Here is a 57,671-nt window from a genome sequence, read left to right on the forward strand (position 1 = left end):
AGAATAAGTGCACCTGAATTCATTGGACACGGGCTAGTTGAGTAAATAAGGGGTATTAGTGCACCTCAATCCACCGGACGCTACCCAAATGAGCGAATGAAGAGCATAAGTGCACCTGAATTCATTGGACACGGGCTAGTTGAGTAAATAAGGGGTATTAGTGCACCTCAATCCACCGGACGCTACCCAAATGAGCGAATGAAGAGCATAAGTGCACCTGAATTCATCGGACACGGGCTAATTGAGTAAATAAGGAGTATTAGTGCACCTGAATTCATTGAACACAGGCTAGTTGAGTAAATAAGGGGTATTAGTGCACCTGATACCACCGGACGCCACCCAAATGATCGACTAAGGAGCATAAGTGCACCTGATACCACCAGAGGAAAAGGCGGATGAAAGATTGCCTTTAAAAGTTGCAAGCGCCGCATAAACTTTTACATCATTCACCATTCATCTACTCAATTGAGTTTGTCCTTCCCAGCATTAGTCCGGTGTATGTGATATGATCCTGCGATTGGATCTGGAACATCGTACTGCCTAATCTACGGCTGTCCCGGTAGGCGGTGATTTCCAGAATGCTCTCAGCGGCTGCTGATGGTGAAGAGTTGTCTGCCAATGGAGACCAATAGATGGTGTCACCTGACTTAACGGTTGCTTGCTGTCCCTGCGGGATCACCTTGGAATCCGCCGGATTCCACATTAGCAGTTCTCCCTCCGAGGCTTGTAAGTCAATGGTGTCAGCACCATCAGCAACAATGTTTATGGGGAAGCCCGGTACACTGCTCATGAATACAGAGTATCGGCCGAGCGGGAATTCAACATCCGGTTGCACCACTAAGGGAACTCCATCTCCAGCATAGGCGGTAACTGTGAACCCTTTATACAGGATCGAAGGATTGGCCTGATCCCCGTTGCGGTCAAGAAGAGGTCCTCCAATGGCTAGTAAGAGTATTATCATGCAAGAACTTGCGATGACCGTGAACCTCCTGCGAAGACTCCAGAATGGGGTTGGAGAAGCACCGGAATTCAGGCTGACTCTGCGGATGAAGGATTGTTTAAAAGCATCGTCTGCGTGCATTTCGTTCATCCCGTTTACATACTTATTTTTCATCATCGTCAAAATCCCCCATCAGCTTATGCTTCATACTTTATGAAAATCTGCTGATTCCTCAATGCTCCTAGTCCATCCTAGTCCAGATCCAGCAATAAAGGCCACCCGGCATGGAGTGGCCTTTATCTATATCATACGCGGGGGAGCGGTATGAATCGTATCTGACTTACTTAACTTCTGAACCGCCATCGCTGACGGAGTTCAGGTATTCCAGGGCGTTGTACAGCATGATTGCTGCTTCAGCGCGGGTAATCTTGCTTTTGGGATTGAACTTGCCGCTGGCATCAAGCGTATTGATCTTGTATTTCAGTGAACGCTGGATCGTACCCTGGTAAGAAGGCTCCAGCGCATCTGCATCCGCAATATCCACCGGAACAATATTGATCATCGGCAGGTTGCCGGCCTTCTCCACACCCTGAATCAGCAGGGTAGTGAACAGCTCTTTGGTCATCGGCTTGGCGGGATCAATATCGGCAGGAATGTTTACGCCGTTATAGTGCGCATTGATGAAGGCTTCGGCGTACCAGGCATTATCTTTTACCTTGGAGAAAAGCGCACTTGCCTGTGGTGCCTTATTGAAATCAATCGCTGCCAGGCTAAGCTGGAGACCGCCGGAGATAAACTGTATCCCTTGCGCTGTAGTTACTGTGGATGCCGGCAGAAATTGGGTGTCGGAGATTCCTTTGATCAGGCCCTGTTCCTTCAGAGAGTTGATCTTATCCTTACCGGTCACCTGGTCGATATCCTTAAAGCTGCTGCCTGCTGCAAAAATTTGTCCGCCAAGAGAGAAGGAAAGGAGGGTTACTGCTGTAAAAGCTGCGATCGTGTTTTTTTTCATACTCATCTGAATTCCACCTCTATTATAGGGTTGGGCCGTTCGGCCTGTATCAACTCCTCTAACGTAATGGGATCAGAAAAGGTTGCAAGCGTATAAATCCCGATCTGCGGGACTCGTCAGCTACATCATTTCCTGAAACAGGAGGTTGCGGTAAGGGTACTTGCTGAACCTGGTTTTGAACAGCAGCGCTATTCCGCTTTCTTCAATGGTAACGGATTTCAGTGACGGGGTCTTCACCAGCCTGCGCACCATGCTCCTTACCGCGCGGGTGTCCTTACGCCGGATGGCCGCAGCCATAGATTCCGCGAACCTACGGTTAACCGCCAGCTCCCGGTACAGCGGAATAAGGGAACGTGCGATGTAGCGGTGGGCGTCAGTATTGAAGGTGAACCGCACGGTGCCCGGCGGAATCGTGGTTCCGTTGGTGTAGAAGGCAACCGGCAGCGGAAACGGAAAGGAGATGAAATAACCGATACCGTTCGTTCCGTAATTCTCCGCCCCCGCAAGAGCCGGAATGCTGGAGAGTAGTCTGCCCATCAGGTCCAGGTCTGCAGTGACAACAGCGGTTGACCATTGCCTGGCAAAACTGCGGTTTCCGGCAATTTTGCGGTAGAAGGGCAGCATAGCCGTAGCTACTGTGCGCAGTACGCGGGCTGTCACAAGTCTCTGCGTCTGCTTAGGTTGTACTTTTGCCATCCCGATCATCCTCACTTTTAAGAGATTAGTTTATATAGAGTATGGGGAAAGGGCACACTTCGGAATGGGCGGAATCTGATTCAGCGGAAATATTATGTAGGGATGCAGCCAGAGAAAGGGGCTATTGCGGGGAAGTGATGTTATACTGGTGTCAGGACTTTTCATTGGCCTGCAAGTTTGTTATGCTTATATCGTAAGGATTACTAATTATTCTGTGGAAAATGTTCGACTTCCGGAAAGGTGGGAACCCGGGTGAACCGAGTGACAAATATCAGCCAGCAGTTTGCGGCTCATAATTATAAGCTTACGCCTCAGCGCGAAGCTATCGTGAGGATACTGCTGGATAATGAGAAGGATCATTTAAGCGTGGAAGAGGTATATATGCTGGTTAAGCGTAAGTTTCCGCATCTGGGGCTTGCGACCGTGTACCGGACCTTGGAGCTGCTGTGTGAACTTCATATTGTTCAAAAGATGAATTTCGGCGACGGTGTGGCGCGTTATGATCTGCGCGACGACGATCATATGCATATGCATCATCACCTGATCTGCAATGTATGCGGGAAGCTGGAGGAGATCAAGGATGACTGGCTGCTGGAGCTTGAGGCACGGGTGGCCCGTGAATATGGCTTCAGTGTGACGGATCACCGCCTTGATTTCAAAGGCACCTACAATAGCTGCCAAAAAAACGGCTGCAAGGGCGACAAGGAATGCCGTGCTGTCTCTTAAGCTGCAACCTTAATACACAAAAATGGCGCCGGGCTGAATAATCAGCCAAGCGCCTTTTTGCTGTGCAGCCAGAGCAAATGTCGAACCTATGCGGCCGTTTCTCCATCCGCCCGCTGCCGCTATGCCCGGCTCGGCACGAAGGATTTGATCCAGGTTCCGAAGCTTCCCGGGTTGCGGGTCTGTACCAGCACCACGCCTTCGCCGCGGAAACGGCAGACTAACGCTTCACCGCTGGTTAAGCTGTTCAGCCAGCCGGAGGCTGCCTTCTCGACCTTGTATTCCATGTAGTCCGGCCAGGCCACGAGGTGACCGTTATCAATGATCATCTCCTCGCCCGGGCCGAGATTAATGGCATGGATCGCTCCGAAGGAGGAGAGGAAGACGGTTCCTCGGCCGCTGATCTCCACAATGAAGAAGCCTTCGCCGGAGAATAATCCGCGTGTCAGATTCTGCATCTTGGTGTTGACCTGAATGCCTTGGGTTCCTGCCAGGAAACCGTCCTTCTGGACCATCAGCTTGTACGATCCGTCCAGCTCAATGGCCTGAACATCCCCGATCGCTCCGGGTGACAGCAGAACTTCGCTCTGCCCGCGGGTTGCGGTCAGCTCCTGGAAGAAGAATTTCTCCCCGCTCAGCATCCGGCCGAGACCGCGCATAATACCGCCGTCCACCGTTCCTCTCAGCTCCACATTCGGAGACATGGCGACCATCGCCCCCATCTCGGCCTTAACGCTCTCCCCCGGCTCCAGCAGGACCTTCAGCATGGCGAAGGCGCCGTCATACAGCACATCGTATTTCATACATTGTTCCCCCCCTCATTCTGCGGTTGGCTTCCATGGCCACAGGTATGTAGCTTGCTCTTCAAGAATACTGTACCAGACTGTTCTACTGCAAGCCGCGCAGCAGGCAGGCAATAGCTGCCGGGCGGCAACAGACGGATATAATCAACTATACCGGGTAGCCGGAAGGGAATTATGTTAATATGGTAATAACAGTGCAGCCGCACTGAATATATGAGAAGACAAGGAGTGTCGCCGCTTATGGCACGTACAAGAACACAGAAGGCTCTGCTGAAGGCACAGCGCTCCGGCACCTGGTGTGCGGAAAGAAACCGCAGGATGAATCAGGATTACGGCGCCATCTCCCAGCATGTCAGAATGACACCCGGCAAACGCCAGCAATTGAATAAGGTCAAACACAAGGAGCGGATCTTCCATGATGGCGCTCCTTTTGCATGTCCGGGGGCGGCTGCCTGAAGCTTAAGCCTGTGCCCTGCTATGAATACGGTATTGCTTGGGCGACATGCCGAACCGGCCCCTGAAGATACGGTGGAAGTAGGTATAGTTCGCAAATCCGCAGGTCTCGGAGACATGCTCGAGCGGCATGGGACTGAATGTGATTTTCTCCCGTGCCATATCCAGCCTTACATCATTTACATATTTGACAATCGTTGTGCCGAACGCTTCCTTGAACAGATGGACTGCACGGGAGACGGAGATATCTACGTGAGCAGCCACATCCTCAAGCCTGAAGGCGTAAGAGGCATGTTCTTCGACGTACTGCTTCATCCGGTAAGCCAGATAGGCCTTGGGTGAGATCACGGGCTGATCCGTCATCAGCCGGTCAATCTCCATGCACAGAATCTGCAGATAACACGATGAGATATCCGGTGAGGAATCCGACAAACGGCGCTGCTCCAGCACAAGCTGGCGGAACAATCCAAGGATATGATCGCTTAACGGAAGCCGGAGAACTGCCGGACGCTGCTTCCGCCCCCACCACTCCTCAATCCAGGGTCCGCTGCAAAATATATGATAGTCGCCGCTCTCAATCCGCGGTTTGCCGACAGGATAGACCTCTTTGTCAATACTCAGGTAATAAGGGTCAGTGGGTGCGAACAGCATGAGATCGCCGCTCTCAACGGTGGTGATGGCTCCATTCTCCCGGGTCCGGCTGCGTCCTTCGGTCTGCAGGCGCAGCAGATAATACTGCACACCTTCACTGCGGGACATATGAAACGGCTTGCGGTGGAAGGAGAATCCGGCAGATAGAATGTGACAAGCTGTGGTCTGTGTCATGAGTCCTCCAGAATAATTAAATGATAAGCAGATTGTTCATGTTTTAATCATATTATTCATTTTATTATATACGCTTTCATATTACCATGTAGCTAAGCAAAAAAACATACAATTGATGTGGAGGACGCCGTATTGCGGCGCTAATCGCTATATTTACAAACTCTGGGAGCATTGGATGAAACCAAGAGAAAGCTATACCCTCCAATGGTTACAGCCCGTTTGTTCAGGTGATGCACTCCGGGAAACCGGCTGAAGAGTGCGGCGGCGGCAAGAGCAGGATGACTCCGGATCAAACAAGGAGTGGAATAGGGATGTTGAAGGTTGGACTTCAGCTGTACACGCTAAGAGAAGAACTGGAACAGGATTTCGAGGGAACGATACGTAAGGTAGCCGAGCTGGGCTACAGCGGTGTGGAATTCTTCCACTATTTCGGCCGTACGGCCGGGCAAGTGAAGGCGCTGCTCGAGGAGACAGGACTGGTTGCTGTCGGAGCGCATCGCCCGTATGAAGCCATGCTGAATGATACAGAGCAGGAGATCAGCTTCAACCTGGAGATTGGCAACCGCAATCTGATCGTGCCTTATCTGACAGAAGAACAGCGCAATTGGCCTGAAGTAGCGGCTGGCCTGCGGGTGATTGGTGAGAAATGCCTGGCAGGCGGAGCGGTTCTGTCTTATCATAATCATGATTTTGAATTCACGGAGAAGGTTGACGGCCAGCCTGCATTCGATTATCTGTTCGAAGCGGTGCCTGCAGAGCAGCTTCAAGTGGAGATGGATACCTGCTGGGTGTATTACGGCGGATATGATCCGGCAGAATATATCCATAAGTACGCAGGACGGCTGCCGATCATCCACCTTAAGGATCTGAAGAAACGTGAAGACGGCTCACCGGAGACTGTAGTGCTGGGTGAAGGTGAAGTCGATCTGGCTGCGATTATTGAAGCGGCTGCAGCCGCCGGTGTGGAATGGGCAGTGGTAGAACAGGACTTTTGCAGCCGTTCCCCGCTGGACAGTGTGGCTGACAGCTTGAACTGGATCAAAACTTACGAGAACCAAGGAGGAAATATTCATGTCTAACAAACTCAAAATTGCTATTATCGGTTGCGGTGGTATCGCAAACGGCAAACATATGCCAAGTCTTGCCCGTCAGGCGGATGCTGAAATGGTGGCATTCTGTGATATCGTCGAAGAACGTGCTGTGGAGGCAGCAAAGACCTACGGTGCGGAAGGCGCTGCTGTATTTACCGATTTCCGTGAGCTGCTGGCTACGGGCGGATTCGATATCGTGCATGTATGCACTCCGAATGACAGCCATTCCGAGATTACAGTAGCTGCCCTGGAAGCCGGTAACCATGTGCTGTGTGAGAAGCCTATGGCCAAGACTACGGCACAGGCGAAGGAAATGCTTGACGCGGCCAAGCGCACAGGCAAGAAATTGTCGATCGCTTATCAGAACCGTTACCGCGCGGACAGCGAATACCTGAAGGGGCTGTGCGAGGAAGGGGAGCTCGGCGATATCTATTACGGCAAGGCCATCGCACTTCGCCGCCGCGCTGTTCCAACCTGGGGCGTATTCCTGGATGAAGAGAAGCAGGGCGGAGGACCGCTGATTGATATCGGTACACATGCACTGGATCTGACGCTCTGGCTGATGGATAACTACAAGCCGCGTATGGTTGTAGGCTCTACCTTCCACAAGCTGGGCCAGAAGAAGAATGCCGCGAATGCGTTCGGTCCGTGGGACCCAGAACAATTCAAGGTTGAAGATTCCGCTTTCGGCTTCATTACGATGGAGAACGGTGCTACAATTGTACTCGAAGCCAGCTGGGCGCTGAATGTGTCCGAATTTGGCGAAGCTAAGACCCTGCTCGCCGGTACGGAAGGCGGAGCGGACATGAAGGACGGCCTGCGTCTGAACGGCGAACGTGCCGGAAGACTGTATGAGACCAAAGTCGATCTTGCCTCCGGCGGTGTAGCCTTCTACAGCGGTGCAGCAGAGAACGAAGCCGACCGTGAAGCCCGTCTGTGGCTTGAAGCGGTCAGAGAAGACAAGGACCCGGTTGTTCTGCCGGAGCAGGCCTTCGTAGTCACCCAGATCCTTGAAGCAGTGTATGAATCGGCACGTACCGGACGCGCAGTTTATTTTGACGGAAGCGCAGACAACTAAGGGTATCTCCCGGTTCACGCGACTATCAGACCAAACAGGAGTGGAATCCATGAGTTCAATCAAACATACTGTAGCCATCGTTGGTTACGGCGGAATGGGAAGCTATCATGCGCAATTAATCAAAGAAAGTGACCGCATGATCGTAGGCGGTGCCTTCGATCTGCTCGAAGAGCGGCGCAGTCTGGCTGAAGATGCAGGTTATACCGCTTATTCCAGCTATGAGGAAGTGCTGGCAGATCCGGCGGTGGATGTTATTCTGATCGCTACACCGAATGATGTGCATAAGGAGATTGCCATTCGTGCCTTTCAGGCAGGCAAGCATGTCGTCTGTGAGAAGCCGGTAGCACTGTCTTCGGCTGAATTCACCGAGATGCAGGCAGCCGCGGATGCAGCCGGACGGGTGATGATGGTGCACCAGAACAGACGCTGGGATGAGGATTTCCGCGTAATCAAGGCGATGTATGAGCAGGGGACGATTGGATCACTCTTCCAGATCGAATCCAGAGTACATGGCGCCAACGGGATTCCCGGTGACTGGCGTCATGTGAAGGAGCAGGGCGGCGGGATGCTGCTGGACTGGGGCGTTCATCTGCTGGACCAGCTGTTGTTCATGATTGACAGTAAGGTCACGAGTGTCAGCAGCAGTCTAAGCTTTATTCTGGGCAATAATGTGGATGACGGATTCGATGCGATTCTGCAATTTGAGAACGGGATCAGAGCGATTGTTGAAGTCGGCACGACCAATTTCATCACGATGCCAAGATGGTATGTGAAGGGTACCCAGGGAACCGCGATCATTGAAGACTGGTCTCTGAGAGGCAGAATTGTAGCCCCCAACCACGAATCTGAGAAAATAGAACCGACCCCCATCCGCGCGGGTGTTGGCCTGACTAAGACGATGGCTCCGCCCTCCGAAGGGGCAACGCTCCTCGAAGACCTGCCGGCGGCAGCAGAGCTGCCTTCCAGCTTCTATGACAATCTCGCTGCGGTAATCGAAGGTACAGCAGAGCCGATTGTCAAGAATGCCGAGGTGCTTCGCGTGCTGAGATTGATTGAGGCGATCTTTGAAGCGGCAGAACGCAATGAGACGGTTAAGAATTTCGATATCTACGGAGCCTGACAAGCTTCAACACGATTATGGAGAGGTGGAATCTGCAAATGAAACTTGGAGTATTTATGGTATTGTTCGGGGGCCGCAAGCTTGAGGATGCGCTGGATTATGTAGTCTCCAAAGGATTAAAGGCGGTTGAGATCGGCACCGGAGGCTATCCCGGCAACAGCCATTGCAATCCCAAAGACCTGCTGGAGAACGAAGCGGCTCTTAAGGAATTCCAACAGCAAATAGAATCCCGCGGTCTGATCATCAGTGCGCTTAGCTGCCACGGCAACCCGCTGCATCCGCAGAAGGAGCTGGCAGACAAGGATCATGAGGATTTCGTGAACACGGTTAAGCTGGCGCAGAAGCTGGGGGTTAAGGTTGTGAATACCTTCTCCGGCTGCCCGGGAGACCATGAAGGTGCGAAATATCCGAACTGGCCGGTTGCGCCATGGCCGAATGATTACAAGGAGATTCTGGACTGGCAGTGGGAGAATAAGGTCATTCCTTATTGGACCGAGCAGGCAGCCTTCGCTACTGCACATGATGTGAAGATCGGTCTTGAGCTGCACGGAGGGTTCTCGGTACACACTCCTGCAACACTGCTGAGATTAAGAGCAGCCGCAGGGAAAGCCATCGGCGCGAACCTTGACCCGAGCCATATGTGGTGGCAGGGCATTGATCCGGTACAGGCCATTCATATTCTGGGCCGTGAAGGCGCGATCCATCACTTCCACGCGAAGGATACGGTCATTGATCCGGTGAATGTCAACAAGCATGGTCTGACAGACATGCAGTCTTATACGAATATGCTGGACCGTGCCTGGCAGTTCCGCTCCGTTGGCTACGGCCATGATATCAAGGTCTGGGCTGACATGATGAGCGCTCTGCGTCTTGTAGGATACGACTTCGTGGTCAGTATTGAACACGAAGACGGCCTGATGTCGATTGAGGAAGGCTTCTCCAAAGCTGTAGACAATCTCCAGCAGGTACTGATCGAAGAACCTGTATCCGAGATGTGGTGGGTCTAACCGGTGGAGAGCTTCACTAAGGTCAAGCTGAATGACCGGCAGCTGAGTCTTTTGGCAGCCGCCGCCTTTGGAGAACATCTGGAGGTTACCGGCAGCAGGGAATTAACCGGGGGATTTTTCAATACCGGATATGACCTGGAGCTAAGTGACGGCCGGTCGGTCATCCTCAAGGTGGCTCCCGGACCGGAGACGGAGACCTTGAGCTATGAGAAGGATATCATGCGTGCTGAGGTGGCGGCTCTTCGTCTGGTGCGGGCAGCGGGCGGTGTTCCTGTGCCTGAAGTGTACAGTTATGATGACAGCCTGCAGCTGATTCCGTGCCCGTATTTCTTCATGGAGAAGATTGAAGGGCAGCCTTATAACGAGGTCAAGGAGAGCCTCTCTGAGGAACAGCGGTATTCCATTGAATACGAGCTTGGACAGTATCAGCGGATCATCAATGAGATTCAGGGGCCGGCCTTCGGACTGTTCGGCGGGCAGGCTGACGGGAGCGGACGTTCCTGGAGGGACACCTTCAGGTCCATGCTTCTGAATGTGCTTCAGGATGCTGTACGACTGGGAGCGCGTCTGCCGGCTTCACAGACAGAAATAGAGCAGGTGCTGGAGCGTTATCTGCCTGCGCTGGATGAAGTGACGCAGCCGCGTCTGGTGCACTGGGATCTGTGGAACGGCAACGTTTTTGTACAGGACGGGGTAATTGTATCCATCATTGACTGGGAGCGGGCAATGTGGGGCGACGTATTGCTGGAGTATTATTTCCGGCATTTCGAGAACTCAGCCGCATTCTATGAAGGGTACGGTAAGGTCTTCAACAGCCGGAATGAAGTGCTGAGGAAGCAGCTGTACGACCTGTATCTGGATCTTATCATGCTTATAGAATGTTATTCGCGCCAGTACAAGGATGAGAATCATGTGAACTGGGCGCATGACAATCTTGCGGAGTCCTGGAAGCAGTTCACGGCTCTGGTACTATAGGATACACAAGAGGCCGGATCTCTTCTGAGATTCCGGCCTCTTGATATTGTGTACACAGAGCAGCGGGATGTCAGTCAGCCCTTAGTAACTGTTCCGGATGGCTACAACCGGATTAATATCAGCTTCATAGTCAACACCGCTGGTCTCGAAGCCGAACAACTGGAAGAACTCGCGTCTGTAGCCGGTCAGATCGGAATATTGATAGACATTCTCCGTGGTCAGCATGGGCCAGATGCGGTCCACTTCCTTCTGTACAGCGTGGCTCATCTCCCGGTCATCAATCCGGATACGCCCTTGTTCGTCTACCGGAGTCCCTTCCGGGTTGTACAGGAAATCGGTATACAGCCGGTAGGCCTGCTCGATGCAGCCTTCGTGCAGTCCCTGTTCTTTCATGACCTTATAGAGGACTGAGATGTAGAGTGGAACAACGGGAATCGCCGAGCTGGATTGGGTCACTAGGCCCTTGCTGACGGCTACATAAGCGCGGCCTCCAGCGGTTGCTAACTGTTCGTTCAGCTGTAAGGCCGTGGCTTCCAGATGATCTTTAGCCCGGCCGATGGTGCCGTCGCGGTAGACGGCCTGTGTTAGCTCCGGACCTATATAGGAGAAGGCGAGAGTGACCGCATCTGCGGCCAGAACGCCGGAATCCCGCAGCGCTTCAATCCATAGCCGCCAGTCTTCTCCGCCCATCACATGAACAGTGTCATTCATTTCAGCTTCGGTGGCCGGTTCAATTTGTACCGTGCTTAGTTCTCCGGTATGGAAATTGACCGTGGTATTGGTATAGGTGCCGCCGAGCGGCTTCAATACAGACTGATGAACTGCACCGGTCTGCGGGTCTGTTCTGCGCGCAGAGGCTACGCTATAGATGACAAGATCAACCTGTCCGAGCTCACGGCGGATCAACTCTATGGTCCGTTCCTTCGTTTCGGCGGTAAAAGCATCCCCGCATACGCTATAGGAGCGCAGGCCGGACGTATAAGCCATCTCCTCGAACGCTGCGGAATTATACCAGCCTGCGGAGGCCGTCCGCGTCTCACTGGCTGTGCTGGGTCTGTAGACACCAACGGTGGCAGCTCCTGCACCGAAGGCTGCTGCAACCCTGGCTGCAAGCCCATACCCGGTGGAAGCCCCGATCACAAGCACCTTGCGGGGACCGGTGAATTGTCCTTGGCTCTGTACATAGTTCACTTGCTGCTGTACCTGATGCGCACAGCCTGCGGGGTGGGCAGTCGTACAGATGAACCCGCGTGTTCTGGGTTTTATAATCATATTAGTGTTACCTCGCTTTCCTGGGTGGCCATAGGATATAATTTACTTTATCGAGGGTTATCCCGCAACTTTCCCGGTAAAGAGGCGAATGTTATGATGTTGAACTGGCTTCAAATACATATGGACGTAATAAGCCTGCTGTGGCTGCTGCCTGTAGTTTTTATGTTTCATGATTTTGAAGAGATTCTTACAGTGGAGGCATGGGGGAACAAACACGGCCCAGCTATAACAGCGTCGCTTTCCCCCGCACTGCGGAAGCGTATGGCACCTATGATGGGCATGACCACCAGGAATTTTGCCATGGATGTGCTGTTCGTGTATATTCTGATAGTAGGGGTAACCTTCGTTGCGGTATTTTTAGAGTTCTACTGGCCCTACTTAGCTGTCCTCGCTGTGTTTCTGCTGCATGTCTTCACACATTTGGCACAAAGTATAGTTCTGAAGCTGTATACCCCGGGTGTTGTGACAGCCGTGCTTCTGGCATTTCCGTATTCCTTGTATGCTTTTTACCGCCTGCTGCATGAGGGTATTGTCAGTGAAGCTGACATAAGCTGGTCGTTGCTGCTTACGTTGATTCTAACACCGCCGCTCGTATGGGGATTAATGAAGAAGCGGACAAGGCATAAGCATAGCGAAGAATGATGATTTTTGACGGTGACGTTTTCAGAAAAATCTTGACGTAAGCCCCTAAAGATAGATAAAATAATAGTATTGCGTGTTTTTTGGAATCACTATCATAACTTGAAAAGAAACAGAGAGGGTGACAGGATGGAGCGCCTTTTAGAGGTAAAAGACCTGGCTATATCATTCAGAACACGCGGAGGAGAAGTTCAAGCAATCCGTGGTGTCAGCTTTCATGTAAATAAAGGGGAGACACTGGCGATTGTTGGCGAATCCGGTTCCGGTAAGAGCGTAACCTCGCAAGCAGTCATGAAGCTAGTTCCTCAGCCTGCGGGCGAATATAAGCGCGGACAGATCCTGTTCGATGGACAAGACCTGATCCGCAAGAGTGAGAAGCAAATGCAAAAAATCCGCGGTAAAGAAATCGGAATGATTTTCCAAGATCCGATGACCTCGCTGAATCCGATGATGAAGGTCGGCCGGCAGATTACCGAAGTTCTGTTCAAACATGAGAATATCACCAAGGAAGCCGCCTACAAACGTGGGGTTGAACTGCTTACTCTGGTTGGGATTCCGTCACCGGAACGCCGTTTCCAGCAGTACCCGCATGAATTCAGCGGCGGGATGCGTCAGCGTGTCGTAATTGCTATGGCACTTGCTGCTAACCCTAAGCTCCTGATTGCCGATGAGCCGACCACGGCGCTCGACGTAACGATTCAGGCACAGATCCTGGATCTGATGAAGGATTTGCAGAAGAAGATTGATACTGCGATCATTTTCATTACCCATGACCTTGGGGTTGTGGCTAGAATGGCTGACCGTGTAGCTGTTATGTATGCCGGACAGATCGTTGAAATGGGTACAGCAGAAGAAATCTTCTACGATCCAAGACATCCGTATACTTGGGGTTTGCTGGCTTCCATGCCAAGTCTGGAGAGCAAGGGCTCGATGCTTACAGCTATCCCGGGTACACCTCCCGACCTGATCAAGCCGCCTAAGGGAGATGCCTTCGCCCTGCGCAGCACGTATGCAATGGCGATTGACATGGAGAAGGAACCGCCAATGTACAAGGTATCGGATTCCCATCTCGTGAAGTCCTGGCTGATGCACCCGATGGCACCAGCGGTAGAACCGCCGGATGTCGTGAAGAAGCAGCGCCGTGTGCTGAGCAATGCTTATCCAGAACCGGTTCTGGTGAATAACACAAACGAATTTTAAGTTCAAACTATTAGATCAAGATCAGCGTCAGGCCGTAACCGGCTTGGCGTTTTTTTGTCGTTTGTATAGGGATTTACAATATCCGTCTGATGTGGGTAAGGGGGGCATAGCGTGGGGAGCAGTGCTCTTTGACTGATCCGAAGGCCACAGGAGTAAATGAGGAGTCTAGAATATATACGGAAAACCGAATACAATGTGCGGGTTGGGTTCGAGGGGGCGAGTGGCCGGATGTATGCGAAAACAAACATGTCTTTCAAGGCACAACTCCAGCATGAAAATGAGCAGCGTGGCTAAATAACAGAAAATCGAACACAATTGGACTGGGAGCGCTGCGTAGGCCAAATGTAATCGGAAAACCGAACACAATTGGACTGGACGTGCCGCGTAGACCGAATGTAAACGAAAAACCAAACACAATTGGACTGTGAGCGCCGCGTAGGCCGAATGTAATCGAAAAACCGAACACAATTGGATTGGGAGCGCCGCGTAGGCCAAATGTAATCGAAAAACCGAACACAATTAGACTGGGAGCGCCGCGTAGGGCGGATGCCCCGGAAATGGGCAGATGTGTAAGGGGGAGGTAGCCATACGAGTTGTCTAAACCGCAGGGATTCTTACATAATCCATCCATAGGGTGAGTTTATTCCGTTTCAGGGAATTTCATATCCGTTTTGATGTTTTGCGGCGGGGGAGTGTTCATTATTATATTTCATATAAACCTAAAACAATATTGACTAATATAAATAAAAGTATTGACTAAATTGTATTTGCACAGCAAAATGTAAGGGTATACATAGGGAGGTTAGATGAGATGAGAAAAAGATCATTAACAGCTTTGATATCCTTATCGCTGCTGTCGGCCTGTAGCGGCCGGAACTCTGCAAGCCCGCCTGAATTTGAGAATGTATCCGTGCACGATCCTTCTGTAATCAGGGTAGAGGATACTTATTATGTATTTGGTTCCCATTTGGCCTCGGCTAAATCCAAGGATCTGATGAAGTGGACGCAAGTCTCTTCCGGTGTGACGGATGATAACGTGCTGATTCCGAATGTTACGGAGGAGCTCAGCGAGACGCTTAGCTGGGCCCAGTCGGATACATTGTGGGCACCCGATGTCATTCAGTTGGCAGACGGAAAGTTCTACATGTATTATGACGCCTGCCGGGGAGATTCTCCGCTGTCGGCGCTTGGTATAGCTGTAGCCGATAAGATCGAAGGGCCTTATAAGGATCAAGGCATTATTCTGAAGTCTGGCATGTCCGGCATAGGTGATGATGGAGAGGTCTACGATTCTACGGAGAAGCCGAATGTGGTGGACCCTGATGTGTTCTTCGATAAAGACGGCAAGCTGTGGATGGTCTACGGCTCCTACTCTGGAGGCATCTTCATCCTGGAGCTGGACCCGGCAACGGGCTTCCCGCTGAAGGACCAGGGCTACGGCAAGAAGCTGCTCGGGGCGAACCACGCCCGGATTGAAGGGCCATATATGCTGTACAGCCCGGAGACAGATTATTATTACTTGTTCCTGTCGTACGGTGGACTTGATGCGGATGGCGGCTACAATATCCGTGTAGCCCGTTCCAAGCATCCGGCTGGCCCGTTCGAGGATTCGGAAGGCAAAGCCATGATCGAGGCGCAGGGGACGGCTGGAGTGCTGTTCGACGATCCGGCTTATGCCCCTTACGGGGTGAAGCTGATGGGCAACCATGAATTCGTGAACACGGATGAAGAACCTGCGGCAACAGGGGCGGGTTATATCTCTCCGGGGCATAATTCGGCTTATTATGATGAGAAAAGCGGGCAGTATTATCTGATCTTCCATACCCGGTTCCCGGGTCTCGGTGAGCAGCATGAGGTGCGGGCCCATCAGATGTTCATGAATGAAGCGGGCTGGCCGGTAGTGGCGCCCCACCGTTATGGAGGGAAGAAGATCGGCAAGTACACCGCCAAGGAAGTGAGCGGAGCCTACAAGCTTGTGAACCACGGCAAGGAGATTTCGGCTGAGCTGGTGGAGTCGCAGATCATTGCCCTGAACACAGACGGAACAATCACCGGCGCGGTTACAGGCACATGGAGCCTGAGCAATGAGCATACTGCGAAGCTGACTATTGAAGGTACTGAGTATAGCGGTGTCTTCCTGCGTGAATGGAATGAAGCAACGGCCAGCGATGTGATGACGTTCTCGGCACTTTCGGCGGAAGGGGTCTCGGTATGGGGCAGTCATGTGTCACCGGAGAACAAGTAAGCTGATCGCGTGAACAGTTATCACGGCGTATTCTTGACTATAATAAACAGCGGATCTCCTGGTATACGGAGATCCGCTGTTTGCTATAGACGGGCATGTAGACAACAGCGGCCGGAGGTCCAAATGTTCACCGTAGTGACGACGAAGCTTTAAGTACAAGTTTTATATAAAAGCCTGATTACTCCTCATACTTGCGCAGGACGATCACAGCGTTGTGTCCGCCGAAGCCGAATGAATTGGATATGCCGATCTTCAGGTCCGCCTGGCGGGCCCGGCCCGGGACATAGTCCAGGTCGCAATATTCGTCCGGCTGCTCCAGATTAATCGTCGGCGGAATAAGCCCTTCCTGAATGCTTTTGAGCAGGGCAATGGCTTCCAGGCCACCGGCGGCCCCGAGGGCATGTCCGGTCATCGACTTGTTCGCAGTGACCGGAATCCGGTAAGCCGCCTCACCGAACAGCTTCTTGATCGCCAGCGTCTCAGAACGGTCTCCGACGATCGTGCTGGTCGCGTGTGCACTGATGACATCCACCTCCCCTGGAGTGATTCCCGCCTCTCTGAGCGCCAGCTTCATCGCCTGATAAGCACCTATGCCCTCAGGATGGGTAGCTACCATATGATAAGCGTCAGAACTGGCACCGTAGCCGGTAACTTCGCCATAGATGACAGCGTTTCTCTGCAAGGCGTGGGAGAGAGATTCCAGAATTACGATGGCACCGCCCTCGGCGATCACAAATCCGTCCCGGTTCTGGTCAAAAGGCCGGCTGGCCTTCTCTGGCTCCTCATTGCGGGTGGATAAGGCAGTCGCATTACCGAAGCTGGCCAGGGCAATCTCGGTCACCGCCGCTTCCGCGCCCCCGGCAATGATTACATCGGCACCGCCGTAACGGATCAGGCGGAAGGCTTCGCCAATGGCCGTGTTCCCGATAGAACAGGCTGTAACCGGGGAGAGCGTCGGCCCCAGCGCTCCCAGCTTAATGCTGATCATGGCTGCCGCCATGTTGGAGATGAGCATCGGAATCAGGGTCGGGCTTACCCGCTCCGGTCCGCGGGAGCGCAGCAATTCCCCCTGATCCATTAAGGTCTGGATGCCGCCTACACCTGAGCCTACGTAGACTCCCAGCCGTTCCCGGTCAACCTTCTCCAGCTGGAGGCCGGAATGGGCCCAGGCATCCTCGGCAGCGGCAAGCGCGAACTGGCTGAACCGGTCCATCCGGCGGGCATCCTTACGGCCAAACCTTGCATCGGGGTCGAAGTCCTGCACAGCGCCAGCAATTTTGGTCTTGAAATGCGCGGTATCAAAAGAAGTGATCGGAGTAATTCCCGATTCTCCTGCGGCCAGGCGGCTCCAGAACTGGTCTACGGTATTGCCAAGCGGCGAAATGACACCCATCCCTGTTATGACTACACGTTCCATTGTTGTATCCTCCTGTGTATACTGAATACATCCATTTTTTCATTTAATTTATCCTATTACAAGTTGTAGTTTATACTAGTATAATTACTACTACACTAACAGCCAGAAGAACCGAAAGACAGGGAGGGATTATCATGTCGAACCAGAACAGACTTCAAGCATTGTCGGAATTCCTGAAATCCAGACGGGCGGCTATCACTCCGGCAGCAGCGGGACTCCCGGAAGGCACCCGCAGGCGGACACCGGGGCTGCGGCGTGAGGAAGTGGCGCAATTGGCCGGAGTGAGCAATACCTGGTATACCTGGCTGGAGCAGGGACGCGATATCAAAGTATCCCCCTCCGTTCTGGATTGTATTGCCGGAGCTCTGCAGTTGACTAAGGACGAGCGGAGTTACTTGTTCGCACTGGCACTGGAGAACGGGCCGGGAGGTGCGGTCTATCCTCAGGAGGAGAATTCGGTGATTGATCCGTCCTTGCAGAAGATTCTGCAGGAGCTGAAGAACTGTCCGACTCTTATCTCGGACCGGCACTGCGGGATTGTCGGCTGGAACGAAGCGGCGGCGCATGTGTTTCTTGATTTCGCCAAGCTGGCCCCTCAGCAGCGCAATATGATCTCTCTATTATTCGTACGCAAGGAATTCAGACGGCTGGCGGTGAATTGGGAGCAGTTTGTCCGGGGGTATTTATCTATTTTCCGCGCGTACTACGGGCAATATCTGGAGGACCGCTGGTACGATGATTTCATTGCGGAGATGAAGAAGCAGCATCCGGAGTTCAATCAGCTATGGGAGGAGAGCCGGGTTAGCTCTGCGCCGGATGTAGTCCTGGAGTTCCGGCATGCCAAAGCCGGCAAAATGCTGTTCCGTTTAACCTCGCTTCAGGTACAGGGCGCTGCGGATCTGCGCTGTAGCATTTATACGCCTGCCGGTGACTCCAATACAGAATCCAAGCTGAACCAGCTTATGAAGCCGGAATGAGGATGGTGATAGAAATTTTTTATGGATTCATAAAAAACTATAAATATGCAATATCGAATCTGGAGTTTATACTCCTAATATAATGAATTCATTCCTGCGGGATCGAAAAGGAGCAAGGGACATGGCTAAAGTAACCGGATTGGAAGGCGTTGTGGCCGGAGAGACTGAAATTGGATGGGTGGATGGAGAGAAGGGGTATTTAGTGTACCGCGGATATTGGGCCAAGGAGCTTGCGGTAAGCAAAAGTTATGAGGAAGTTGCTTACCTGCTATGGAACGGACACCTGCCTGATGTGGAGGAGCTGGCCCAGCTTAAGGCCCAAATGGCTGCGGAGAGAGAGCTTCCCGAATATTTGCGCAAGATGCTTGATTTGTATCCGGCGTCTGTACCGCTGATGCTGGTATTGCAGAGTGCTATGGCTGCGCTAGGGGATCAGGAGAACACCACCTGGCCGCCAACGCTGAAGCAGGCTGTGCGCTTGACGGCTATGCTTCCGGCCATTATCGCTTACAGGTACCGCAGCCTCCAGGGCTTGGAACCTCTGAAATCGCTTCCTGAGCTTGGTCATGCGGCGAACTATCTCTATCTATTGACAGGAAAACTGCCGGAGGAAGCTCATGTGAAGGCGCTCAGTGCCTATCTGATTCTCTGTATGGAACACGGGATGAATGCCTCGACGTTTGCAGGGCGGGTGGTGCTGTCGACGGAGTCCGATATTTGTGCGGCGGTAGGCGGGGCCATTGGAGCGATGAAGGGGCCGCTGCATGGCGGGGCGCCCTATGAGGTGATCTCAATGCTGGAGGAGATCGGAACCAAGGAGCGTGCGGAGCCTTGGCTGCGGGAGAAGCTCGAGGGCGGGGAGAAGCTGATGGGCTTCGGGCACCGGATCTATAAGACCAAGGACCCCCGCGCAGAAGCCTTGCAGATTGCTACGCTTGCGATGATCGGCAAGGACGCTTCTTTTGACCTTGCGCTTCATGTGGAAGCTACAGCGGTTAAGCTGCTGGAGGAATACAAGCCGGGCCGGCGCCTGTTCACGAATGTCGAGTTCTATGCTGCGGCTATCCTGAAGGCGCTGCACCTGGCGCCGGAGATATTCACGCCTACGTTCACGGCGGGCAGAATCGTCGGCTGGACAGCTCATCTTCTGGAGCAGTCGGAGAATAACCGGATTTTCCGCCCGCAATCTACTTATATCGGACCTATACCTGAAGAACCGGTTCTGACTGGTCACAGTTGACAGCAAAGGGTATCAGATGGTGGGTATTGGGATGTAGATGCTTGAGCTGCATGAGCTATTCACAGCGCAGGCCTTACCGGCCAACTATATCATTGATGTGGACGAAGAGGCGAAATTTTGTTTTAGAGTCAAATGTCAGAAGGGTAAATCTTTCTAGACGTCGAAATATGATGTCGAAGGAGGATGGTTATGAACTTTGATTTCGGCGGGTTTACAGGTGGAATAATTGGTACTATAGGTGCATTTGGCGCTGCATGGTACACTCTAAAGAAACAAGAAAGATCAAAAAGACCGGCTGTTTATGCTAAAACGATTGCTGAATCGAGATTTTTATTTAATTTATTGCGAGGATTCGAATGGGATATAACTCTGGCAACGAAAAGAGTCGAATCTATTGAAGAAGATCCAAGGCTAAATTTATTAGAGGTAAAGTATCTTGTAAGAGACCACTTGAAAGTGTTGGAAGAGCATATTCCTAAAGCAATTGAAACAGACTTACGAATTGCTAGTTCTTTAATGGATTACGTCTCAGAGCTGGACGACCTGAATTATAAATATAGGAAAGATGATAGTGTAGAAGAGACCAACTCATATAAATCTGAACATGAGAGTATTTCCACAAAGACACGACAGAAGCTATTTAATATACGAAGCGAAGTTGAGAATAAAGTTAGAAAAATAACTTGAATAGTTCGATACTTTTTAATGTAGCAATCCGTTTCGTGAGCCTGTTTTAGCGTTTGTTATGGAGAACGTCTGGATTTGTGGACAAGGCTAGTGAAGGGTAGGTAGGCATAAGCTACGCAGTGTGCTGAAAAATTATAGCCTGCCCCTCCAGCAAAAACGACATAACATGATTTTTGACTTTATCTCCTGTTTTATTTGTCCTTGACCAAGGTCTTATATTGTCTGATACTGGAAGATGATAAATATCTTTTTTTTAAGGAGCGAAGCACATGCAGTTGGATCCCGAGTTGATAAAAGTTGGAGTAGATTTAGCTAGTAGTGTTGCGAAAAATAGTGTCCAAGCGATAGCAGGAAAGATTAAAGGTGCAAAAGCTTCGGGTGATAAAGACAAGTTAGTTGGTAATTTGGAGGAGATTATTAACGAACTGATTTCTGAGAGAAACCGTCTGGTTCAATTAGTGCAAGCTTATGAGGAAACATTGATAACACAAAAAATCTCTGATGCAGATATTGAATATATAACCGGAAACATCGTTCCTTTATTGGAAAACTTGCTAGAGCAAAACGCAGGTGAAGATGCCCAAAAAACCAGAGAGGCTTTGAATTTATTTAAGCCCATCTTGTCTAAAGAGCTATTTAATATCGTACAACTCTTAGGTTTTAATTTTAAACAGGCAATCGGAGAACCGTTGACCCTATTGATCAATTCTACAATTAAATCTAAAGTCTCCCCAACAGATGAAGCCTCTATCGCATTAAAAACGGCAGAGTCACAGAGGGAAGTGGAGTTTTACAAAGTAATGCAGGATGAAGAAGCATTTAAGCGATATTGCATTGCTACGGGAAGACAGTTAAATTAGTTGGATTTCTTATAGAAAGCATCCTATGGTGTTTTTTATTAATCCAAAATACTCCTTTGGGGTGAAAGATGTAAATTCCAAGAGAAAGAGATCCAATAGGGCAGAAGCTGAAAAGATGTGGCTAGACAGTGGTGGGCAGCTCGATCTTATGGGGATTGTTGCTCAGCTAAATGTGTCTGCTAGGCCAATCGGAGGCTGGGAGAAGCCATTATCCGCATTCAGTCAAGAAGATCCGGGCCATTGAGTGGAAGACAAACTTCTTGTTGTCGATGGAAGAGAAGTTAGTCCGCACAAAAATCCTTCGGATTGAGCTTCAGAAGATGCAGGGAGCAGAGGCCCAACCGCATGCTGGACAGATACTATTCGTGAAATTGCGGAGGGACGTAGAGCATTGAAAGCGAGCGAACAGCATGAGTAGTAAACCGTATAATGTTATCGCTGCCCTGACGGACCTCATAAATAGCCCATCAACCTTAAGTGGTCGGCGGGCTTTTTCTTCTTAAGAGCGTCAATGTATGGCTTGTGATAAATTTCCTTAGCTCTCTTCAGGCATCTACAGCGTTTCTTATCGACCAAATACATACAGGTAGTGCAGTACTAGAGTATCACCTCACCAAAACAAAAAGAGCCGCATCGTAACACGGCTCTAATTAATATATATTTATTGCCCGCCTGTATTTGAAGCCCAGACAGGATACCAGCCTAAACCCACGTTCTTGGTGTTGTAAAGAACTAAGTTTCCGTCATCTTGAACGATTAGCAGGTCACCCACGAGGTTAACAGGTACATTACCTTGTCCATACCACGCATTAGCCCATGCATTATTGTCTGATGTCCAATACGGAGTATTATTCCAATCCATTAGCTTAAGTCTGCCGCTATATTGATCAATTGCGAGCTGTGTTATTCTCATGTCGCGGGTGTTGGTGTGCCATATCATCGAGCGTTTGCGATTATTCCATAGCTGTATATCTCCGGAAGGCATAAAATTCAGGATGTAAGTCATGTTGTTTGATACTAACGGATTCGAACCTATAGTAAATGTTTCGCGAACCGTTAGACGTTCTCCAGCGGCAAATGTTGCAGGAGCAACAGGGAGCTGGATCATAAACACCGCAAGTACAAGCAGAATAATCTTTTTCATAATAACCTCTTTTCTGGTATATTTTAATATTTCCTTAACAACTATATCATAAAATTGATATAAATGGGATATTAACCTAAAGGTTGAAAAAGATACTTCTGAGTTGCTTCATTATCTATGTAATCAATCAAAAAGAGGGACTCCCCGGGACAGCGAGAAGTCCAAAAATGGTCAACAGAGCATGAGGGGGATACTCTTACATTAGATTAGAAATCTGAGGTTGCCACTTCGATCGTTCCGAACACTGCACCTGCAGCCGTGCTGAGAAGTCCGGCGACAAGCAGTGCATGAACCGCTAGGGTGAGACTGTTAAACGCAGGGATAACATAAGAGACTACCGGAGCATTGACCCGGTAAAGGACAAGATTCACCGGGAACCCGGAGTTGTTATTTACCGTCACAGCCGCATTGATGCCGCCTGCCAGGTTCTCATAGTAAGATTTACCTACAGAAGCCGGCAGATTGAAGAATTGTTGCGGTAACAAGATAGCCATAGGAATGACCTCCTTTGCTGGTTGATAGGGTATTATATTCGCCGAAGCTATGATTGCTGTAACTTATGTCTTGGGAGAATAACACATTTCAATAGAGCGGCAGGATATTCATAGGCAGGCAGGATATATGATACACTGGGTATAATCTAGTGACAGTTAAAGGAGTAATGACAACGATGAAGCTGGTATCCTGGAATGTAAACGGTCTGAGGGCTTGTGTGAATAAAGGGTTTAACGAGTATTTCCGGGAGAGTGCCGCAGATATCTTCTGTGTGCAGGAAACGAAGCTCCAGGAGGGTCAGATTGTTCTTGATTACGGGGAGGAATATTCACAGTACTGGAATTATGCGCTCAAAAAAGGATATTCCGGAACGGCCGTATTTACCAGAATTAAGCCGCTCTCCGTAAGATATGGACTGGATAAGGAAACAGAGGACGAGGGGAGAATCATAACCCTGGAGTTCACAGATTTCTATCTGGTGAATGTATATACGCCGAATGCCAAGCGGGATCTGTCCAGACTGGACTACCGGATGGAGTGGGAGGATCAGTTCCGTACCTATCTGCTGAAGCTGGACGCTCATAAGCCGGTGCTGGTGTGCGGAGATCTTAATGTTGCGCACCAGGATATTGACCTGAAGAATGCCAAATCGAACCGGGGGAATTCAGGGTTCACAGACGAAGAGCGCGGGAAGATGACTACGCTGCTTGAGGCCGGGTTTGTGGATACCTTCCGATTCTTCTACCCTGAGCTCGAAGGTGCCTATAGCTGGTGGTCTTATATGCCGAAGGTCAGGGAGAAGAATGTGGGCTGGCGGATTGATTATTTCCTTGCCTCATCACGGTTAGCCCCGCGTCTGCTGGACGCTGGTATTGAGTGCAGTGTGCTGGGCAGCGATCATTGCCCCATAGTGCTCCATATGGCGGATACGGCTGAAGCCTAATTCAAGAAGGCTGCTCTGCCAATAGAATAGAGGCTGTGTCCCGGTAACGGGATACAGCCTCTATTTGTTGCTAGTCTGGCAAGCTGTCCTTCTCCAGAAGCGGAGGACGCCGGTGCCTGGTGGCCTGTTCAAAAGCATATGCAATGCCTAACAGCATACCTTCGCTATTGGCGGAGGCAGAGAAGGTGACACCCTGCGGCCCCTTGGTATTATAGCCTCCCGGTGCAATGATACCGGTGCGGGTATAGCCGGCGGGAACGGTAATCAGCGGATAACCGGCTCTTGCCGCCAGGTCTGTGCCATGGTCTCCTGGGAAGAGGAGCACATCCAGACCGTAATGCTGTAGTGCATAATCAATGCCCTGCGATCCGGCCATGGAGCGGGATAATTGCAGCTGCTCCAGATAGGCTTGCTCTGTAATCTCATCTCCGGATGTATTCAGCCACTCAAGCTTATCCTGGCCATATTTCAGCGCCTGTTCACTATGCAGGTTGTTGAATTCTATCAACTCCTGCAAGGAATGTACCGGAAGAGAGGCAGGCAGTCCGCTTAAATACCGGTTTAAGCCTTTTTTGAATTCATATTGCAGAATAGTAGCATTCCAGTCGGCATTCTGACAGGGAAGCTCCACAGGATCAATAATGTCGGCGCCAAGCTCTCGCAGGACTGCTATGGCAGATTCCATCATGCGCAGTGCTTCTTCGTCCAGCTCTGAATAATAGAATCGCGGAATACCGATCCGTTTGAATTTCGCATAGTCAACATCCAGACCGATGGAGTAATCCTGTATAGCAGAGGAGAGGGAGTCCCCGGTATCAACAATCACATTAAGCAGGAGCGCGGCATCCCTGACGGTTCTGGCCATCGGGCCGGCGGTGTCCTGGCTGCCGATCCCCGGTATGATTCCCATATTGCTGACCAGTCCCCAAGTGGGCTTCAGGCCTACAAGGGAATTATGGGCAGCGGGGCTGATGATGGAGGCGGAGGTTTCAGTACCCAGAGCTATGGCCGCCAGGTTGGCCGCGACTGCTGCGGCACTTCCTGAGCTGGAGCCCCCAACGAACAATTCACCGGGTCCGTAGGGATTGAGTACAAGTCCGCCGCGCGAACTGTATCCGGCCCACATGGCAGACGACATAAAGTTGGCCCACTCTGTCATGTTTGTTTTGCCCAGAATCACAGCTCCTGCTGCTCTTAATTGCGTGATGACTACTGCATCTTCAGCAGCTCTATGGTCTGCCAATGCCAAAGCACCTGCACTGGTGTGCAGCTTATCTGAGGTACCGATGTTATCTTTGACCAGTACAGGAATTCCGTGCAGGGGGCCTCGTATGCCCTTGTTCCGGCGTTCCAGATCCAGCATTCTGGCAGTCTCAAGGGCATCCGGATTCACCTCCAGGACAGAACGCAGCAGACCGTCATAGCGGTTAATCCGCTCTAAATATAGACTTACCAGCAGCTCAGAAGTTAAGCTTCCCTGTTCCATTTCCTGCTGAATGCCAGCGATGTCTGCTTCAATTATCCACTCCGGCCAATCCCGGGCAGAGGGTTCAAACTGAAATTCGTTATTGTTCATGACGGGGTGTTAACCTCTATTCTTTGATTTTTAGTCGGCTGCGTTACTGCTTGCCTCTGCCTTCTGCCGGTCCGGCCAGCTAATCACATTGCGGGTCTTGCTCCACTCCTCATAGATTAACGGCCGGTCCCGCTTGATCAGCCGCATAACCAGATGAATGAAGAAGGCGAGATCGGCAAGTAAGGTGGCCATTCGTATCACTGCAGCTAATGGCGTGCCGAGGTTGTGTAGCAGCGGAGAGTCAGGCGTCAGGGCATTCATCCCGCCCAGTATGCCATAGAGCAAACCGTATCTTATCCATACCATCCATGGGGTGGCCGGATTACCGTCTTCACTCTTCAGCCGGATACGTACGATCCATTTGCCGAAGGTCCGCCCGCCTGTAACCAGAGGGACGATCAGGAAGTAAACCATACTGACAGCCCACAGGGAGATATTCAGCGAGAGCAGATTGAGCAGTAGTGTTACTGTAAGCAGCAGGAACCCGTCCATAAGGCAGGCCAGCGCGCGGCGGGTGTAACCGACCTTCTTCGCAGGTAAGTCCTCCCAGCTGTCGAGCTTCTCGATGCGCGGCAGCAGGCCTGCGATCCACATGGCGATTTTGAACCCGACCATGCCTCCCAGTGTATTCGTAATCAGGTCATCGACATCGAAGAGACGGTAAGGATGATCGAAGAACCCGAAAATGCCGGTAATCTGCGTAATCTCAAAGAACAGCGACAGCACAAAGGACAACATAATGCACACGGCCCAGCGTGTACGGAAGTAGTAGCCCAGAAATATGCCGAACGGCACGGTCAGCACGACATTGAAGGCCGCCAGCAGAAAATCCGCCTCACCCAGCACCTTCAGATAGCTGGAGGGATCATTACGCGTAATCTGCGTATTCTGGAGGATATCCTGGATGAATTGCAGCGGCACAAGCTGGATCATGCTCCCGGCAGGTGCAGCATTATGCCTGGAATCAGGCAGGGGCAGCAGAACCAGGAACAGGGCGTTAAGCAGGTACAGCAGCAGCAGATAGAGCATTAATGCCCGGATTTTATTAATATAGCCATGCCTGCGGTATTGCACGATCAGGAACGGCAGGGTGAAGAAGAGTGCTGCAACGGGAAAAGCCATGAAAGCATAGGAGATCGGAAATAAGTAGGATTGAAACATGGGTTCACCTGCTGTCTGATTTTTGTCATAACGACTACATTATAGAATTAAACAGAACCGCACTCAATAGAATTAATCATTCTAAGTGTTCTTTCCTGCATAGATATGTGTGGAGAGGAGCGTGAGCGCAGGATGGAAAAGAAGGTACAGCAGTATTATAAGCTTAAGGCGAAGCAGAAGGAGCTGGAGAAGGAGCTGGCCGGACTCCGGCAGGATATTCTTGCCTATTTCAGTGAAGCGGGGCAGACGGAGTCGGTGATTGGGAGCTACAAGGTGAAGCTGGTCACGCAGAACCGCAAGGAATACGATGACGACAAGCTCTATCAGACCTTATCCGATCCTGAGCTGTGGAGGCTGCTCTCCAAGGTAGATCCGACTAAGGTGGCAAGCCTAACGAAATTGAAGGTGATCGCCGAAGAGAAAATTGCCCACACGTATGATATTAAGACCATTACCTTGCTGCAGGTGGATAAGCAGTAGAGGCTGCGCTCCCGGAGGCGGAAGGATTACGCGCTTTTTGCTTCCGGGCTTACATACAGATGGATGAGAACCCATTCTCTGCTTTCCGGCTAAACTAATCGCCACCAGCTCCATTTTGCGTTAAAATAACAGGTGGGTTTGTTAATATAGAAGGATGAAATCCTACAGAAACGTTGAAGATACGGAGGAAAAGAAGAGATGAAGGATTTTGAGCTGATGCTGGAGAAATACGCAGAGCTGGTAGTGAAGGTTGGTGTGAATGTGCAGCCTGGACAAGTGCTGATGGTACATGCCCCTCTGGAGACTGCGGAGCTTACCCGGCTGATCGTAGGCAAAGCCTATGAAGCAGGAGCCAAATATGTGCTTGTGGACTGGGATGATGAAGCGGTCACGCGCATCCGTTATGAGAAGGCGCCTGAAGAGTCTTTCGGGTATTATCCGCAGTGGCATGCAGACATGCTGGAGGGATTCGCTGAAGAAGGCGGGGCCATATTACATATTAAGGTGCCGGACCCGGAATTGTTCCGCGGGATTGACTCCGCCAAGGTATCCACAGCCGTTAAGGCTGCTGCGGTGGCGCGCAAGAAATATCAGAGCTATACCCGTAACAGCAGAATAAGCTGGTCGTTGATCAAGGCGCCGACCCGGGCCTGGGCGGACAAGGTATTCGCTGATCTGCCGGAGGAAGAGCGGATTGATGCCATGTGGGAAGCGGTGTTCCGGATGAACCGTGTGGACAGTGAGGACCCGGTAGCCGCCTGGCGCGGCCATATCGCGGAGCTGAAGCAGAGCCAGGACCGGATGAACGCCAAACGCTACAAAAGTCTGCATTACCGCGCTCCCGGCACAGATCTGCGTGTCGAGCTGCCGGAGGGTCATTTGTGGCGCGGCGGCGGAGGCGAGAACGAACGCGGTGTCTATTTTGTAGCGAATATGCCTACAGAAGAAATCTATACCATGCCGCACCGGACAGGTGTGAATGGGACAGTCAAAAGCACGCTTCCGCTTAATCTGAACGGACGTCTGGTAGACGGCATTAGCATTACCTTCACGAATGGCAAGGTTACGGCGTATGAGGCCGAATCCGGCCGCGAACATCTGACTTCTCTGCTGGACACGGATGAAGGGGCTTCTTATCTGGGAGAGGTCGCATTGGTGCAGCATGATTCGCCGATCTCCCGGCTGAATAGAGTGTTCTACAACACCGGAATTGACGAGAATGCTTCCTGCCATTTCGCCCTGGGGAGCGCTTATCCGGTGAATATTGAAGGCGGCACTTCCATGACCAGTGAGGAACTGCTGGCCAAAGGCGCCAATGTCAGCCTCACGCATGTCGATTTCATGATTGGTTCGGCAGCGCTTGATATTGACGGTGAGCTGGCTGACGGGACCACCGAGCCCATATTCCGCCAAGGCAACTGGGTTCTGTAGAGATAAGCACTAGAAAGGCCGCATATTTCCCGGTCAGCGGGAAGTGCGGCTTTTTTTTGTTAAAAAAAAGACCGCAGGCTAAAACTGTTTGCATAACCTCTCCGTCTAATTCATGTAAAAAAGGATGGAGAGGAGAGGGAGAGATGACGATGTCAGGCGCAGAGATGAAGCGGGTCACTGCCGCTGTACCGCTTGAAGAGACAGATTTCGTCAAAGCGGTGATGGAGCACAGCGACCAGTTATATTCTATTGCCTACAGTTATCTGGGCAACCGTAATGACGCGCTGGAAGCGTTGCAGGAGACGACTTGCCGGGCGTGGATGAAGCGCAGGACCCTTAAGGACCCCGGCGCCTTCAAATCCTGGCTGATCAGGATTCTAATCTATGTCTGCATTGACGAGCAACGCAGAAGGAAGAAGGCGGTTCCCACAGCGGCAGAGCATATGCAGGATGCCGTCATTCATAACAGCACCGAATCTATGGAAATGCAGTGGGCACTCTCACAGGTGAAGCTGAAATACCGTCATGTGCTGCTGCTCAAATATTACAATGACATGACCTTGGCCGAGATCGCAGTGCTGCTGGACAAGCCGGAAGGAACCGTCAAAACCTGGCAGCACAAAGGCTTGAAGCAGCTAAGGACCATTATGAAGAACCGGGGTGAGTGGGATGAACAGTAGCCGGGAAGAGCAGGTGATGCTGACGGATGCGGCACGTATACACGAGGAAGCCGGTGCGGACGGCGGTGGCAACGAGATTAGACAAGCTGTTATAGCCGGAATCGAGCGCGGACGCAGGAGAAGCTGGCAGGGCAGACTCCGCACAGGCTCCTTGGCAGGGCTGGCCGCTGCCGCGGTTGTTGCTTGTATACTATTTTTCATTCCAATGATCCAGGAACTTGCCCCGCAGTCTGCGGCACCTGCTGAAACTGCGGGCTGGGGAGAGCTGGAGAACTTTAAGCGGCTGTATTCCTTCGACTCCGAGGCGGAAACACTGGATTCAGCCATCCGGCACGGCTATATTCAACAGGTGAATCGGAGTGCAACCAGCGGGAATTACCGGATCACTCTGAATGCTGTAACGGCGGACGATAACAAAATAATCTTCTTATATACAGCCAATGTCGCTGCGGGCCAGGAAATATACAGCGTGAACAGTGCGAGAATAAAGAATCTTGCAACCGGCTATAATCTCGATGATGAAGGACAGATCGGCGGCCATGATGAACGAAGCGGGCCTTTGGAGAACCGCATTTACTACGGCCGTGGTGTTATCCATCTGGACCGGAATCAGCCTTTCCCGGAGCAGCTTGAAGCGGATTTCCAGATCGCCTCTGTAGACCCCGGTAAATTGAAAGATCCCAAGACGGGCAAGAATGCAGCGGAAATGAATTATTCTCCAAGGCTTAAGATCAGCTTCAAGCTGGACCCGAAATTCAAAGAGCAGCAGACGGTCATTGTTAAGCCGGAGGCAGACTTTATGCTGGAGGGCATTCAAGTGACACTGAAGCAGGTCGAGCTCTCGCCGTTAATGACCCGGGTTGTAATCGGAATTAAGAACGGGTCTGAGAATACCTGGCCGAACAGGCAGAAGATATTCCTGGCTGTGGGCGGGGATGAGATTCAGTCAGTTACCAAAGCCGGAACGGTCAGTATTGGGCTATCGGCAGCGTACGGGAATGAAGAGGGGTTTGAACGGCGGTACGGCAGTAATCTGCTGGATCAGCCGGAGTCAATGAATTTGCTTCTGAAGACCGGAAAGGGCAAGAATGCCAAGGAGATTACCGTCCCGATTCTGCCGTAAATATTAGAAAAGGCTGACCGCTGGTATGTCCGGCGGATCAGCCTTTTGGCCGTTGGTTTAGAGCGGGCCTAAGCTCTGATTATTAGTTATTGGAGATCAGAGCCATATAAGAAACAGGTCTGGTCGAAAGCTTGGTTTTGATTGTGCCGTCATTGCTGTACCCGTATAGAAAGTTGTTATCCCGGCCATTGATGTAGTACAGGCCTAAGATATCATCTGTAATTACAGAGTAGTCGGATTCCACACCAGCCATTTTGGTCAAGGTTGAATTGGCATTCAGGACGTAAGCATCACTCTTGGTGAACAATACGGTGGTGAGCGTCGTTCCGTTCTTAACCGTTCTGACATCTTGAACATTCGTCAGTGGAAGAGGCTTGGAGGAGGTGACTTTGCCGTTAGCAAATGTGCTGATGTAGGCTTTGCCTTTGGAATCTGCATACACCAGCCTGTTACTGGCAATTTCCTGGACGCTAACCACAGCATTTTGGCTAAGCTGCAGGGTTTTTCCGTTCTTGTCCATCAGGAAGCCTTTGCCTGTGTTGAAGTTGAAATCCTCTCCCTTGGCATCCAGCTTAATCCCTTTATTGAACAGGAAATAATTTTTGGACCAGGTGCCGGAGGAGACTTCATTGGAGGGTAAAGGGTTGTTGGCATTGGCTGCCTTGGGAACTCCGCAGTTCAAGGGAAGCGTGTAGAGCACCATAGAGTTAAGGGAGTACTCCGTTTCGTCAGGCTCAGTATCAATCATTAGGTTAAGACTTGTGTTGTTTAGATGATAGAAGCTGCTCTTCGGGATAGCTCCGCTGGCAATCCACTGGATTACACCATTGCCGTCGCTTGGTTTGGAAGCTACCCAGTTCTTACCATTGTCCCTCAGTGCATTATAGTAGACGCGTCCGCCCATGATGTCGAAGCTTTTGAAATTCACATCTGCGTTATCTGCTATAAGGGTCAGCTGTAGCTTATCTTCAGCGTCTGCCAAGGTGCGGTAGATGCTTCCCGTGTCATCCAGGAAGTACAGGAATGGACCGTCAACAAGGTAATAGAGGATATTGCGGCCCACGATGTAATCGGTAATTAACGCCTCGGGATCACTGAGTGACAGACGTTGAATCCCCATAGCATCCTCATAATAAAAATACAGATATTTACCGGTTGATGTTAATCCGTTGCCGGCAAAATTCTCAGTAATTTTCTGCGTTTCACTTCCATCTGTGGCCACACGGTACAGTACTTGGTCAGAGACATAATACACATATGCTTTTGCGGAAGCTGCCGTTGCTGCCGTTTGTGTTAATCCTCCGCTCCCGACTGTCCCTATAGTCACCAGTAGCAGCACGAGCAGGACCATTTTTCTGGAAAAGAACTCTAGAGCTTTCATCATTAATTCGCTCTTCGGGCAAAAGTGGTGAGCCGTTGCAGGATTACAACCCGAGTGCTTTGCCTTTTTCCAGCCGCCGGATCTGTTGTTCACCGTTATCCGCCAGTTCCCGGAACTGGTTGATGGTCTCCCGCATCTTGGGGAGGGCTTCCTGCTTGTAGGTGCTGATGGAGTCCAGCGCAGAGAGGACGTCTGTGAACGCCTGCTTCAGGGTGTCGGCGGAAATGCTGGTCTCGAGAGATTGCTTATGGATCGCTGCCCCCTGTTCCTTCAGCATCCGGGAAGTCCCGCTAATCAGATTGTCGGTGGTCTGGTTGAGCAGCTCAATCTTTTGAAGCACAATCTTCTGGTTATACAAGGCACTGGCTACCGTCACCGAGATTTTGAGCGCAGATACCGTCACATTCCTGGCTCTGTCCACGCCGCGGATCAGCTCTTTGTTGTTGCGGACGACAACCTCGATGGCCATGATGCCCTGTTGATTGACTACGAGCATCTGCTGCAGATCCATCACCCGCTGGCGCAGCGGGAACAGCACTTCCTCCGTGATGAACCGGACTTTATCCTCATCCTCACTGCGCTGCCTGGCGTCTTCAATCTGCTTCTCGATTTCCTGATCCATCAGGATGCCAAGCTGGATTTCCTTCCCCAGCCGTTTGGTCAGCTCCCGCAGGGTCTGCTGCTCAATCTCCAGGGTGGTGTTGTCATTCTTCAGTACGGCTTTGCCTTTATCTAGGGATAGAATAATATCAGCGATGACAGCATCGGCCTTCTGGTATTTGGCAAAATAATTACGCAAGGGATGGAAAAACTTGCCGAGGAGCCCGCTTTTGGCGAAATCGACCGCGCTGGGGTCCAGGTCCTTCAATTGCAGATGCAGCTCCGTTAAGCCCTTGGCAACCTGGCCGCCTTCATCCCCGGTCTTGGACAGATTGCCTACAGATACCTGGAGGAGAGAGTTTCTCTCCGATGAGGACCGCATGGTGCCCATCCCGAAGCTGTCAATGGATTGCAGCACAGACTTACGGTTCTCCAGGGAGTCGAAATCCATCTCAAGGATACTGGAGACATTGTTTACGGCCTGTTCTTTAAGCTGGGTGACTTCTTCCGGCTCCGGCTGAACCTGCTCCTCGATGACCGATTTGAGCTTTTCTTGACTGGGGATTTCCATTGAGAATGACATGTGAACCCTCCTTCAGAATATAAGTCTACATTTGCACGTTGAGCAGATTGCCGATTTTGTATACTACATCTTCTGTATCAGCGTTGATATTGGCTGCCTCGTTAATGCTTGATATGCTCTCCAGTGCCTTGATGTTGGCGTTATACCCGATGGTATATACCGGAATCTTGTAAGTCTCGATCAATCCCCGGATGTCATCCAGTGAATGGCCTTCATTGGTCTCCCCATCGCTGAGGACGAAGATCAGGGGCTTCACATCCGGGTTCAGGGCCAGCTCCTCCTTCAGCATCTTCATTGCCACAACCATGCCGTCAAAAGTAGCTGTGCCCCCTGTAGCCTGAAGGCTGTTGATTGCACCTACGAACATGGATTGCTGATTGGTGTCATATTTGCCGATGGGCAAATGAATCGTCACTTCGCTGGAGTAGGAGACAAAGCCGATGCTGTTGTCCTTGCCCAGGAATTTCTGGCCCTTCAGCAGCGACTCCTTAAGGCGGTTCAGCGGCTCGCCGGCCATGCTGCCCGAGACATCGGCTACGAATACTGCGGCAATCGGTTTGCTGCCGTCCTTCTTCTCCTTCCACAGCTTCTGGGCCGAGGAGAGCAGGGAGCCGTCAACAGGCTCCAGCTCGGAGATATAGTCCTTCAGACCATTGAAGCCCAGGTCCGCAGCCGTCTTCTGATAGCTGTCCTGCTGGACAAATTCGCCGAACTTCTTGATAATCTCCAGCTTCTCCGGCGGCAGCTTCCCCAGTGCGTAGAGCGGACTGTCATGTCTTACGCCGAATGGGGTAAATACATAGCCGCCGGTCAGATCCTTCGCATTGACAAAGGTCTGATATTCAAGGACAAAGGCATCCAGCATCCCCGACTTCGCCGCTTCCCGCATTTGCAGGGTGGTAGAGGCGATGAAAGGTACATTGGCCTGGAACTTCTCGAAGCCTTGAACAGCCTTGTCACCCAGCAGATTCGTACTGTCGAAGGTACTTAGCGCGGTCACCAGGAAATTCAGCCCCGTGGAGCTGGCAAAAGGGTCGGTGTAACCCATCGCCAGCTCATTGGCCGCAATGGCGTCAGTAATGGTCTTGACATTGATGGAGCCGTATTTCTCAACGAGCTGATCATATTTCGGCTTGCTCATCACTACTCCGGCCACATTGCCGGTCAGCCGCTTCGTGATTAGTTCGGTCTGGACACCGCCCGCCTTGACCATCTCGCCCCATAGCTCATTGGACGGAGTGTAGGCGTCGGGGACATATTTGCCGGACCGGATATAGTCGGCGGCTGTACCTGAAGCGATGTTGCGGATCTGGACAGAGACAGGCTTGCCGTCAACCGTGATGCCAGCAGCGTTGAACGCCGTGGCGACCTCATTCAGCCAGCCGTCGTTGCCTGTACCGGACTTCTCTGTGGAGGAGAAGATTTCGACGAAGCTGTCCGTGGTGCTGTCTACGGAGAGGGGGAACTTGGAAATATCGGGCAAGGAATCGCCGACATCTGCCGGATCAAGGTCGATCTGCCCTTTTACAGGTGCGGCCGTGGTCACATTAATATCCTTATAGATCCGGTTCAGGCGTTTGTCGGCGTCTTCTGCAGAGATCTCTTTTGTGGATTTGCCCAGGTTGGACGTTAAGCTAATCCCGAAGTATACAAGTGCGAAGACGGACACGGCTATAATGCCAAGTACGAATAGTGTTCTGCCTTTCTTCATAGGTTCATCTCCTTCTCACTGCTGATAGAGTTTCGTCTGCCCGATGAGGGCGGTTAATTCCTGCATACACGGCATCTCTTCCACGTTGGTATAATCGCTGCTTCCCAGCTCGGTAATTTCCAGCAGCAGCTGATCCAGCTTGAGCAGGATTTCTTCGTTGGCGCCGAGACTGCCTTTTACATAGGAGAGGTATTCATGGTATAACGCTGTTTTTTGCTGAATCAGGGAGCTGGAGAACCGGCTTGACGCTGTGCTGGCACTGAATCTGGCGAACTCCGCGGCATCGAATACACTGAGCTTGTTCAGAATCCCCCGGATATTCAGATAGAACAGCTTCTCCACCTCTACAATGACGGAATGAAACTTGCGGAAGCTCAGTTCAGCCGGGTCGAACCGTCTGCCGAGCAGCTGGAGCAGCGCCGCCTTCTTCTTGTCGATCCGCTCCATCTGATCCAGGGCAAGGGAGATATCGTCCTTCAGCACCTTCACATTCCGGTGACGGCTCAGTCCGGATATGTAATCCTCCCGCGTCTCGAACCGTACGGAGGGCAGCTTGGCAGCCGGAGGCCTGAAGAGCAGGGTGTAACTCCCGTATAACACGACCAACAGACTGATGATTAGCAGGGTTACGCCGGATGCAGTTTCCAGCGCGCTCCCGCCGCCGATCTCCACACCGAGCAAGCCCGGGGATAATACGGCAACATTTAAGATGACAACCCCGGCAACCAACCCGAGGAGCTTAATGGGCCCGGATCTGTTCAGGATCTGCACCTCCTCCATAAAAAGTATAGATTAACCATATCACATAGAAATGATTGGAATAAAGATTATTAAACATTGTTACGTAGCGAAACTTGTCTATGTTTCAAATTTTAATAGTTAAAATGCAGGAATGGGTAGCTGGAACTATAGGATAGCTGGAAGTATAATAGGATAATCATAGAATCTATGAGATAAAAAGGTATTTATAAGGAGGATAAGACATTGGTGTCCCGTAAATCAATGGTTCAGCTCATCGTATGTATGCTGGTGTTGTCCTTATGCCTGCCCGCCGGTAAGGAGGCTGCTGCTGCTCCTGGAGTAAGGCCTGTAAGTGTGTCGGGCGGCTCTGCGCATGGCATTGCTGCCTGGAGTGACGGGACAGTGACCGGCTGGGGATACAATAAAAACGGCCAGGCGGGCGATGGAACCAGCATTAATCAGTACATACCCAAAAAGGTGGAGGGTTTAAGCGGCATTGTGCAGGTGGCAGCTGCCGGGAGCGTATCATTCGCGCTCAGCAAGGAGGGAGAGGTATGGGGCTGGGGTCAGGACTACAGCAGCTATATTCAGAATGATCCCCTGCTGCCGAATCAAAGGCGCGGAGGTCCGGTGAAGCTGGAGGGTCTCCAGCAGATCGCCTTCATCACAACCAATGGCGCCTTGGGCATCGCTGTGACAAAAGACGGAACGGCCATTCTATGGTATCCGTCCTACGATCCCCCCGGTGTGCTGCCGGTACAGATCCGCTATTTGAAGCTGCCGGCGATCTCAGGGATTAAGAGTGCTCTCATTAATGGAAATGATGCCTTGTTTCTTACTAAAGACGGCAGTGTGAAGCAGATGAGCATCTATCATTCGTACTATAACCGCATTCGCTTGGAGAGTGATCCGGTCAGTATAGCTACGCTTGCTTCATCCGCTATAACCGGTATGGCAGCCTCACAAGGCGAGCTGTTCCTGCTGCGCAGTGACGGTCAGGTTCTGCGCTGGAACAAGGGGCTTCAAGCACCGTCAGCCGTTGCTGGTCTTAATAATGTCTACAAGCTGGATACCGGCTTCTACCGGCTGTATACACTGAAGAGGAACGGAACGCTCTGGAAATCGGATTATAGCTCTGGAACGCTGGTTAAGCCTATTCAGATCAAAAAAGGGATTCACATCAGCAACATATGGGGAAGCAGTGGAGCCTTTGGATTTGCCCAAGACAAAGACGGGACTCTTCTGGGCTGGGGCGACAGCTTCGACACGGGACTTGCGACGGGAAGGGGATCAGCGACCAAGGATGAAGCCGGATATATCCTGGCGCCGGTGCTGCAGCCGCTGGTGTTCTTCGTGAACGGACAGCCGTTCTCATTCTACGGCTCGGCATCTGTACAAGATGGCAAGCTGTATGTTCCGCAGACGAGTGTATTCAAGGCGCTTGGGGTGCAGGTAAGTACGAGTACATCCAATCCTGATCCGAAACCCGGCAATTCTCGATCCACTGTCTGGTCTTTCGTCTATGGGGACAAGACTCTTCAGGTTAAGCTTAGCGACCCGCTGGAAGTCTCCGTTAATGGCAAGAAATCAGACCGCGAGTTCACCATGAACCGGTTACCTGATTCGACGCAGCTTCCTCTGGAGGTTATCTGTGAGCTTCTCGGCATTGGTTTACAGTGGAATAAAGTCACTGGTGAGGTGAAGCTGGGGAACTGATTGATTAGCGGTGTATGTTCTGTAAATCCACAAATTTTAAGAATTAAGGGTTGACGTCTGCTCACTTGGCGTGTAACATATGAACAGTCGTCAACCAGACAATGATTCCATAACTCCATACTGTTCTCGTATAACCTCGCAGCCGTTCCGATGTCACAGGGCGAGGGTTTCTACAGGAAGCCTACTCTTCCTAACTACGATGATAAGGACCTTATTCCTCAGGCCCCTTGTCCCGGAGTTAGGATTATTTGTGTGTTGCGGCCGAAACGAAATTCAGACGAAACAGAAGATTCAGGAGGCATAACTAACATGAAAGATATGAAATACTTAATCTCCGTACTTATAGGGGCTATGAGCTACGGCATTTTATCAACCATTGTGGTATTGGCCTACGGGCAAGGCTACAAGCTGGGAGAGGTCGTTGGAACCCAGTTGTTAATCGGCTGTATTCTCGCCTGGTTACTTGCGTTATATACGAAGCTTAGAGAGAACCGCAAACAACGCCATTCTGCAGGAACTGCGGTGCCTTCCAAGCCAGCTGCGACCCGGTTGACCTGGAAGCATCGGGTGCTGCTGATGATGGCTGGTGCGCCGACCGTAATCACCGGACTGCTGTATTACCAGTCGCTCCGTTATATCCCGGCTTCCCTGGCGATTATTCTGCTGTTCCAGTTCACCTGGATCAGCGTGCTGATTCAGGCGGTAAGCAAACGCCAGCGTCCCGATAAAATCACCATACTGACCCTGATTCTGCTGTTCGGAGGAACGCTGCTTGCAGCCGGGATTCTCAATCAGGGGGCTGCCGAGTTCAACCTGCTCGGGCTGATGCTCGGACTATTATCTGCGGTAAGCTACTCCATGTTCATTATCTTCAGCGGCAAAGCCGTCCCGTCTGCACATCCCGCCTACCGGAGTGCCTGGATGGTTACCGGCGGCCTGCTGCTGCTGTTTATCCTGTTCCCGCCGTATTTCCTGTTCAACGGCTTGCTGTGGGGGCAACTGCTGCTGTTCGGCTTCCTGCTGGGCTTGTTCGGCGCCTTCATTCCGCCCTTGCTGTTCGCCATCGGGGTTCCGCATATCGGCGGAGGCATGGCTGGTATTATTGGCGCTGTCGAACTGCCGGTCGCTGTATTGATGTCCTCATTCGTCTTGCAAGAGCATGTAAGTCTTCTGCAGTGGACCGGAGTGGTTCTGGTCCTGCTCGGAGTAGTCCTGCCGGAGCTGTATAAGCTGCGGTGGAGGAATAACCAGGCAGTGAGCTCATCATCGGTCTAAAGTTCTGAACCGGCTATAGCTAGGCAAGGAGGGTTGATTCCTGCGAGAGTGGGGATCAATCCTCTTTTTTGTTTTTTACGGGAATGAGGATATTCATCGGTAGCAGCAGATGGATTTCCTCCACTTGCTGATGACGAATGGTAACTTGCTGCAACAGCAGTTGGAAAAATGGCACTTAAATTCACCCTTTTTACTCAGATTCGCGAAACGAACAATATTAGATGCTGTTTTTCCACTTGCTCCGGTCCATCCTGCTAAAATGGGCAATTTAAGATACGTTATTCCACTTGCTTGCCGCAGAAGGGGGCCTGCGTAGATGGAAGTTCCCACAAGGGAATTCACACAAAGAAGGGAACTCCCTCGCAGAAAGCATTACCTTCTAAGGAAGTGCGGATTGACAATTCGTATCTTTAGATATATTGTAGATATATTAAGTCTGTGAATGTCGGGGATGTGGCTCTATGGATCAATAATGGATTAATGATGAAGTTGAATTTGCCTAAAAGCTGCTTCAATCTTCAATCTTAATTCAGCAGCACAGGGTTTTATTTATTTTAATTAAGGACTATATATGTCTTTAATGTATTTTATTTAGACAGAGACAGGTGGAGATGGAATGAAGAACAGACCCGGTATCATCGTATCTTCGCTGGTCATTGCGAATTTCCTCGGGCAACTAATGCAGACGATGCTGAATACGGCGCTGCCCAGAATGATGCAGGATTTAGGGATTAATGAGGGCAGAGCACAGTGGCTGATTACGGTATATTATCTGAGCGCAGGCATAACGGTGCCTGTGGCCGGTTTTTTGATCGGGAGATTCACGACAAGAGGTTTATTCTTTACTTCGGCAGGGGCCTTCGCAGCGGGGACCCTTCTGGCCGGAAGCTCCTCAGACTTCCTGCTCATTCTGAGCGGTCGTATTATTCAGGGAATAGGCGCTGGGCTGCTAATGCCGCTATTCCAGACCACGATTCTGAGGGTGTTCCCGAAGGGGAAGATGGGCGCGGCCATGGGACTAATCGGACTGGTGATGGGGCTGGCTCCGGCGCTTGGGCCAACGCTGTCAGGACTGGTGGTCCAGGAGCACTCCTGGCGGATTCTTTTCTATGCATTACTGCCAGTTGTGACAGTCAATCTACTGCTTGCGGCGTTCAGTCTGAAGAATGTGGGCGAGCGGCATAAGGAGAAGCTGGACTATAGCTCTATTCTGTATTCTTCGATAGGTTTCGCCGGTCTGTTATATGGTGTCAATCTGGCTGGCGATCCGGGAACCTCCCGTGCTGTAGCCGGTTCAGTGGTTCTTGGCGGAATTCTGTTCATTATTCTGTTCATCAGGCGGCAGTTGAAGCTGGAGGTTCCACTTCTGGACTTCAACCTGTTCCGTAACCGGAATTTCACCCTCGCCTCCATCATTGGTGCGCTGCTGTTCATTGTGATGATCGGAGCTGAACTGCTGCTGCCGCTCTATGTGCAGAACGTACGGGGACTGACACCCAGGGAGTCGGGTCTGATGCTGCTGCCGGGAGCGCTGGTCATGGGCTGTACGAGTGTAATCTCCGGCAGGCTCTATGACCGTTACGGGGTGAAGCTGGTGCTTCGCGGAGGCTTTACTCTGATTGCAGGGGTAACGGTTCTTCTGGCGCTTCTATTGTCTCTGCACACTTCTATCCTTGCACTCACCGTAATCTTTGCCCTCCTGATGCTTGGAGTCGGACTTATTATGACGCCAGTTACGGCCTATGCAATGGCCAGTGTCTCCGTTCGGATGATCGCACATGCTTCACCTATGACGATCTCGATCCGCACGATAGCCAGCTCTACAGGAGGCGTATTGCTGATTGCCATTATGACGTTTACTATGAATTCCGGCACCTCTGCCGCCCTAAGCCATATGATGCCGGGGTTTCATGCCGCCTTTTGGAGCCTGGCAGGGTTGGCGATAATCGGATTATGCCTGTCTTTTAGTATCAGGGGACTGGAAAAGCAGAGCGGATAACCACTTAATTATCTATAGCACCTTATAATATGTTATAATGTATTTCTTATTTCATATTAAGAAGAATAGAGGTCGCTAACGGATGAAAGTTAAAGTTAACCGTAACGCTGCAAAAGTCTTGAAAGAGATGCTGGACACCCCGGAAGCGGAAGGCAAAAAAGTCCGCGTTGTGATCACCCAGAATCACGGAGATCACGGACATTATGATGTCGCTCTTGATACACCTACAGAGCACGATGAAGTGGTTGCTACAGATAAGGATATCGAGATTCTGCTGGATACACGCGAGCCGCTGCTGGACGGTGTATGGATTCAGTATTTCTATGTGCCCCAAGAAGGCTTCTTCATCACGAATCCGTCTACCGGATTCCTGGAGAAATAAGCAATTGATCATTGCCCTGGCTTGAGGGTCCGAAGCAGGCGGCATTGTCTAGTCAGCCTTTCCAAGGCTGATTGGAGCAGTGCCGTTTTTTTGTGCTGAATGCCGTGCGCTCTTAAAGTCGTTGCAAAAGTATGTATAATCGTTGAATGCCTATATTAGCCGGGCCGGAATTTTTGATTATACTGTACTTGTAAGCGATTACACACATATAGCCGGGGGGAAATTCAAGTGAATAAGAAAAAAGCAATGACACTGATGTCCAGTATCCTGATGGTCTCTCTGCTTAGCGCTTGCGGCGGCAATGGCAATGCTGGCGGAAGCACACCGGAGCCGCAGGCCTCAGCCGCTGCAACGGAAGCTGCAGGAACGAATGCCCAGCCAGCCACAGATTCCGGCACAGTCGATACGTCCCAGCCCGTTACACTCAAGATGATTTTTGTAGGACCTAAGCCTGTCGATTATGACCTGGTATTCGGAGAGATTAATAAGAAGCTGAAGGAGAAAATCAATGCGACCCTGGAAGCCGAGTTCCTCGACTGGTCCGACTGGGCGCAGAAATATCCGCTTAAGCTGGCGGCGAACGAGGACTTCGATCTCATCTATGCGGCCAACTGGGCCGGCTATAACGATCAGTCGCTCAAAGGCGGATTCCTGGAGCTGACCAATGAGCTGCTGGAGAAATACGCACCGATGACCTGGAAAGCAATGCCGGAGGTAGGCTGGGGTCAGGCCAAGGTGAACGGCAAGCTCTATATGGTGCCCCAGAACCGCGGGGAGACGGTTGAGAAGCTGATTCTATACCGTGAGGATCTGCGCAAGAAATATAACCTGCCGGAGATCAGCAGTCCTGAGGCGTATGCCAACTATCTCAAGACCGTAGCCGAGAAGGAGAAGGGCGTTACGCCGTTCGTGCCGGAGACCGGAGACTGGAAGCTCCACAACCTGGACCGGATCCTGCTGAAGCAGCAGAACGAATGGAATCTGTTCGATCTTGATCTGCCGATGGGCTTCAAGCTGGACGATCCTACAGGTAAAGTGTTCAACTTGTATGAGACGCCGGAATTCAAGGAGCTAGTCTACTATTATAAAGATCTGGCTGATCACAACGCCTGGTCGAAGAGCGCACTGAACAGCAAGCTGGATCACCAGCAGGAATTCCGTGCAGGCAAAACAGCGTCGATCACACACAACGTAGGTACACTGGGCGCCTTAATGACGGATATGCGTGAGAAAAATTCGCCGTATGAGCTGGCCCTGGCCGATATTAACCCGGGTAAGAAAAAATCCGTTGCCGTCTCGACCCAGAATGGTGTTGCGGTCCATGCTACCTCCAAGAACCCGGAACGCTCACTGATGCTGATTGATCTGCTGCAGAATGACAAGGAACTGCATGACCTGATCATGACCGGGATTACAGCCGTGCATTATAATCCGGTTGGCGATGATAAATATACGAATGCAGAGAAGAACGCCAACTACACCGGGTTCTCCAACTGGGGCTTCAACTCGCCGCTGAACCGGGATAACGCCACCTTCCCGGATGAAGCGAATGCCCTGACTGACAAATGGGAGAACGAGGTCTATCACTATCCGCTGGAAACCTTTGTCTTCGATAACAGCAAGGTGAAGACGGAAGTTGCCAACGTCGGCAATGTCATGCTGCAATATGGAATTCCGCTGGAGTACGGCACTGTGAAGGATGTAGACGCAGGTCTGGCCAAGCTGCAGCAGCAGGTCAAGGCGGCCGGTATCGACACGATCATCGCTGAGGTTCAGCGCCAGATTGATGAATTCCTGGCGGCATCAGGCCAATAAAAGAGTGCAACAGCCAAAAGGGCCCGCGTGGATATACGCGGGCTTCTTTGCACGTTCTAGCTGTAGCTGAATTTCAGGCTCAAAGCTCAGCCTTTTACGCGGGCCGGAGGAATACTCTGCGGATTATTGAACACATTTCCGGGATCATATTTAGCCTTGACTCTGCGTAACCGGGCATAGTTGGTTCCATAATAGACGGGGCCGGAATTTTTGATGCCCTGGTCTGGAACATTGATATAGCTGCCTACGATAAAGGGCTTCAGCTTGCGGCGGGTATTGCGCACATAGAATATATTTTTGGCCGCTGCCGATTTCTTGATCCACGAGCTGTTCCACTCCACATAGAATTTGGCCTTACGCCAGTAGAAGGCGGTGGATTTAGGAGATACCCGGCTTACCGCACCGCCCCAGTTGAGGAAAAAGAACCCGGCGGACTGCCCCTCGACGGTCTCCAGGAACTCCCGCATGGCTTTGATGGCCTTATCCGGAAAAGGTTTTCTGCCAAAACCGCTGGAGAACTGGTTGCTGACTCTTTGGGTCTGCACCGGATCGGGAGCAAGCAGGAAGCTTACTGCTTTGGGATAAGGCAAGGACCGGATCGTTTGCTTCGTAGGTGTTCCTACGCCCGTCACAGGCTTCAAGAGGCGGATGGTCTCCGCTTTGGACCCGAGGAACACGCCCAGCATACTGACATTGCCGCCCTTCTTGGGCCCGATGGATAATTCGCTGCCCAGTCTGGTATTGACAGAAGGCGCCCAGCGCTGCCAGGCCTTGAAGACCCTCTCGAACTGATGCCAGGGCCAGGTGATCTGAAAGACGGTAGCTGTGGCCGGGGCAGAGCGCACCTTGAATGTATAACGGGTGCAGACTCCGAAGTTCCCTCCGCCGCCTCCGCGGGAAGCCCACAGCAGATCGGCGTTGCTGTTCTTATTGGCGACAATAATCCGCCCTTTGGCATCCACCATTTCGAGTTCAATCAGATTATCGCTGACCAGTCCTACCGTCCGCTGGAGCGGTCCGATCCCCCCGCCTAATGTAATGCCCCCGATGCCGACGGTCGGGCTGTCCCCGAATGGAGACATGTATCCCTGCCGGGCAAGCGTATGTGCAATCCGTCCTACAGTATTTCCGGCTCCGACGACAGCTGTTTTTGTTTTTTTGCTCAGCTTAATGCTCTTCATTTCACTTACATCAATAACAATGCCTCCGTTGACTTGGGAGAGATTAACCTCCAGCGCATGTCTGCCGCCCCTGGGCCGGATGGGAATATGCCGCTCGTTGGCCCATTTGACGGCATTGGCCACATCCTGTGTCTTCTGTGCGAAGACAAAAACCTTCGGGAACCTGTCGGTATGGGGGTCCCAATTTTTACGCGCCGTGTCATAACCCGGATCACCTTTAAAAACTACCCGTCCGGTAAGCTTCGTGCCTGAGTTCACTCGTTCCAGCTCCTTCTGAGCTAATAATTAACTGCATGGTATCACTAGGACCTCATATAGTATGCAGGGTATTAGTCTAGGGATTGGGCGAATGCCGGGGATAGATGTGATGAATAAGATTCCGTAACCATGCCTGCGGTTAATCGTATAAGGATAACAAGCTTGACTCGATTTGCTCCAAGACGGAATTACAACAGGATAGACCATTATGAAGCTAAGGTTGTGCAGCCTATGAATGAAATCGTTAGAGATCATCCCCATACAGGTTATCGGCTGGCAGAGCAGAAGGCAGCCCGTTATCTGGCTTCGCTTCAAGGTCAGATGGAGAGCAGGGCTTACGTGGCAGCGCTGACGGCAGATATCCATGAGTGGAAAAAGACGCATCTGCCGCCGTTCTCCGGCCTGTCCCTGCAGTCCCTATGGAAGAAAAAACCGGATACTAAGGATTACTACCGGTATATCAGGTGGCTGAATTACACAGGTAAACTGGATAATTATCTGGACCGGAGTGTCTCTTACATTTATATGAGAGATCTGGGGAAGGCACTGGATTCTCTGGACACGCAGGAGAGGATAAAGAGAGCTGTTGCTGATCTGAACAGATACCTGCTGAAGTCAGCCCGCTCAGGTGAGGGAGAAGAGCCGGACTTCATGAACCTGGCCGGAGTGTACCGCTGGGCCCAGAAGGAGGGAATAGAAGCTGCGGTGATCTGGGTATTCGCAAAATTAAGATCCGTAGCTGCCCATATTCCGGAGGGAATGAACGCAGAGCATGCCCAGCGTAAGCTGATTAAGATTATCGTTGGCGTTATTCTGCATGTGATCGAAGAGCTGGACGGCAATGTAGCGCCTGCGGAACGTTCCCGGAGACTGGATGAAGCGGTCAGGCTGGGCTACTCCTATGGGCTTACCTATCCTTTCGTCGATGATCTGCTGGATTCACAGATTCTGACGGCTCAGGAAAAGGTGCAATACTCGGAGCTGATCCGTTCAGCGCTGCTGACCGGAGCTGTGCCTGAGCTGGGCGGCTGGACGGGAGAGAATATGGAGCTGATCGCCTATATCCATTCCGAGCTTTCGGAGGCTTTTACGTATATTAAGCAGCAGCAGCGGCCGGAGAACCAGCAGCTTTTTTTCGAGCAGTCGCTGGTCTTCTTTGAGGCTCAGGATATAGACCGTGTCAAGGTGCTTACGCGTACGGATTACACCAATGAAGAATTGTACATCCCGGTCATATTGAAATCATCGTCCTCCCGGCTGATTGCCCGCTCTGTGACTAGTGCGCCTGAAGATGAGGGGTTTGAAGAACGGACCTTCTTTTTTGGCCTCTACAACCAGCTGGCCGACGATTTCGCGGATATGACCCAGGATATGATGGATGGAGCTGTAACGCCTTATACCTATTATCTGAAATATCATAAACAGCGCCCGGATTTGATGAATCCTTTTGAATTATACTGGGCGGTGATCTCCCATCTGCTCCACCATGTCTACCACTCGGGTGCCAAGGCCCGTGAGGTCATTCTGGACCGGGCAATCAATGGGCTGAGGCGTTACAAGGAACGGGTGGGAGCGGATAAGTACAAGGAGACGATGGGGATTTTTGCTGCCGGTAACCCGGAGTTTAACAGGCTCATTCAGACTATGGTACGCAAAGCGGAAGAGGTGGACTTTTTCGATAAGCTGCTGCGGGACCAGATGATTGAGCATCTGAAGAAGGATGCCGGAGAGCAGCAGGAATTCTTCGATACCTTCACAAATGTCCGCAAGCTGATTAACAGCGAACTGCCCTTCACCAAGCCGCAGGGACTTCCGGCCATGAAGGAACAGCTGATGGAGGCGGCCAATTATAGCCTGGAGGGAGACGGGAAGAGGGTGCGTCCGATTCTTACTTGGGTGATGGGCGTGAAGGAATACGGGTTAGCCGCAGAGGCTATTGTTCCGCTGCTCCGTTCGCTCGAGTATATGCATACCGCTTCCCTGATCTTCGATGATCTGCCTTCCCAGGATAATGCTTCAACCCGCAGAGGACGCGTCACCCTGCACCAGCTTCATAACAGTGCCGTTGCTGAATTAACGGGTCTCTATCTGATCCAGAGGGCGATTGGAGAACAAGCCTCGCTTGACCGGTTCAGGGCAGAGACGGTGCTTGCCCTGATCCGTTATTCAGCCCGCAAGGCAGAGGAGATGTGTATGGGCCAGGCGATGGATTTGGATGCCAAGGGCAAAATACTGACGCTGGAGCAGCTGAATGCGGTATGCTTTTATAAAACTGGTGTGGCCTTTGAGGCCTGTCTGGTCATGCCGGCTATGCTTGCTGAGGTCAGTGAGACGGAAATCAATGTGCTCAAAAGAATTGCCTATCATATGGGAATTGCTTTTCAGATTAAGGATGATCTGCTGGATGTGGAAGGGGATACGTCGATCCTTGGCAAACCGGTGGGCAACGATGCGGTGAACAATAATTCCAACTTCGTCTCCATTCTCGGACAAGAGGGGGCCAGTAAAGAGATGTGGGAGCACTATTGTAAGGCGGCAGAGGCACTACGTGAGATTCCGCGCAATATTACTTTTCTGAAGCATTTAATGAATTATGTTGTGAATAGGGAGCGGTGAAGAGACCGCGTGCAGGGAAATATTAGGCGGCCCGGCAACTTGAATATTTACATTTCGTGTAATGTAGATATACTTATAATTTAAAAGGATTCATATCTCCGGGTTAACCGGCAAGGGAGGATAATATCAGACATGACTTCAACTATTAGAATAGGGATCGTCGGATACGGAAATTTGGGCAAAGGGGTGCAGCAGGCGATTGCCCAGAATCCGGATATGGAGCTGAGCGCCATATTTACCCGCAGAGACCCGCAGCAGCTGGCGGACATCACAGGAACAGTCACAGAGCATATCTCAGCTGCCGAGCAGTACATAGGCAAAATTGATGTGATGATTCTGTGCGGTGGTTCCGCGACAGATCTGCCGGAGCAGACGCCGCAGCTGGCCCGGATGTTCAACACCGTTGACAGCTTCGACACGCATGCCAAAATCCCGGAATTCTTCACAGTGGTGGACAAGTCGGCGCAGGAGGGCGGCACGGTTAGTGTAATCTCAACGGGCTGGGACCCGGGAATGTTCTCCATGAACCGTCTGCTGATGCAGTCCATCCTGCCGGAAGGTGAGGATTATACGTTCTGGGGCACCGGGGTCAGCCAAGGGCATTCGGATGCGATCCGCCGCGTTCCCGGCGTGAAGGCTGGTGTTCAATATACCGTGCCTGTCCAGGAGGTGATTGACAGTATCCGTGGCGGCGAGACGCCGCAGCTGTCTACCCGTGAGAAGCACCGCCGGGAATGTTATGTGGTGGCAGAAGAAGGGGCAGATCGCGATGCGATTACCCGGAGCATTGTTGAGATGCCGAATTATTTCGCCGATTATGATACAACCGTCCAGTTCGTGTCGGAAGAAGTACTCGCCGCCGAGCACTCCGGGATGCCGCACGGCGGCTTCGTCATCCGCAGCGGAATCACCGGGGGCGGAAGCAAGCAGATTGCCGAATTCGGGCTGAAGCTGGACAGCAATCCCGAATTCACAGCCAGCGTGCTGGTGGCCTATGCCCGCGCAGCCGTTCGTCTGAAGCAAGAAGGCCATCAGGGTGCCAAGACCGTATTTGATATTCCGCTCGGCCACCTGTCCCCGAAATCGGCAGAAACTCTGCGCCGCGAGCTGTTGTAGGCCGGAGTGGCGGGCAACTGTAGGCTGGAGCCGCGGGCAGCTTGGAAAGAGCTGCCCGCTGATGGGGAGAGCAAGATCAAAGGGATAAATCCCTCTGATTGAGCTGAAAGTTGGCTGGATGAGGAAATGAAAGGGATAAATCCCTCTGATTGAGCTGGAAGTTGGCTGGAAGGGGAAATGAAAGGGATAAATCCCTCTGATTGAGCTGGAAGTTGGCTGGATGGGGAAATGAAGGGGATAAATCCCTCTGATTGAGCTGGAAGTTGGCTGGAAGGGGAAATGAAAGGGATAAATCCCTCTGATGGAGCTGGAAATTGGCTGGACGAGGAAATGAAGGGGATAAATCCCTTTGATGTGGCTGAGTGTGGCTGAAGGAGATTAGTTAGGAGCACTAGTGCACCTCAAATTACTGGATGCGCACCAACTGGGCCAATAAGGAGCATTAGTACACCTGAATTTACCGGACGCCCGCCAATTGAGCCAAGGAGGAGCACTAGTGCACTTGAATTCACCGAACACACGCCAACTGAGCCAATAAGGAGCATTAATGCACCTCAAATTACTGGACGCCCGCCAACTGAGCCAATAAGGGGCACTAGTGCACCTCAAATTACCGGACGCCCACCAAATGAGCCAAGGAGGAGCACTAGTGCACCTCAAATTACTGGACGCAGACCAATTGAGCCAAGGAGGAGCATTAGTGCACCTCAATTCACCAAACGCTCGCCAATTGAGCCAATAAGGAGCATTAATGCACCTGAACTCACCGGACGCGCACCAAATGAGTCAATCTACCTTATAACCCAAAAAGAGGTGTCCCCAGCCGCTAGGCTTACGGGACACCTCTTTAAGTATCAAATGCAGGTTACACAATACCCTGCGCCAGCATCGTATCGGCAACCTTCAGGAAGCCGGCGATGTTAGCTCCGGCAACCAGATTGCCGGCGACGCCGTATTCCTCTGCTGCCTGTACGGTTCTGAGGTAGATGTTTTTCATAATGACCTGCAGCTTCTCGTCGACCTCTTCGAAGGTCCAGGACAATCTCATGCTGTTCTGGCTCATTTCCAGGCCCGAGACGGCTACGCCGCCTGCGTTCGCAGCCTTGGCCGGTGCAAACAGGACTTGGTTCTCCAGGAATAGCTCAACCGCTTCGATCGTGGTCGGCATATTCGCTCCTTCACCGATGGCTTGAACTCCGTTCAGGATCAGTGTCCGGGCGGATTCCAGATCCAGCTCGTTCTGGGTGGCACATGGCAGGGCGATATCGCACGGCAGATTCCAGATTCCGCTGCAGCCCTCGACATACTCGGCATGCGAGTGTTCCTTCACATATTCGCTGATGCGCAGGCGTTCGGTTTCCTTCAGTCTTTTGACCGTCGCCAGATTGATGCCTCGCGGGTCATGAATGTAACCATTGGAATCACTACAAGCGATAACAAGGGCTCCGAGCTGCTGCGCCTTCTCAATCGCATAGATAGAGACATTCCCGGAACCCGAGATGACCACCTTGCTATCCTTGAAGCTTGCTCCGCGCGATGCGGACAGCATTTCCTGCACGAAGTATACACAGCCATAACCGGTAGCTTCCTTACGTGCCAGACTGCCGCCGTACAGCAGCCCTTTTCCGGTGAGAACCCCGGCTGCATGTCCTCCGTGAATCCGTTTGTATTGCCCGAACATATAACCGATCTCGCGTGCGCCTACACCGATATCTCCAGCAGGAACGTCTGTATCCTGTCCAATGTGGCGGTACAATTCGGTCATGAAGCTCTGGGTGAACCGCATAACCTCCTGATCCGACTTATCCTTGGGATCGAAATCGCTGCCGCCTTTGCCGCCGCCCATGGGCAGGCCGGTCAGCGCATTTTTGAAAATCTGCTCGAAGCCCAGGAACTTGATGATGCCCTGATATACGGAAGGATGGAAGCGAAGTCCCCCTTTGTAGGGACCGATCGCGCTGCTGTATTGGACACGGAAGCCGCGGTTGACCCGGGTTGTGCCGGAATCGTCCACCCAAGGTACGCGGAAAGAGATCGTGCGCTCAGGTTCAACCAGCCGTTCGAGTATGCCATGCTTCATATATTGCGGATGCCGGGTCAACACGGGGACCAGACTATCGAGGAACTCCAGGACGGCCTGATGGAATTCGGGCTCTTGCGGGTCGCGCTTCTGGACCTCTGCGTAGATCCGTTGCACGTACTGCACGGCCTCATTTGATACTTCTGAAGGTGTTGAAGGAACGGTGAACACTTTAGCAGCACTTCCTGTCTGATTGTAGATTCGGGCAACCCCGTAAATTATTTTTAATTTAAAAGAATTCTATAAAACCTTACATCAATTTGCCAATCAATTATTTTTGGCATAGTCATTAAGAAATTCTATGAAGCTAACATGCTGTGCCAGTTTTCTTCATGAAATGGAGACTATTCTTGTCCTGATTGCCGATTATAGTCTCCTCCAAAATGGGTAGATAGGGTTATATAAGGTTTGTCACAATGAGAGTGAGGCGTTAATCAATGAACTTATTATCTGTAGCAGAATTGGTGGATGTGGAGAATCACGCCTGGGAGGAGATCAGGGAGCTGCTGAGTCAAGGGAGACGCGTATACCGGCTGGAAGCTGCGCGGCCGGAAGCGGCAGGGCAGACGCTGGTCCGTCTTCAGGTAAGCACGAAGTCTTATCTGGGGGCCATTGCTTACGAGACCGGCGGGATCGTGTTTGAGCATGGCTGGATTACACTGCTTGGTGCCGGGGCCGACGGGATCTACGGAAGTCTGACTTCCTGGAACGGCCTGTCCGCTGAGGAGGATATTCCTTCCATGCCAGGGATGCTGATTGTGGCTTATGATGCGGCTGGCGGTTTTTTTGGTCTGGATACGGGCAGGTTCGGGCAGAGCGGGCATATCTATTATTATGCGCCGGATGCCCTGAAGTGGGAGGCGACCGGGTTGACCTATTCGGGCTTCATCGGCTGGCTGGCGGAAGGGGACCTTGATCTGTTCTACCAGACGTTCCGCTGGGAGGGCTGGGAAGAGAGGGTGAAGGAGCTGGAGCCGGGTCAGGTCATGGGTTATTATCCCCCGCTGTGGACGGAAGAAGGCAGCGGTTCACAGAGCAGCAAAGCGCCGGTCTCTATCCTGGAGGCCTGGCAGGCAGCAAGAAGTGAAGGTACGGAATGAAGAGGAGCAAGGCAGGCAGAGAACGGATTAAGGTTGTCACGATTGCTGAGGAGCCATTGGAAGTGGTCCCTCACGTCAGTGCGGCCCGCGGCAGTCAAGGGATTGTATATGAAGGGCTCCCTGTATACCGGGGGGAGATTCTGGGGCTGCCGGTGGAGGTGGAGGCGCTGATTGTGGCATCGGACCTTCAAGGACTTCATGATAACGGTGAATATGGGGACCTGCTAGTGGGTGAGATGCTGCCTGCAACGCTGGAAGGCCTGCTATAGATCCATCTGCCTGGAGTACATCCTGATAAGGTGCTGGTCTGTTTATGCGGTGATTTATATGGGGATACTGCTGTAAGAGGTTCGAACGGCGACCCGCTCCCGGTGTGGAGGGCCTTCCGCAATACATTCGGGACGGTGCTGGGTGTGAATGGCAATCATGATCTTCTCTCCCCAAAAGGGTGCTGATCTTCACCGCCGCGGTTATGGATTGAACCTGGCGGACGCCTGGAGCAGAAGCTGCAGTTCGCCTAACGCTTGTCCGTAAACTTTACAAACAGCATCGGAATAGGTATAATTTAAGTATATTTCAGGGTTTGAAACAACAAAGAGGGGCCTAACGCCATTAGGCTCCTTTTGTATTTTCACCCATGTTAACAGGAGGGCGAAAGTCATTCACAAGGAAAAGATTTTGGTATGTGTTCATTATGGGCCGCATGGGGAGCGTCTAATCCGGCGTGGTGTCGAGCTGTCTGAGATGCTTGGGGCACCGCTCTATGTGCTTAATGTGGATAGTTCAGACAGCGATGAATATAATCATAGCAAAGAAATGTATATGGCTGTCTGGAAGCGTCTGGCGGAGGAAGCCGGAGCAGAATTTATGGTCCGCAAACGCCGGGGCCGCAAGACAACGGATGTGATTGTTGAAGCAGCAGAAGAGAAAGAGGTCACTCAGATCATTATTGGCCAATCCGCCCAGACCTTGTGGCAGGAGCTGACCAAACGCAACTTCGTCAATGAGCTGATCAGCAAGATGAAGATGATGGATCTGCATGTCGTTGCAGTTCAGCGTATGCGCGCCGGCCTCGAAGAGACCCATGAAGAAGGGGTAATCTCTTATCTGGTGAAGAATGAGGGCGTGTACCAGCTCAGCGATGAGCCGGAAGGCAACGATTACATCAAAGGCAAATTTTTTCATGAATTGCACACAGAATTTGAGAATGGCTTGTTCAGAATTGAGCAAGATGGTAAAGCGAGATATTTGCATATCTGTGAAGGAACGTTGACCGAGCCATTATAACCGGCTCTTGTCTTCAGGAAGTAAGTACCAGCGTTCACAACCCAAATTGTAAAATGGAAAAGGAGGCTTGCCTTTGCTGCATATAACCGTTCTAGTTCCGTTTCTCCTGGCCCTGATGATAGCGCTTCTGCGCGGGAGGATGCGAAAGCTCCATAGAGGATGGCTTGTATTAGCCGCACCGCTGGCGTTATTCATATATTTCTTGACCCGGATTCCAGTCATCAAGGGAGGGGATCTCGGATATGAGACCTTGTCTTGGATTCCTTCCCTTGGTATTGATCTGGTCTTCCACCTGGATGGATTAAGTTTGCTGTTTGCCTTATTAATTACGGGAATGGGCACCCTGGTCTTTATCTATTCCATCTTTTATCTGGATAAACGCAAGGAAGAGCTGACGCCGTTCTATGTATATCTTCTGTTATTCATGGGGGCGATGCTTGGAGTCGTGCTGTCCGATAATCTCATGGTGTTATACGGATTCTGGGAGCTCACGAGTGTCTCGTCGTTCCTTCTGATTGCCTACTGGCACCGGAGACAGAAATCACGCTATGGCGCACAAAAGTCAATGCTGATTACCGTCTTCGGCGGTCTGGCAATGTTCGCAGGCTTCTTAATGCTGTATGTGATTACGGGAACGTTCAGTATCCGCGAGATCTGGAGCCAGGTCGGCGACATCAGCGGACAGACGCTGTTCATTCCTGCAATGCTGTTGATTCTGCTGGGTGCCTTCACCAAATCGGCCCAGTTCCCCTTCCACATCTGGCTGCCTGATGCAATGGAAGCGCCGACTCCGGTCAGTGCGTATCTGCACTCGGCAACTATGGTCAAAGCCGGTTTATATTTGGTAGCACGTTTCAGCCCGGTGTTCGCGGGGCAACATGAGTGGTTTTGGATTGTGTCGGGTGTCGGCCTGATCACCTTGATCTATGGATCGATCCAGGCGATGAAGCAGACGGACCTGAAGGCTCTGTTAGCCTATTCTACAATCAGTCAGCTTGGACTGATTATGGGACTACTGGGAATGGGATCTGCCGCGTCCTTCTATACAGGGGAAGAGGCTGTATTCTATACCGCCGCAACAACGGCAGCACTATTTCATTTAATTAATCATGCCATATTCAAAGGTTCGCTCTTCATGGTGGTCGGAATTGTCGACCATGAGACGAATACACGTGATCTGCGCAAGCTCGGGGGACTGGTGTCTCTGATGCCGGTAACCTTTACGCTGGCGCTGATTGGCAGCTTCTCGATGGCGGGGCTTCCCCCGTTTGCCGGATTCCTGAGCAAGGAAATGTTCTTCACGGCTGTGCTGAATATCAGACAGCTGGATATCTTCAGCCCCGGGTCTTTTTTCACAATCTTCCCGGTTCTGGCGTGGATTGCAAGCATATTTACCTTTGCATACAGCATGATTATGGTCTTCCATACCTTTTTTGGCAAATATCAGCCGGAGAAGCTGGACAAAAAACCGCATGAAGCGCCGTTCGGCCTTCTGCTTCCACCAGTTCTCCTGGCGCTGCTGGCTGTTGTCACCGGATTGTTCCCGAACATGCTGTCGAAGACACTGATCGTGCCGGGGATGAATGCCATTCATCCGCAGCTTGCAGCAACCGCACCTTTTGAGGTGAATATTCATTTCTGGCATGGATTCACAACCGAGGTCTGGATGACTCTGGGCGTGATCATTCTGGGGATTATTGTATACCGTGTATATGGCAGGTTCAGCCTTGTTGAGAAAGAATGGCGCAGCGGATATACGCTGACACAGGTATATGACGGAAGTATCCGTCTTGTTGAGCAGGCGTCACGTGCAATCACAGGGCTATATATGACAGGTTCCATGCGTCATTATCTAATGTACATTTTCACCTTGATTATTGTAACGGTTGGCGGCTCCATGCTGTATACGGAAGGCATTACGTTCGGCCAGGGGCAGTATGCTCCGGTCACCTTCTTCGAAGTCGTTGCAGTGCTGGTCATGCTGACTGGTGCGCTCGCCGTTCCGTTCGCGAAGTCTAGAGTCTCGGCGATTCTGCTGACGGGGATGGTCGGGTATATGGTGACCTTGCTCTTCATCCTGTTCCGCGCCCCCGATCTGGCACTGACACAGATGATCGTTGAAGTGGTGTCGGTCACGTTATTCCTGCTCTGCTTCCGGCATTTGCCGAAGCTTGAGCGGGAGAAGGTCCGGTTCCGGCTGAAGGTACCCAAGCTGATCATTGCCGTAGGATTCGGCGCTACGATGACACTGGTTGCCCTGGCTGCGCTTGGCAGCAGTCCGTTCGAGTCGATCTCAAGCTACTATGTGGAGAACAGCTACAAGCTGGGCGGCGGCAAAAACATGGTCAATGTGCTGCTGGTTGACTTCCGCGGCTTCGATACCATGTTTGAAATCACCGTGCTGGGTCTGGCTTCACTGGCTATCTATTCCATGATCAAGCTACAGCTTGACCAGGACAAATCGTCTGTTCTGATCAGAAGCAAACCTGTGGACAACCCGCAACGCTATGCCCGCAGCAATGATGTGCTGCTGAAGGCGGTCGCCAAAGTGGCCTTCGTGATTATCATTACCTTCTCCCTGTACTTGTTCTTTGCCGGTCATAACCAGCCGGGAGGCGGCTTCATCGGAGCGCTGATGGCGGCGGCGGCACTCGTGCTGATTGCCATTGCCTTTGGTACGGAGTTCGTTGAGAAGGTGCTGCCTGTCGATTATCGTAAGTTAATAGCCGTCGGAATCTCTATTGCTTTTCTCACAGGCATGGGTTCCTTTGTATTCGATGCTCCGTTCCTGACCCAAGCCTTCGGCTATTTCGAATTGCCGGTCATGGGCAAGACAGAGTTAACTACGGCGATGCTGTTCGATCTGGGCGTATACCTCTCGGTCATCGGTGTCACTATGAATATCATCTTTACGGTCGGGAGGGATAACTGATGGAGATCCTTATTGCCCTGGCGATCGGCGTCTTGTTCACCGTAGGTGCATATCTGGTCCTGTCCAAAAGCCTGCTCCGCATCCTGCTGGGAACCACGCTGCTGGCTCACGGCGTTCATCTGCTGCTGCTGACCATGGCGGGACTGAAGACAGGCGCTTCCCCTCTGCTTGGGGAGAACGCGGACAGCTATGCCGATCCGCTGCCGCAGGCGCTTATCCTTACTTCGATTGTAATCAGCTTTGGGGTATCCGCGTTCTTCATCGTCCTGGCCTACCGGGCCTACCGCTCGGCGGGTACGGATGATGTGGAAGGAAGCAAGGGGGAGAGACCATGAACAACCTGCTGGTGCTGCCTTTGCTGATTCCGGCCTTTACGGCGGTAATTCTGATTTTTCTGAAAGAAAAGATAAAGCTGCAGCGTATAATCAGTGCAATCAGTGTACTGGTGAATATAGCAGTTGCGTTAATGATTATGTACCAGGTCAATACTGGCGGGATTCAAACACTGTACATGGGGGGATGGATCCCGCCTTACGGCATCGTCTTCGTTGCCGACATGTTTGCGGCGCTGCTCGTATTGACGACTGCGGTGGTGGGGGCGGCCTGTCTGTTCTTTTCCTTCGCCAGCATCGGTGAAGAGCGGGAGCGGTTCTACTATTATACGTTCTTCCATTTCCTGCTGACCGGTGTGTTCGGCTCGTTCCTCACGGGAGACCTGTTCAACCTGTTTGTCTGTTTCGAGGTGTTGCTGGTGGCCTCCTACGCCATGATTGTACTCGGTGGAACGAGAGTGCAGCTGCGTGAGACACTCAAATATGTACTGGTTAATGTCATTTCCTCCACCTTGTTTGTAGCCGCAATCGCCTATCTGTACGCAGCAACCGGGACACTGAATATGGCACATCTCGCCATGCGTGTAGCGGAGGCCGGGCAGGGCGGTGTGATGAGTGTTATTGCCGTACTTCTGCTGCTGGTGTTCTCGCTCAAAGCCGGTCTGCTGCTGTTCTTCTGGCTGCCGGATTCGTACAGTGCCCCTCCGCAGGCAGTAAGGGCCTTGTTCGGAGCTTTACTCACCAAAGTAGGACTGTATGCCATTACCCGGACGTTCTCGCTGATCTTCGTGCATGATATGGGCCTGACGCATACACTGATCGGCTGGATGGCAGGAGCCACTATGATTCTTGGAGCCATAGGGGCGCTGGCGTACAATGATCTTAGCCGGATCTTCAACTATAATATTGTGATCAGCGTGGGATTCATCGCATTCGGCATATCTGTCGCAACTCAGGACTCGCTGAGCGGGGTAGTGTTCTACCTGATGCACGATATGATTGCCAAGGCGCTGCTGTTCTTCCTGGGCGGACTGATTATCGCGGCCTCGGGAACCGAGCAGCTTAAGCTGATGGGCGGTCTAATCCGCCGGTATCCGTGGACGGGCTGGATGTTCTTCATCCTGACGCTGGCCCTGGTAGGAGTCCCTCCGCTTAGCGGTTTTGCCGGGAAGGTCATGATGGTCCGCAGCGGCTTCGGGGAGCAGCATACCGTGCTTGCGCTCATCGCCCTGGCTTCGAGCTTCGTCGTGTTGTATTCACTGATCAAAGTGTTCCAGCAGGTATTCTGGGGAGGCGAGAAGAACGAAGAAGAAATCCGCCCTCTGCGCTACAAAGCCATGATGGCACCGGCTGCCGTGCTGTTTGTTCTCGTGATCCTAATGGGTATCGGCGCCGAGCTGGTGAACGGCTATGTGGTGCAGGCCGGTGCGGTACTCGCTGATCCGGCAGCGTACATTAACGCTGTCATGAAGGAGTAGATGAAGATGGCCTTTCAAATATTATTGAATCTCATGATAGCCTTCCTGTGGATGTTCCTGAATAATGATTGGACGGCCTCCGGCTTCATCGTCGGGTACGCGCTGGGGGTTGCCGTTCTCATTGTCATGCGCCGGTTCTTCGGCGGGCGGCTGTATCTGGGCAAAGTGTGGGCGATCCTGAAGCTGGCGGGTCTGCTGCTGCGGGAGCTGGTCGTATCCAGTTATGTTGTGGTGAAGGCAGTGCTTAGACCGAATCTCAACATCCGCCCGGCTATTCTGATGTACCATACAGAGCTGAAGTCGGACTGGGAGGTAGCGGTGCTGATCACCATGCTCTGCCTTACACCGGGCTCCGTCGTGCTGGAGGTATCCAAAGACAACCGCACCCTATATATTCATGCGATGGATATAACGGATGTGGAGCAGTTCGACGCGAATATCCGCAATACGTTTGAACGCGCGATTCTGGAGGTGACCCGTTCATGATTCACTTTATCCTCATGCTGTCGCTTTCCATTATGGTAATCTCTATTGCCATCTGCGCCTGGCGGCTGGTCAAGGGACCTTCACTGCCTGACCGGGTGGCTGCGCTGGATACTATTGGAATCAATTTGCTGGCGATGGTAGCGGTTCTCTCGATCCTGTTTAAGACCGAGGCCTATATCGAATATATTCTGCTCATCGGAATTCTCTCTTTTATCGGCACGATGGCACTGGCCAGATATATCGAAAGGGGAGTGGTGTTTGAATATGGAAATGATCAAGACGGCAGTTGAATTACTGTTTGTCCTGCTT

The 57,671-nt window shown here is 51.7% G+C and carries 53 protein-coding genes (1 of these 53 cut by a window edge); 36 read left to right on the forward strand and 17 right to left on the reverse strand.

The annotated features are described in order from the left end of the window. Positions 1–457: 457 nt before the first annotated feature. The 3 genes from HQN87_RS01375 to HQN87_RS01385 form a co-directional block, all read right to left on the reverse strand. Positions 458–1,117, reverse strand: coding sequence for a hypothetical protein (locus HQN87_RS01375; RefSeq protein ID WP_173126585.1), 660 nt, complete (start codon positions 1,115–1,117; stop codon positions 458–460). Between the two features lie 163 nt (positions 1,118–1,280). Then, a complete protein-coding gene (locus tag HQN87_RS01380) occupies positions 1,281–1,958 on the reverse strand; it encodes an S-layer homology domain-containing protein (RefSeq protein WP_173126588.1) in 678 nt (225 codons plus the stop codon). Between the two features lie 114 nt (positions 1,959–2,072). Next, a complete protein-coding gene (locus tag HQN87_RS01385) occupies positions 2,073–2,648 on the reverse strand; it encodes a hypothetical protein (protein WP_173126591.1) in 576 nt (191 codons plus the stop codon). A gap of 252 nt (positions 2,649–2,900) precedes the next feature. On the opposite strand from HQN87_RS01385, the gene fur reads away from it, so the two are divergent. Then, entirely contained in the window at positions 2,901–3,374 is a 474-nt protein-coding gene (gene fur, locus HQN87_RS01390; RefSeq protein WP_173126594.1) for a ferric iron uptake transcriptional regulator, read from the forward strand. 119 nt (positions 3,375–3,493) lie between these two features. Here fur and HQN87_RS01395 read toward each other — a convergent pair whose 3' ends face one another. Beyond that, positions 3,494–4,174, reverse strand: a complete 681-nt coding sequence (locus HQN87_RS01395; protein ID WP_173126597.1) for a TIGR00266 family protein — start codon at positions 4,172–4,174, stop codon at positions 3,494–3,496. 240 nt (positions 4,175–4,414) lie between these two features. On the opposite strand from HQN87_RS01395, the gene brfA reads away from it, so the two are divergent. Beyond that, positions 4,415–4,630, forward strand: a complete 216-nt coding sequence (brfA, locus tag HQN87_RS01400) for a ribosome rescue factor BrfA (protein WP_173126600.1) — start codon at positions 4,415–4,417, stop codon at positions 4,628–4,630. Positions 4,631–4,633: 3 nt separating this feature from the next. On the opposite strand, the gene HQN87_RS01405 is transcribed toward brfA, so the two are convergent. Further along, on the reverse strand, positions 4,634–5,452 hold the full coding sequence (locus HQN87_RS01405; RefSeq protein WP_173126605.1) for a helix-turn-helix domain-containing protein: 819 nt from the start codon (positions 5,450–5,452) through the stop codon (positions 4,634–4,636). A 311-nt stretch (positions 5,453–5,763) separates the two neighbouring features. Here HQN87_RS01405 and HQN87_RS01410 point away from each other — a divergent pair, with 311 nt between their 5' ends. Genes HQN87_RS01410 through HQN87_RS01430 form a run of 5 tightly spaced genes read left to right on the forward strand, consistent with a single transcriptional unit; the run spans position 5,764 to position 10,723 of the window. Further along, positions 5,764–6,531: a sugar phosphate isomerase/epimerase family protein gene (locus HQN87_RS01410; protein WP_173126608.1), complete on the forward strand. Its 768-nt coding sequence runs from the start codon at positions 5,764–5,766 to the stop codon at positions 6,529–6,531. Beyond that, positions 6,524–7,621: a Gfo/Idh/MocA family protein gene (locus HQN87_RS01415; RefSeq protein ID WP_173126611.1), complete on the forward strand. Its 1,098-nt coding sequence runs from the start codon at positions 6,524–6,526 to the stop codon at positions 7,619–7,621. The genes HQN87_RS01410 and HQN87_RS01415 overlap by 8 nt, the downstream gene beginning before the upstream one ends. 49 nt (positions 7,622–7,670) lie before the next feature. Then, the gene (locus tag HQN87_RS01420) at positions 7,671–8,741 is read left to right on the forward strand and encodes a Gfo/Idh/MocA family protein (RefSeq protein WP_173126614.1); all 1,071 of its coding nucleotides are present in this window, start codon (positions 7,671–7,673) and stop codon (positions 8,739–8,741) included. A gap of 38 nt (positions 8,742–8,779) precedes the next feature. Continuing rightward, a complete protein-coding gene (locus HQN87_RS01425; RefSeq protein ID WP_173126617.1) occupies positions 8,780–9,748 on the forward strand; it encodes a sugar phosphate isomerase/epimerase family protein in 969 nt (322 codons plus the stop codon). A 3-nt stretch (positions 9,749–9,751) separates the two neighbouring features. After that, the gene (locus HQN87_RS01430; protein ID WP_173126620.1) at positions 9,752–10,723 is read left to right on the forward strand and encodes a phosphotransferase family protein; all 972 of its coding nucleotides are present in this window, start codon (positions 9,752–9,754) and stop codon (positions 10,721–10,723) included. 81 nt (positions 10,724–10,804) lie between these two features. Here HQN87_RS01430 and fabV read toward each other — a convergent pair whose 3' ends face one another. Beyond that, positions 10,805–11,995 carry an enoyl-ACP reductase FabV gene (gene fabV / locus HQN87_RS01435; protein WP_173126623.1) on the reverse strand — a complete coding sequence of 397 codons (1,191 nt, stop codon included), beginning with the start codon at positions 11,993–11,995 and terminating at the stop codon, positions 10,805–10,807. Positions 11,996–12,115: 120 nt separating this feature from the next. Here fabV and HQN87_RS01440 point away from each other — a divergent pair, with 120 nt between their 5' ends. The 3 genes from HQN87_RS01440 (at position 12,116) to abnB (ending at position 16,079) form a co-directional block, all read left to right on the forward strand. Next, complete coding sequence (locus HQN87_RS01440) at positions 12,116–12,637, forward strand: HXXEE domain-containing protein (RefSeq protein WP_173126626.1); 522 nt, start codon at positions 12,116–12,118, stop codon at positions 12,635–12,637. A gap of 126 nt (positions 12,638–12,763) precedes the next feature. Then, positions 12,764–13,834 carry an ABC transporter ATP-binding protein gene (locus tag HQN87_RS01445; protein ID WP_173126629.1) on the forward strand — a complete coding sequence of 357 codons (1,071 nt, stop codon included), beginning with the start codon at positions 12,764–12,766 and terminating at the stop codon, positions 13,832–13,834. 811 nt (positions 13,835–14,645) lie between these two features. Next, a complete protein-coding gene (abnB, locus tag HQN87_RS01450; RefSeq protein ID WP_173126632.1) occupies positions 14,646–16,079 on the forward strand; it encodes an arabinan endo-1,5-alpha-L-arabinosidase AbnB in 1,434 nt (477 codons plus the stop codon). Between the two features lie 178 nt (positions 16,080–16,257). Here abnB and fabF read toward each other — a convergent pair whose 3' ends face one another. Further along, positions 16,258–17,496, reverse strand: a complete 1,239-nt coding sequence (gene fabF, locus HQN87_RS01455) for a beta-ketoacyl-ACP synthase II (RefSeq protein ID WP_173126635.1) — start codon at positions 17,494–17,496, stop codon at positions 16,258–16,260. A 134-nt stretch (positions 17,497–17,630) separates the two neighbouring features. Between fabF and HQN87_RS01460 the strand changes: the two genes are divergently transcribed. The 5 genes from HQN87_RS01460 to HQN87_RS32920 all read left to right on the forward strand — a co-directional run bounded on the left by HQN87_RS01460 (position 17,631) and on the right by HQN87_RS32920 (position 21,504). Then, positions 17,631–18,473 (forward strand): helix-turn-helix transcriptional regulator, encoded by an 843-nt coding sequence (locus tag HQN87_RS01460; protein ID WP_173126638.1) that lies wholly within the window; start codon positions 17,631–17,633, stop codon positions 18,471–18,473. A 121-nt stretch (positions 18,474–18,594) separates the two neighbouring features. Continuing rightward, on the forward strand, positions 18,595–19,713 hold the full coding sequence (locus HQN87_RS01465; RefSeq protein WP_173126641.1) for a citrate synthase/methylcitrate synthase: 1,119 nt from the start codon (positions 18,595–18,597) through the stop codon (positions 19,711–19,713). Between the two features lie 189 nt (positions 19,714–19,902). Next, complete coding sequence (locus tag HQN87_RS01470) at positions 19,903–20,400, forward strand: hypothetical protein (protein WP_173126645.1); 498 nt, start codon at positions 19,903–19,905, stop codon at positions 20,398–20,400. A gap of 269 nt (positions 20,401–20,669) precedes the next feature. Beyond that, on the forward strand, positions 20,670–21,260 hold the full coding sequence (locus tag HQN87_RS01475) for a hypothetical protein (protein WP_173126648.1): 591 nt from the start codon (positions 20,670–20,672) through the stop codon (positions 21,258–21,260). A 25-nt stretch (positions 21,261–21,285) separates the two neighbouring features. Then, on the forward strand, positions 21,286–21,504 hold the full coding sequence (locus HQN87_RS32920; protein WP_173126651.1) for a phage terminase small subunit-related protein: 219 nt from the start codon (positions 21,286–21,288) through the stop codon (positions 21,502–21,504). Positions 21,505–21,921: 417 nt separating this feature from the next. Here the strand turns inward: HQN87_RS32920 and HQN87_RS01485 are convergent, their stop codons facing one another. Beyond that, positions 21,922–22,404 (reverse strand): hypothetical protein, encoded by a 483-nt coding sequence (locus HQN87_RS01485; RefSeq protein WP_173126654.1) that lies wholly within the window; start codon positions 22,402–22,404, stop codon positions 21,922–21,924. A 206-nt stretch (positions 22,405–22,610) separates the two neighbouring features. Then, positions 22,611–22,898 (reverse strand): hypothetical protein, encoded by a 288-nt coding sequence (locus HQN87_RS01490; protein WP_173126657.1) that lies wholly within the window; start codon positions 22,896–22,898, stop codon positions 22,611–22,613. Positions 22,899–23,074: 176 nt separating this feature from the next. On the opposite strand from HQN87_RS01490, the gene HQN87_RS01495 reads away from it, so the two are divergent. Then, on the forward strand, positions 23,075–23,842 hold the full coding sequence (locus HQN87_RS01495) for an exodeoxyribonuclease III (protein WP_173126660.1): 768 nt from the start codon (positions 23,075–23,077) through the stop codon (positions 23,840–23,842). 70 nt (positions 23,843–23,912) lie between these two features. Here the strand turns inward: HQN87_RS01495 and HQN87_RS01500 are convergent, their stop codons facing one another. Next, a complete protein-coding gene (locus HQN87_RS01500; protein WP_173126663.1) occupies positions 23,913–25,418 on the reverse strand; it encodes an amidase family protein in 1,506 nt (501 codons plus the stop codon). 30 nt (positions 25,419–25,448) lie between these two features. After that, on the reverse strand, positions 25,449–26,579 hold the full coding sequence (locus tag HQN87_RS01505; RefSeq protein ID WP_173126666.1) for a VanZ family protein: 1,131 nt from the start codon (positions 26,577–26,579) through the stop codon (positions 25,449–25,451). A 132-nt stretch (positions 26,580–26,711) separates the two neighbouring features. Here HQN87_RS01505 and HQN87_RS01510 point away from each other — a divergent pair, with 132 nt between their 5' ends. The 4 genes from HQN87_RS01510 (at position 26,712) to HQN87_RS01525 (ending at position 30,293) form a co-directional block, all read left to right on the forward strand. Further along, complete coding sequence (locus tag HQN87_RS01510) at positions 26,712–27,059, forward strand: hypothetical protein (protein ID WP_173126669.1); 348 nt, start codon at positions 26,712–26,714, stop codon at positions 27,057–27,059. Between the two features lie 198 nt (positions 27,060–27,257). Beyond that, positions 27,258–28,490 (forward strand): aminopeptidase, encoded by a 1,233-nt coding sequence (locus tag HQN87_RS01515; protein ID WP_173126672.1) that lies wholly within the window; start codon positions 27,258–27,260, stop codon positions 28,488–28,490. Positions 28,491–28,633: 143 nt separating this feature from the next. Beyond that, positions 28,634–29,170, forward strand: a complete 537-nt coding sequence (locus HQN87_RS01520) for a sigma-70 family RNA polymerase sigma factor (RefSeq protein ID WP_173126675.1) — start codon at positions 28,634–28,636, stop codon at positions 29,168–29,170. Further along, positions 29,160–30,293 carry a DUF4179 domain-containing protein gene (locus HQN87_RS01525; protein WP_173126678.1) on the forward strand — a complete coding sequence of 378 codons (1,134 nt, stop codon included), beginning with the start codon at positions 29,160–29,162 and terminating at the stop codon, positions 30,291–30,293. Before HQN87_RS01520 ends, HQN87_RS01525 begins: the two co-directional genes overlap by 11 nt. Before the next feature lie 82 nt (positions 30,294–30,375). Here the strand turns inward: HQN87_RS01525 and HQN87_RS01530 are convergent, their stop codons facing one another. The 4 genes from HQN87_RS01530 to HQN87_RS01545 are packed head-to-tail and all read right to left on the reverse strand — an operon-like array spanning position 30,376 to position 35,297. Next, positions 30,376–31,677, reverse strand: coding sequence for a DUF5050 domain-containing protein (locus tag HQN87_RS01530; protein WP_173126681.1), 1,302 nt, complete (start codon positions 31,675–31,677; stop codon positions 30,376–30,378). 40 nt (positions 31,678–31,717) lie between these two features. Then, positions 31,718–32,857, reverse strand: coding sequence for a toxic anion resistance protein (locus HQN87_RS01535; protein WP_173126684.1), 1,140 nt, complete (start codon positions 32,855–32,857; stop codon positions 31,718–31,720). Positions 32,858–32,882: 25 nt separating this feature from the next. Continuing rightward, positions 32,883–34,568 carry a vWA domain-containing protein gene (locus tag HQN87_RS01540; protein WP_173126687.1) on the reverse strand — a complete coding sequence of 562 codons (1,686 nt, stop codon included), beginning with the start codon at positions 34,566–34,568 and terminating at the stop codon, positions 32,883–32,885. Positions 34,569–34,583: 15 nt separating this feature from the next. Further along, positions 34,584–35,297 (reverse strand): hypothetical protein, encoded by a 714-nt coding sequence (locus HQN87_RS01545; protein ID WP_254075310.1) that lies wholly within the window; start codon positions 35,295–35,297, stop codon positions 34,584–34,586. A gap of 258 nt (positions 35,298–35,555) precedes the next feature. Between HQN87_RS01545 and HQN87_RS01550 the strand changes: the two genes are divergently transcribed. From HQN87_RS01550 to HQN87_RS01570, 5 genes are all read left to right on the forward strand, one after another. Then, on the forward strand, positions 35,556–37,025 hold the full coding sequence (locus HQN87_RS01550; protein ID WP_173126693.1) for a chromosome condensation regulator RCC1: 1,470 nt from the start codon (positions 35,556–35,558) through the stop codon (positions 37,023–37,025). 318 nt (positions 37,026–37,343) lie between these two features. Continuing rightward, positions 37,344–38,300 (forward strand): EamA family transporter, encoded by a 957-nt coding sequence (locus HQN87_RS01555; protein WP_173127638.1) that lies wholly within the window; start codon positions 37,344–37,346, stop codon positions 38,298–38,300. A 616-nt stretch (positions 38,301–38,916) separates the two neighbouring features. After that, the gene (locus HQN87_RS01560; RefSeq protein WP_173126696.1) at positions 38,917–40,299 is read left to right on the forward strand and encodes an MDR family MFS transporter; all 1,383 of its coding nucleotides are present in this window, start codon (positions 38,917–38,919) and stop codon (positions 40,297–40,299) included. 82 nt (positions 40,300–40,381) lie between these two features. Continuing rightward, on the forward strand, positions 40,382–40,681 hold the full coding sequence (locus HQN87_RS01565; protein WP_173126697.1) for an iron-sulfur cluster assembly accessory protein: 300 nt from the start codon (positions 40,382–40,384) through the stop codon (positions 40,679–40,681). A gap of 228 nt (positions 40,682–40,909) precedes the next feature. After that, entirely contained in the window at positions 40,910–42,496 is a 1,587-nt protein-coding gene (locus HQN87_RS01570) for an ABC transporter substrate-binding protein (protein ID WP_367272643.1), read from the forward strand. A gap of 86 nt (positions 42,497–42,582) precedes the next feature. On the opposite strand, the gene HQN87_RS01575 is transcribed toward HQN87_RS01570, so the two are convergent. Next, positions 42,583–43,935, reverse strand: coding sequence for an FAD-binding oxidoreductase (locus HQN87_RS01575; RefSeq protein WP_173126698.1), 1,353 nt, complete (start codon positions 43,933–43,935; stop codon positions 42,583–42,585). A gap of 222 nt (positions 43,936–44,157) precedes the next feature. On the opposite strand from HQN87_RS01575, the gene HQN87_RS01580 reads away from it, so the two are divergent. Together HQN87_RS01580 and HQN87_RS01585 are read left to right on the forward strand one after the other, a co-directional pair. Then, positions 44,158–46,551: a polyprenyl synthetase family protein gene (locus tag HQN87_RS01580; protein WP_436836451.1), complete on the forward strand. Its 2,394-nt coding sequence runs from the start codon at positions 44,158–44,160 to the stop codon at positions 46,549–46,551. Between the two features lie 132 nt (positions 46,552–46,683). Further along, entirely contained in the window at positions 46,684–47,667 is a 984-nt protein-coding gene (locus tag HQN87_RS01585; RefSeq protein ID WP_173126700.1) for a diaminopimelate dehydrogenase, read from the forward strand. 865 nt (positions 47,668–48,532) lie between these two features. Here the strand turns inward: HQN87_RS01585 and gdhA are convergent. After that, positions 48,533–49,873 carry an NADP-specific glutamate dehydrogenase gene (gdhA, locus tag HQN87_RS01590; RefSeq protein WP_436836447.1) on the reverse strand — a complete coding sequence of 447 codons (1,341 nt, stop codon included), beginning with the start codon at positions 49,871–49,873 and terminating at the stop codon, positions 48,533–48,535. A gap of 311 nt (positions 49,874–50,184) precedes the next feature. Here gdhA and HQN87_RS01595 point away from each other — a divergent pair, with 311 nt between their 5' ends. From HQN87_RS01595 to mnhG, 9 genes are all read left to right on the forward strand, one after another. Then, complete coding sequence (locus HQN87_RS01595; RefSeq protein ID WP_173126702.1) at positions 50,185–50,847, forward strand: DUF2625 family protein; 663 nt, start codon at positions 50,185–50,187, stop codon at positions 50,845–50,847. Beyond that, positions 50,844–51,116, forward strand: a complete 273-nt coding sequence (locus HQN87_RS01600; protein ID WP_173126703.1) for a hypothetical protein — start codon at positions 50,844–50,846, stop codon at positions 51,114–51,116. Before HQN87_RS01595 ends, HQN87_RS01600 begins: the two co-directional genes overlap by 4 nt. A gap of 409 nt (positions 51,117–51,525) precedes the next feature. Then, positions 51,526–52,134: a universal stress protein gene (locus HQN87_RS01605; protein WP_216857095.1), complete on the forward strand. Its 609-nt coding sequence runs from the start codon at positions 51,526–51,528 to the stop codon at positions 52,132–52,134. A gap of 67 nt (positions 52,135–52,201) precedes the next feature. Beyond that, positions 52,202–55,066, forward strand: coding sequence for a Na+/H+ antiporter subunit A (locus HQN87_RS01610; RefSeq protein ID WP_173126705.1), 2,865 nt, complete (start codon positions 52,202–52,204; stop codon positions 55,064–55,066). Beyond that, positions 55,066–55,401 carry a Na(+)/H(+) antiporter subunit C gene (locus HQN87_RS01615; protein ID WP_173126708.1) on the forward strand — a complete coding sequence of 112 codons (336 nt, stop codon included), beginning with the start codon at positions 55,066–55,068 and terminating at the stop codon, positions 55,399–55,401. Before HQN87_RS01610 ends, HQN87_RS01615 begins: the two co-directional genes overlap by 1 nt. Then, entirely contained in the window at positions 55,398–56,876 is a 1,479-nt protein-coding gene (locus tag HQN87_RS01620) for a Na+/H+ antiporter subunit D (RefSeq protein ID WP_173126710.1), read from the forward strand. Before HQN87_RS01615 ends, HQN87_RS01620 begins: the two co-directional genes overlap by 4 nt. Before the next feature lie 6 nt (positions 56,877–56,882). Then, entirely contained in the window at positions 56,883–57,362 is a 480-nt protein-coding gene (locus HQN87_RS01625; RefSeq protein ID WP_173126712.1) for a Na+/H+ antiporter subunit E, read from the forward strand. Beyond that, positions 57,359–57,652, forward strand: coding sequence for a Na(+)/H(+) antiporter subunit F1 (locus HQN87_RS01630; RefSeq protein WP_173126715.1), 294 nt, complete (start codon positions 57,359–57,361; stop codon positions 57,650–57,652). The genes HQN87_RS01625 and HQN87_RS01630 overlap by 4 nt, the downstream gene beginning before the upstream one ends. After that, on the forward strand, positions 57,627–57,671 hold the 5' end (the start) of the coding sequence (gene mnhG / locus HQN87_RS01635) for a monovalent cation/H(+) antiporter subunit G (RefSeq protein ID WP_173127647.1). Its footprint extends 351 nt past the window's final position; the window shows 45 of its 396 coding nt (coding positions 1–45); the start codon lies at positions 57,627–57,629; the stop codon falls past the right edge of the window. Before HQN87_RS01630 ends, mnhG begins: the two co-directional genes overlap by 26 nt.

The sequence above is a fragment of the Paenibacillus tritici genome (assembly GCF_013204885.1).
GTDB lineage: Bacteria > Bacillota > Bacilli > Paenibacillales > Paenibacillaceae > Paenibacillus_AQ > Paenibacillus_AQ tritici.

Bases quoted from the DNA above. Each gene is read 5' to 3' on its own strand.
- HQN87_RS01375 (WP_173126585.1), bottom strand. From the start codon at position 1,117: ATGATGAAAAATAAGTATGTAAACGGGATGAACGAAATGCACGCAGAC.
- HQN87_RS01380 (WP_173126588.1), bottom strand. From the start codon at position 1,958: ATGAGTATGAAAAAAAACACGATCGCAGCTTTTACAGCAGTAACCCTC.
- HQN87_RS01385 (WP_173126591.1), bottom strand. From the start codon at position 2,648: ATGGCAAAAGTACAACCTAAGCAGACGCAGAGACTTGTGACAGCCCGC.
- HQN87_RS01395 (WP_173126597.1), bottom strand. From the start codon at position 4,174: ATGAAATACGATGTGCTGTATGACGGCGCCTTCGCCATGCTGAAGGTC.
- brfA (WP_173126600.1), top strand. From the start codon at position 4,415: ATGGCACGTACAAGAACACAGAAGGCTCTGCTGAAGGCACAGCGCTCC.
- HQN87_RS01405 (WP_173126605.1), bottom strand. From the start codon at position 5,452: ATGACACAGACCACAGCTTGTCACATTCTATCTGCCGGATTCTCCTTC.
- HQN87_RS01410 (WP_173126608.1), top strand. From the start codon at position 5,764: ATGTTGAAGGTTGGACTTCAGCTGTACACGCTAAGAGAAGAACTGGAA.
- HQN87_RS01415 (WP_173126611.1), top strand. From the start codon at position 6,524: ATGTCTAACAAACTCAAAATTGCTATTATCGGTTGCGGTGGTATCGCA.
- HQN87_RS01420 (WP_173126614.1), top strand. From the start codon at position 7,671: ATGAGTTCAATCAAACATACTGTAGCCATCGTTGGTTACGGCGGAATG.
- HQN87_RS01425 (WP_173126617.1), top strand. From the start codon at position 8,780: ATGAAACTTGGAGTATTTATGGTATTGTTCGGGGGCCGCAAGCTTGAG.
- fabV (WP_173126623.1), bottom strand. From the start codon at position 11,995: ATGATTATAAAACCCAGAACACGCGGGTTCATCTGTACGACTGCCCAC.
- HQN87_RS01440 (WP_173126626.1), top strand. From the start codon at position 12,116: ATGGACGTAATAAGCCTGCTGTGGCTGCTGCCTGTAGTTTTTATGTTT.
- HQN87_RS01445 (WP_173126629.1), top strand. From the start codon at position 12,764: ATGGAGCGCCTTTTAGAGGTAAAAGACCTGGCTATATCATTCAGAACA.
- abnB (WP_173126632.1), top strand. From the start codon at position 14,646: ATGAGAAAAAGATCATTAACAGCTTTGATATCCTTATCGCTGCTGTCG.
- fabF (WP_173126635.1), bottom strand. From the start codon at position 17,496: ATGGAACGTGTAGTCATAACAGGGATGGGTGTCATTTCGCCGCTTGGC.
- HQN87_RS01460 (WP_173126638.1), top strand. From the start codon at position 17,631: ATGTCGAACCAGAACAGACTTCAAGCATTGTCGGAATTCCTGAAATCC.
- HQN87_RS01465 (WP_173126641.1), top strand. From the start codon at position 18,595: ATGGCTAAAGTAACCGGATTGGAAGGCGTTGTGGCCGGAGAGACTGAA.
- HQN87_RS01470 (WP_173126645.1), top strand. From the start codon at position 19,903: ATGAACTTTGATTTCGGCGGGTTTACAGGTGGAATAATTGGTACTATA.
- HQN87_RS01475 (WP_173126648.1), top strand. From the start codon at position 20,670: ATGCAGTTGGATCCCGAGTTGATAAAAGTTGGAGTAGATTTAGCTAGT.
- HQN87_RS32920 (WP_173126651.1), top strand. From the start codon at position 21,286: ATGGTGTTTTTTATTAATCCAAAATACTCCTTTGGGGTGAAAGATGTA.
- HQN87_RS01485 (WP_173126654.1), bottom strand. From the start codon at position 22,404: ATGAAAAAGATTATTCTGCTTGTACTTGCGGTGTTTATGATCCAGCTC.
- HQN87_RS01490 (WP_173126657.1), bottom strand. From the start codon at position 22,898: ATGGCTATCTTGTTACCGCAACAATTCTTCAATCTGCCGGCTTCTGTA.
- HQN87_RS01495 (WP_173126660.1), top strand. From the start codon at position 23,075: ATGAAGCTGGTATCCTGGAATGTAAACGGTCTGAGGGCTTGTGTGAAT.
- HQN87_RS01500 (WP_173126663.1), bottom strand. From the start codon at position 25,418: ATGAACAATAACGAATTTCAGTTTGAACCCTCTGCCCGGGATTGGCCG.
- HQN87_RS01505 (WP_173126666.1), bottom strand. From the start codon at position 26,579: ATGTTTCAATCCTACTTATTTCCGATCTCCTATGCTTTCATGGCTTTT.
- HQN87_RS01510 (WP_173126669.1), top strand. From the start codon at position 26,712: ATGGAAAAGAAGGTACAGCAGTATTATAAGCTTAAGGCGAAGCAGAAG.
- HQN87_RS01515 (WP_173126672.1), top strand. From the start codon at position 27,258: ATGAAGGATTTTGAGCTGATGCTGGAGAAATACGCAGAGCTGGTAGTG.
- HQN87_RS01520 (WP_173126675.1), top strand. From the start codon at position 28,634: ATGACGATGTCAGGCGCAGAGATGAAGCGGGTCACTGCCGCTGTACCG.
- HQN87_RS01525 (WP_173126678.1), top strand. From the start codon at position 29,160: ATGAACAGTAGCCGGGAAGAGCAGGTGATGCTGACGGATGCGGCACGT.
- HQN87_RS01530 (WP_173126681.1), bottom strand. From the start codon at position 31,677: ATGATGAAAGCTCTAGAGTTCTTTTCCAGAAAAATGGTCCTGCTCGTG.
- HQN87_RS01535 (WP_173126684.1), bottom strand. From the start codon at position 32,857: ATGTCATTCTCAATGGAAATCCCCAGTCAAGAAAAGCTCAAATCGGTC.
- HQN87_RS01540 (WP_173126687.1), bottom strand. From the start codon at position 34,568: ATGAAGAAAGGCAGAACACTATTCGTACTTGGCATTATAGCCGTGTCC.
- HQN87_RS01555 (WP_173127638.1), top strand. From the start codon at position 37,344: ATGAAATACTTAATCTCCGTACTTATAGGGGCTATGAGCTACGGCATT.
- HQN87_RS01560 (WP_173126696.1), top strand. From the start codon at position 38,917: ATGAAGAACAGACCCGGTATCATCGTATCTTCGCTGGTCATTGCGAAT.
- HQN87_RS01565 (WP_173126697.1), top strand. From the start codon at position 40,382: ATGAAAGTTAAAGTTAACCGTAACGCTGCAAAAGTCTTGAAAGAGATG.
- HQN87_RS01585 (WP_173126700.1), top strand. From the start codon at position 46,684: ATGACTTCAACTATTAGAATAGGGATCGTCGGATACGGAAATTTGGGC.
- HQN87_RS01595 (WP_173126702.1), top strand. From the start codon at position 50,185: ATGAACTTATTATCTGTAGCAGAATTGGTGGATGTGGAGAATCACGCC.
- HQN87_RS01600 (WP_173126703.1), top strand. From the start codon at position 50,844: ATGAAGAGGAGCAAGGCAGGCAGAGAACGGATTAAGGTTGTCACGATT.
- HQN87_RS01615 (WP_173126708.1), top strand. From the start codon at position 55,066: ATGGAGATCCTTATTGCCCTGGCGATCGGCGTCTTGTTCACCGTAGGT.
- HQN87_RS01620 (WP_173126710.1), top strand. From the start codon at position 55,398: ATGAACAACCTGCTGGTGCTGCCTTTGCTGATTCCGGCCTTTACGGCG.
- HQN87_RS01625 (WP_173126712.1), top strand. From the start codon at position 56,883: ATGGCCTTTCAAATATTATTGAATCTCATGATAGCCTTCCTGTGGATG.
- HQN87_RS01630 (WP_173126715.1), top strand. From the start codon at position 57,359: ATGATTCACTTTATCCTCATGCTGTCGCTTTCCATTATGGTAATCTCT.